The sequence below is a fragment of the Pseudomonas sp. AC355 genome (assembly GCF_979258205.1).
In genome coordinates, this window is sequence record NZ_OZ409843.1 from 4,545,620 (window position 1) to 4,601,650 (window position 56,031).

The 56,031-nt window shown below is 60.6% G+C and carries 48 protein-coding genes, 4 tRNA genes and 2 pseudogenes (2 of these 54 only partly in view); 24 read left to right on the plus strand and 30 right to left on the minus strand.

Annotated features, from left to right (window positions below):
• The 3 genes from rluD to clpB form a co-directional block, all read left to right on the plus strand.
• Positions 1-368: the end of a 23S rRNA pseudouridine(1911/1915/1917) synthase RluD gene (gene rluD / locus ACZ0AI_RS21170; protein WP_463563555.1), read on the plus strand. Its footprint begins 607 nt before the window's first position; only the last 368 of its 975 coding nucleotides appear in the window; its start codon lies beyond the left edge, outside the window; the stop codon is at positions 366-368.
• A complete protein-coding gene (pgeF, locus tag ACZ0AI_RS21175; protein WP_463563556.1) occupies positions 365-1,105 on the plus strand; it encodes a peptidoglycan editing factor PgeF in 741 nt (246 codons plus the stop codon). Before rluD ends, pgeF begins: the two co-directional genes overlap by 4 nt.
• 239 nt (positions 1,106-1,344) lie before the next feature.
• A complete protein-coding gene (gene clpB, locus ACZ0AI_RS21180) occupies positions 1,345-3,909 on the plus strand; it encodes an ATP-dependent chaperone ClpB (protein WP_463563557.1) in 2,565 nt (854 codons plus the stop codon).
• A gap of 329 nt (positions 3,910-4,238) precedes the next feature.
• Here clpB and ACZ0AI_RS21185 read toward each other — a convergent pair whose 3' ends face one another.
• The 4 genes from ACZ0AI_RS21185 to ACZ0AI_RS21200 are packed head-to-tail and all read right to left on the minus strand — an operon-like array spanning position 4,239 to position 7,691.
• Positions 4,239-4,868 (minus strand): ABC-type transport auxiliary lipoprotein family protein, encoded by a 630-nt coding sequence (locus ACZ0AI_RS21185; protein WP_463563558.1) that lies wholly within the window; start codon positions 4,866-4,868, stop codon positions 4,239-4,241.
• On the minus strand, positions 4,865-5,782 hold the full coding sequence (locus tag ACZ0AI_RS21190; RefSeq protein ID WP_463563559.1) for an MlaD family protein: 918 nt from the start codon (positions 5,780-5,782) through the stop codon (positions 4,865-4,867). Before ACZ0AI_RS21190 ends, ACZ0AI_RS21185 begins: the two co-directional genes overlap by 4 nt.
• Positions 5,782-6,564 (minus strand): ABC transporter ATP-binding protein, encoded by a 783-nt coding sequence (locus tag ACZ0AI_RS21195; protein ID WP_463563560.1) that lies wholly within the window; start codon positions 6,562-6,564, stop codon positions 5,782-5,784. Before ACZ0AI_RS21195 ends, ACZ0AI_RS21190 begins: the two co-directional genes overlap by 1 nt.
• Positions 6,561-7,691: an MlaE family ABC transporter permease gene (locus tag ACZ0AI_RS21200; RefSeq protein ID WP_463563561.1), complete on the minus strand. Its 1,131-nt coding sequence runs from the start codon at positions 7,689-7,691 to the stop codon at positions 6,561-6,563. Before ACZ0AI_RS21200 ends, ACZ0AI_RS21195 begins: the two co-directional genes overlap by 4 nt.
• Before the next feature lie 272 nt (positions 7,692-7,963).
• On the opposite strand from ACZ0AI_RS21200, the gene ACZ0AI_RS21205 reads away from it, so the two are divergent.
• Positions 7,964-8,566: a nitroreductase family protein gene (locus ACZ0AI_RS21205; protein ID WP_463563562.1), complete on the plus strand. Its 603-nt coding sequence runs from the start codon at positions 7,964-7,966 to the stop codon at positions 8,564-8,566.
• Positions 8,567-8,680: 114 nt separating this feature from the next.
• Positions 8,681-9,103 (plus strand): HPF/RaiA family ribosome-associated protein, encoded by a 423-nt coding sequence (locus ACZ0AI_RS21210; protein WP_463563563.1) that lies wholly within the window; start codon positions 8,681-8,683, stop codon positions 9,101-9,103.
• 120 nt (positions 9,104-9,223) lie between these two features.
• Here the strand turns inward: ACZ0AI_RS21210 and ACZ0AI_RS21215 are convergent, their stop codons facing one another.
• Entirely contained in the window at positions 9,224-9,727 is a 504-nt protein-coding gene (locus ACZ0AI_RS21215) for an ATP synthase subunit B family protein (protein WP_225835455.1), read from the minus strand.
• A gap of 404 nt (positions 9,728-10,131) precedes the next feature.
• On the opposite strand from ACZ0AI_RS21215, the gene ACZ0AI_RS21220 reads away from it, so the two are divergent.
• Complete coding sequence (locus ACZ0AI_RS21220; protein ID WP_463563564.1) at positions 10,132-11,295, plus strand: iron-containing alcohol dehydrogenase; 1,164 nt, start codon at positions 10,132-10,134, stop codon at positions 11,293-11,295.
• A gap of 87 nt (positions 11,296-11,382) precedes the next feature.
• Positions 11,383-11,817, plus strand: coding sequence for an acyl-CoA thioesterase (locus tag ACZ0AI_RS21225; protein ID WP_463563565.1), 435 nt, complete (start codon positions 11,383-11,385; stop codon positions 11,815-11,817).
• 40 nt (positions 11,818-11,857) lie between these two features.
• Here the strand turns inward: ACZ0AI_RS21225 and ACZ0AI_RS21230 are convergent, their stop codons facing one another.
• From ACZ0AI_RS21230 to ACZ0AI_RS21255, 6 genes are all read right to left on the minus strand, one after another.
• Positions 11,858-12,292 carry a glycine zipper domain-containing protein gene (locus ACZ0AI_RS21230; RefSeq protein ID WP_225835449.1) on the minus strand — a complete coding sequence of 145 codons (435 nt, stop codon included), beginning with the start codon at positions 12,290-12,292 and terminating at the stop codon, positions 11,858-11,860.
• 204 nt (positions 12,293-12,496) lie between these two features.
• On the minus strand, positions 12,497-13,216 hold the full coding sequence (locus ACZ0AI_RS21235; RefSeq protein ID WP_463563566.1) for a TorF family putative porin: 720 nt from the start codon (positions 13,214-13,216) through the stop codon (positions 12,497-12,499).
• A 357-nt stretch (positions 13,217-13,573) separates the two neighbouring features.
• Entirely contained in the window at positions 13,574-15,895 is a 2,322-nt protein-coding gene (locus ACZ0AI_RS21240; RefSeq protein ID WP_463563567.1) for an FdhF/YdeP family oxidoreductase, read from the minus strand.
• Positions 15,896-15,897: 2 nt separating this feature from the next.
• Positions 15,898-16,743, minus strand: a complete 846-nt coding sequence (gene fdhD / locus ACZ0AI_RS21245) for a formate dehydrogenase accessory sulfurtransferase FdhD (protein ID WP_463563568.1) — start codon at positions 16,741-16,743, stop codon at positions 15,898-15,900.
• Positions 16,744-16,892: 149 nt separating this feature from the next.
• Positions 16,893-17,237, minus strand: a complete 345-nt coding sequence (locus tag ACZ0AI_RS21250; RefSeq protein ID WP_463563569.1) for a PilZ domain-containing protein — start codon at positions 17,235-17,237, stop codon at positions 16,893-16,895.
• Positions 17,238-17,246: 9 nt separating this feature from the next.
• A complete protein-coding gene (locus ACZ0AI_RS21255; protein ID WP_463563570.1) occupies positions 17,247-19,550 on the minus strand; it encodes a DUF1631 domain-containing protein in 2,304 nt (767 codons plus the stop codon).
• A gap of 209 nt (positions 19,551-19,759) precedes the next feature.
• Here ACZ0AI_RS21255 and ACZ0AI_RS21260 point away from each other — a divergent pair.
• The 3 genes from ACZ0AI_RS21260 (at position 19,760) to ACZ0AI_RS21270 (ending at position 20,003) form a co-directional block, all read left to right on the plus strand.
• A tRNA-Asn gene (locus ACZ0AI_RS21260) sits at positions 19,760-19,835 on the plus strand.
• A gap of 10 nt (positions 19,836-19,845) precedes the next feature.
• Positions 19,846-19,922 (plus strand) — tRNA-Pro (locus ACZ0AI_RS21265).
• A 5-nt stretch (positions 19,923-19,927) separates the two neighbouring features.
• Positions 19,928-20,003, plus strand: a tRNA-Lys gene (locus ACZ0AI_RS21270).
• Positions 20,004-20,131: 128 nt separating this feature from the next.
• Here ACZ0AI_RS21270 and ACZ0AI_RS21275 read toward each other — a convergent pair.
• The 7 genes from ACZ0AI_RS21275 to pilB all read right to left on the minus strand — a co-directional run bounded on the left by ACZ0AI_RS21275 (position 20,132) and on the right by pilB (position 27,031).
• Complete coding sequence (locus tag ACZ0AI_RS21275; RefSeq protein ID WP_463563571.1) at positions 20,132-21,430, minus strand: NAD(P)/FAD-dependent oxidoreductase; 1,299 nt, start codon at positions 21,428-21,430, stop codon at positions 20,132-20,134.
• Between the two features lie 251 nt (positions 21,431-21,681).
• Positions 21,682-22,188 carry an MOSC domain-containing protein gene (locus tag ACZ0AI_RS21280; protein WP_463563572.1) on the minus strand — a complete coding sequence of 169 codons (507 nt, stop codon included), beginning with the start codon at positions 22,186-22,188 and terminating at the stop codon, positions 21,682-21,684.
• A 55-nt stretch (positions 22,189-22,243) separates the two neighbouring features.
• Entirely contained in the window at positions 22,244-22,444 is a 201-nt protein-coding gene (gene yacG / locus ACZ0AI_RS21285; RefSeq protein ID WP_225835420.1) for a DNA gyrase inhibitor YacG, read from the minus strand.
• Positions 22,441-23,049 (minus strand): dephospho-CoA kinase, encoded by a 609-nt coding sequence (coaE, locus tag ACZ0AI_RS21290; RefSeq protein WP_463563573.1) that lies wholly within the window; start codon positions 23,047-23,049, stop codon positions 22,441-22,443. The genes yacG and coaE overlap by 4 nt, the downstream gene beginning before the upstream one ends.
• 177 nt (positions 23,050-23,226) lie before the next feature.
• Positions 23,227-24,099, minus strand: a complete 873-nt coding sequence (locus ACZ0AI_RS21295) for a prepilin peptidase (protein WP_463563574.1) — start codon at positions 24,097-24,099, stop codon at positions 23,227-23,229.
• A 2-nt stretch (positions 24,100-24,101) separates the two neighbouring features.
• Complete coding sequence (locus ACZ0AI_RS21300) at positions 24,102-25,322, minus strand: type II secretion system F family protein (protein WP_463563575.1); 1,221 nt, start codon at positions 25,320-25,322, stop codon at positions 24,102-24,104.
• Positions 25,323-25,324: 2 nt separating this feature from the next.
• Positions 25,325-27,031, minus strand: coding sequence for a type IV-A pilus assembly ATPase PilB (pilB, locus tag ACZ0AI_RS21305; protein ID WP_463563576.1), 1,707 nt, complete (start codon positions 27,029-27,031; stop codon positions 25,325-25,327).
• Between the two features lie 260 nt (positions 27,032-27,291).
• Between pilB and ACZ0AI_RS21310 the strand changes: the two genes are divergently transcribed.
• The gene (locus ACZ0AI_RS21310) at positions 27,292-27,783 is read left to right on the plus strand and encodes a pilin (RefSeq protein WP_463563577.1); all 492 of its coding nucleotides are present in this window, start codon (positions 27,292-27,294) and stop codon (positions 27,781-27,783) included.
• 118 nt (positions 27,784-27,901) lie between these two features.
• Complete coding sequence (locus ACZ0AI_RS21315; protein ID WP_463563578.1) at positions 27,902-29,734, plus strand: sulfatase-like hydrolase/transferase; 1,833 nt, start codon at positions 27,902-27,904, stop codon at positions 29,732-29,734.
• Positions 29,735-29,924: 190 nt separating this feature from the next.
• On the opposite strand, the gene ACZ0AI_RS21320 is transcribed toward ACZ0AI_RS21315, so the two are convergent.
• Positions 29,925-31,508, minus strand: a complete 1,584-nt coding sequence (locus ACZ0AI_RS21320) for a peptide chain release factor 3 (protein ID WP_463563579.1) — start codon at positions 31,506-31,508, stop codon at positions 29,925-29,927.
• Between the two features lie 154 nt (positions 31,509-31,662).
• Between ACZ0AI_RS21320 and ACZ0AI_RS21325 the strand changes: the two genes are divergently transcribed.
• The 5 genes from ACZ0AI_RS21325 to ACZ0AI_RS21345 all read left to right on the plus strand — a co-directional run bounded on the left by ACZ0AI_RS21325 (position 31,663) and on the right by ACZ0AI_RS21345 (position 35,420).
• A complete protein-coding gene (locus tag ACZ0AI_RS21325; protein ID WP_463563580.1) occupies positions 31,663-32,100 on the plus strand; it encodes a DUF192 domain-containing protein in 438 nt (145 codons plus the stop codon).
• Between the two features lie 384 nt (positions 32,101-32,484).
• On the plus strand, positions 32,485-33,102 hold the full coding sequence (gene ribA, locus ACZ0AI_RS21330) for a GTP cyclohydrolase II (RefSeq protein WP_463563581.1): 618 nt from the start codon (positions 32,485-32,487) through the stop codon (positions 33,100-33,102).
• The gene (locus ACZ0AI_RS21335; protein ID WP_463563582.1) at positions 33,099-33,515 is read left to right on the plus strand and encodes an MFS transporter; all 417 of its coding nucleotides are present in this window, start codon (positions 33,099-33,101) and stop codon (positions 33,513-33,515) included. The genes ribA and ACZ0AI_RS21335 overlap by 4 nt, the downstream gene beginning before the upstream one ends.
• On the plus strand, positions 33,515-34,312 hold the full coding sequence (locus ACZ0AI_RS21340; RefSeq protein WP_463563583.1) for a helical backbone metal receptor: 798 nt from the start codon (positions 33,515-33,517) through the stop codon (positions 34,310-34,312). Before ACZ0AI_RS21335 ends, ACZ0AI_RS21340 begins: the two co-directional genes overlap by 1 nt.
• 97 nt (positions 34,313-34,409) lie before the next feature.
• The gene (locus ACZ0AI_RS21345; protein ID WP_225835394.1) at positions 34,410-35,420 is read left to right on the plus strand and encodes an AI-2E family transporter; all 1,011 of its coding nucleotides are present in this window, start codon (positions 34,410-34,412) and stop codon (positions 35,418-35,420) included.
• 196 nt (positions 35,421-35,616) lie between these two features.
• Here the strand turns inward: ACZ0AI_RS21345 and ACZ0AI_RS21350 are convergent, their stop codons facing one another.
• The 4 genes from ACZ0AI_RS21350 to ACZ0AI_RS21365 form a co-directional block, all read right to left on the minus strand.
• The gene (locus ACZ0AI_RS21350) at positions 35,617-37,857 is read right to left on the minus strand and encodes a methyl-accepting chemotaxis protein (RefSeq protein ID WP_463563584.1); all 2,241 of its coding nucleotides are present in this window, start codon (positions 37,855-37,857) and stop codon (positions 35,617-35,619) included.
• Between the two features lie 98 nt (positions 37,858-37,955).
• Complete coding sequence (gene dxs / locus ACZ0AI_RS21355; protein WP_463563585.1) at positions 37,956-39,842, minus strand: 1-deoxy-D-xylulose-5-phosphate synthase; 1,887 nt, start codon at positions 39,840-39,842, stop codon at positions 37,956-37,958.
• A 120-nt stretch (positions 39,843-39,962) separates the two neighbouring features.
• Positions 39,963-40,850 (minus strand): (2E,6E)-farnesyl diphosphate synthase, encoded by an 888-nt coding sequence (gene ispA / locus ACZ0AI_RS21360; protein WP_463563586.1) that lies wholly within the window; start codon positions 40,848-40,850, stop codon positions 39,963-39,965.
• Entirely contained in the window at positions 40,847-41,089 is a 243-nt protein-coding gene (locus ACZ0AI_RS21365; protein WP_225835389.1) for an exodeoxyribonuclease VII small subunit, read from the minus strand. Before ACZ0AI_RS21365 ends, ispA begins: the two co-directional genes overlap by 4 nt.
• A gap of 141 nt (positions 41,090-41,230) precedes the next feature.
• Between ACZ0AI_RS21365 and ACZ0AI_RS21370 the strand changes: the two genes are divergently transcribed.
• Both ACZ0AI_RS21370 and ACZ0AI_RS21375 read left to right on the plus strand, forming a co-directional pair.
• A complete protein-coding gene (locus ACZ0AI_RS21370) occupies positions 41,231-43,183 on the plus strand; it encodes a DNA topoisomerase III (protein ID WP_463563587.1) in 1,953 nt (650 codons plus the stop codon).
• Positions 43,184-43,770: 587 nt separating this feature from the next.
• Positions 43,771-45,183, plus strand: a complete 1,413-nt coding sequence (locus ACZ0AI_RS21375) for an amino acid permease (protein ID WP_463563588.1) — start codon at positions 43,771-43,773, stop codon at positions 45,181-45,183.
• Between the two features lie 71 nt (positions 45,184-45,254).
• On the opposite strand, the gene ACZ0AI_RS21380 is transcribed toward ACZ0AI_RS21375, so the two are convergent.
• Positions 45,255-46,307, minus strand: coding sequence for an ABC transporter substrate-binding protein (locus tag ACZ0AI_RS21380; protein WP_463563589.1), 1,053 nt, complete (start codon positions 46,305-46,307; stop codon positions 45,255-45,257).
• A 319-nt stretch (positions 46,308-46,626) separates the two neighbouring features.
• On the opposite strand from ACZ0AI_RS21380, the gene ACZ0AI_RS21385 reads away from it, so the two are divergent.
• On the plus strand, positions 46,627-47,538 hold the full coding sequence (locus ACZ0AI_RS21385) for a LysR family transcriptional regulator (RefSeq protein ID WP_463563590.1): 912 nt from the start codon (positions 46,627-46,629) through the stop codon (positions 47,536-47,538).
• A 220-nt stretch (positions 47,539-47,758) separates the two neighbouring features.
• On the opposite strand, the gene argE is transcribed toward ACZ0AI_RS21385, so the two are convergent.
• From argE to ACZ0AI_RS21410, 5 genes are all read right to left on the minus strand, one after another.
• Positions 47,759-48,922 (minus strand): acetylornithine deacetylase, encoded by a 1,164-nt coding sequence (gene argE / locus ACZ0AI_RS21390; RefSeq protein ID WP_463563591.1) that lies wholly within the window; start codon positions 48,920-48,922, stop codon positions 47,759-47,761.
• Entirely contained in the window at positions 48,915-49,592 is a 678-nt protein-coding gene (locus tag ACZ0AI_RS21395) for a DUF1028 domain-containing protein (RefSeq protein ID WP_463563592.1), read from the minus strand. Before ACZ0AI_RS21395 ends, argE begins: the two co-directional genes overlap by 8 nt.
• Positions 49,593-49,602: 10 nt before the next feature.
• Positions 49,603-50,028 (minus strand): RidA family protein, encoded by a 426-nt coding sequence (locus tag ACZ0AI_RS21400; RefSeq protein WP_042554711.1) that lies wholly within the window; start codon positions 50,026-50,028, stop codon positions 49,603-49,605.
• Positions 50,028-51,329: a flavin-containing monooxygenase gene (locus ACZ0AI_RS21405; protein WP_463563593.1), complete on the minus strand. Its 1,302-nt coding sequence runs from the start codon at positions 51,327-51,329 to the stop codon at positions 50,028-50,030. The genes ACZ0AI_RS21400 and ACZ0AI_RS21405 overlap by 1 nt, the downstream gene beginning before the upstream one ends.
• A 196-nt stretch (positions 51,330-51,525) precedes the next feature.
• Positions 51,526-53,061, minus strand: coding sequence for a sensor domain-containing diguanylate cyclase (locus ACZ0AI_RS21410; protein ID WP_463563594.1), 1,536 nt, complete (start codon positions 53,059-53,061; stop codon positions 51,526-51,528).
• 658 nt (positions 53,062-53,719) lie between these two features.
• Between ACZ0AI_RS21410 and ACZ0AI_RS21415 the strand changes: the two genes are divergently transcribed.
• Positions 53,720-53,796: transfer RNA gene (locus tag ACZ0AI_RS21415), tRNA-Ile, on the plus strand.
• Between the two features lie 161 nt (positions 53,797-53,957).
• Here ACZ0AI_RS21415 and ACZ0AI_RS21420 read toward each other — a convergent pair.
• Positions 53,958-54,242: pseudogene (locus tag ACZ0AI_RS21420) on the minus strand (tyrosine-type recombinase/integrase); the annotation flags it as partial.
• Positions 54,243-54,248: 6 nt separating this feature from the next.
• On the opposite strand from ACZ0AI_RS21420, the pseudogene ACZ0AI_RS21425 reads away from it, so the two are divergent.
• The 3 genes and pseudogenes from ACZ0AI_RS21425 to ACZ0AI_RS21435 all read left to right on the plus strand — a co-directional run.
• Positions 54,249-54,439, plus strand: a pseudogene (locus tag ACZ0AI_RS21425) (DUF4172 domain-containing protein); the annotation flags it as partial.
• Positions 54,440-54,524: 85 nt separating this feature from the next.
• Complete coding sequence (locus tag ACZ0AI_RS21430) at positions 54,525-55,286, plus strand: nuclease-related domain-containing protein (RefSeq protein ID WP_463563595.1); 762 nt, start codon at positions 54,525-54,527, stop codon at positions 55,284-55,286.
• A gap of 441 nt (positions 55,287-55,727) precedes the next feature.
• On the plus strand, positions 55,728-56,031 hold the 5' portion of the coding sequence (locus ACZ0AI_RS21435; RefSeq protein WP_463563596.1) for a hypothetical protein. 302 nt of this gene lie beyond the right edge of the window; 304 of the gene's 606 nt are visible here — the first part of the coding sequence; its start codon is at positions 55,728-55,730; the stop codon falls past the right edge of the window.

Sequence of the window (56,031 nt, forward strand, 5' to 3'; positions counted from 1 at the left end):
CCGTTTCCGATGGCGGCAAGCCGGCGGTCAGCCATTACCGCGTGCTCGAACGTTTCCGTTCGCATACCCACAGCCGGGTCAAGCTGGAAACCGGGCGCACCCACCAGATTCGCGTGCACATGAGCCATATCGGCTACCCATTGGTCGGCGATCCGGTGTATGGCGGGCGCTTCCGCATCCCGCCTGCGGCCAGTCAGACCATGGTGCAGAGCCTCAAAGAGTTTCCGCGTCAGGCCCTGCACGCCCGTTTCCTCGAGCTGGATCATCCGCTTACCGGTGAACGGATGAAGTGGCAATCGCCTTTGCCCGATGATTTCGTCTGGTTGCTGACGCTGCTGCGCCAGGATCGCGAGGCGTTTATTGGATGAGTGACAAGGCCCATGACTGGCTCACGCCGCATTGGCCCGCTCCCGAGTGGGTACGCACCTGCGTGACCACTCGGGCGGGTGGCGTGAGTGCGGCGCCCTACGACAGCTTCAACCTCGCCGCGCATGTCGAGGATGATCCGCAGGCTGTGGTCAAGAATCGTCAGCGGCTCCTGAGCCAGCTGGGTTGCCGCCCGGCCTGGTTGCAGCAGGTGCACGGCATCGCTGTCGCTCAGGCTGACCCGGAGAGCGTCGAGGAAGCCGATGCCAGTTGGACGGCTACGACGGGCGTCGCCTGTACGGTGATGACCGCCGACTGCCTGCCTGCATTGTTTTGCGACCGCGCAGGCACCCGTGTGGCAGCCGCTCATGCCGGGTGGCGTGGGTTGGCAGGTGGCGTATTGGAGGCCACGCTCGATGCGCTTGCCGTCGAGCCTGAGGAAACTCTGGTCTGGCTGGGCCCAGCCATTGGCCCGCAGGCATTCGAGGTCGGTGGCGAAGTGCGCGAGGCTTTCGTCAGCCTGCATGCCCAGGCGGCCAGTGCCTTTGTGCCGAGCGAGAATGCCGGGCGCTTCATGGCGGATATCTACCAGCTAGCGCGTATCCGTCTGGCTGCACGCGGTATTAGCGCGGTGTATGGCGGGGGATTCTGCACCGTCAATGACTCACGCTTCTATTCCTACCGTCGCGCCGCCCAGACCGGCCGCTTCGCCTCGCTGATCTGGTTGGCAGATCGCTAAGGCAGGCCTCCCGGGTATCGCTGCGCTCAACCACAGGCTACAAAAGTACGAGTAGCCTGGTGTTGAGCGCAGCGATACCCAGGGCTGTTCTGCTCGACCATTCAGCACTCATCTGACCTTTATCAAAATCACCCTGCTTGAAACGCGCACAATCGGCCTCATCTATTCTCCATCTCGGCAGGTTATTGGCTTAAGCGCATGCACCGCGCTGGCCTGCCTTATAAAGGAAGGATGACGCTATGCGAATCGACCGTTTGACCAGCAAGTTACAACTTGCCCTCTCCGATGCCCAGTCGCTGGCTGTCGGCCATGACCATTCCGCCATCGAGCCGCTGCACCTGATGCAGGCGCTGCTCGACCAGCAGGGTGGCACCATCCGCCCGCTGCTGATGCAGGTGGGCTTCGATGTGAACAGCCTGCGCGAAGCCTTGAGCAAAGAGCTCGATCACCTGGCCAAGATCCAGAACCCCACCGGCGATGTGAGCCTGTCCCAGGATCTGGCACGTCTGCTCAATCAGGCCGACCGCCTGTCGCAGCAGAAAGGTGACCAGTTCATCTCCAGCGAACTGGTGCTGCTCGCCGCCATGGACGACAACACCAAGCTGGGCAAGCTGTTGCTCGGCCAGGGTGTTAGCCGCAAAGCTCTGGAGAACGCAGTCAACAACCTGCGTGGCGGCGATGCCGTGAACGACCCGAATATCGAAGAGTCCCGCCAGGCGCTGGACAAGTACACCGTCGACCTGACCAAACGTGCCGAAGAGGGCAAGCTCGATCCGGTGATTGGCCGTGACGATGAAATTCGCCGCACCATCCAGGTACTGCAGCGGCGTACCAAGAACAACCCAGTGCTGATCGGTGAACCTGGTGTGGGCAAGACGGCCATTGCCGAAGGTCTGGCGCAGCGCATCGTTAACGGTGAAGTACCGGACGGGCTTAAAGATAAGCGGCTTTTGTCATTGGACATGGGCTCGTTGATTGCCGGCGCCAAGTTCCGCGGTGAGTTCGAGGAACGCCTCAAGGCCGTGCTCAATGAGCTGTCCAAGCAGGAAGGCCGCGTCATCCTGTTTATCGACGAGCTGCACACCATGGTCGGCGCCGGCAAGGCCGAGGGCGCCATGGACGCCGGCAACATGCTTAAACCGTCGCTGGCGCGTGGCGAGCTGCATTGCGTGGGTGCCACTACCCTGAACGAGTACCGCCAGTTCATCGAAAAGGATGCCGCGCTGGAGCGTCGCTTCCAGAAAGTGCTGGTCGATGAGCCGAGCGAGGAAGACACCATCGCCATCCTGCGCGGCCTCAAGGAACGCTATGAGGTACACCACAAGGTGGCGATCACCGACGGCGCGATCATCGCTGCGGCCAAGCTCAGCCACCGTTACATCACCGATCGTCAGTTGCCGGACAAGGCCATCGACCTGATCGACGAAGCGGCCAGCCGCATCCGCATGGAAATCGACTCCAAGCCGGAAGTGCTCGACCGCCTGGATCGTCGCCTGATCCAGCTCAAGGTGGAGGCTCAGGCGCTCAAGAAGGAAGAAGACGAGGCGGCCAAGAAGCGCTTTGCCAAGCTGCAGGACGATATCGCCAAGCTGGAGAAGGAGTATTCCGACCTCGATGAGATCTGGAAGTCGGAAAAGGCCGAAGTTCAGGGCTCGGCGCAGATCCAGCAGAAGATCGAACAGTCGCGTACCGAACTTGAAGCGGCGCGCCGCAAAGGCGATTTGAACCGCATGGCCGAGCTGCAGTATGGGGTAATTCCCGATCTGGAGCGCAGCCTGCAAATGGTCGACCAGCACGGCAAGACTGAAAACCAGTTGCTGCGCAGCAAGGTGACCGAGGAGGAGATTGCCGAGGTCGTCTCCAAGTGGACAGGCATCCCGGTGTCGAAGATGCTCGAAGGTGAGCGCGACAAGCTGCTGAAAATGGAGGGGCTGCTGCACCAGCGCGTTATCGGTCAGGATGAGGCGGTGGTTGCCGTGGCCAATGCGGTGCGTCGTTCACGCGCTGGTCTATCCGACCCGAATCGCCCAAGCGGCTCGTTTCTGTTCCTCGGCCCGACCGGCGTCGGCAAGACCGAGCTGTGCAAGGCGCTGGCCGAGTTCCTTTTCGATACCGAGGAGGCGCTGGTGCGCATCGACATGTCCGAGTTCATGGAGAAGCATTCCGTGGCTCGTCTGATCGGTGCGCCGCCAGGTTATGTCGGCTACGAGGAGGGCGGTTACCTGACCGAGGCGGTGCGCCGCAAGCCCTATTCGGTGGTGCTGCTCGATGAGGTCGAGAAGGCTCACCCGGATGTCTTCAACGTATTGCTGCAGGTGCTCGAAGATGGCCGCCTGACCGACAGCCATGGCCGCACCGTGGATTTCAAGAACACGGTGATCGTGATGACCTCCAACCTGGGGTCGGCGCAGATTCAGGAACTGGTCGGCGACCGTGAGGCGCAGCGCGCAGCGGTGATGGATGCAGTGGGTAACCACTTCCGTCCGGAGTTCGTTAACCGCATCGACGAAGTGGTGGTGTTCGAGCCGCTGGCCCGTGAGCAGATCGCCGGTATCGCGCGTATTCAGCTCAGCCGTCTGCTGGAGCGTCTGGCCGAGCGTGAGCTGAGCCTGGAACTGTCCGATGAGGCCATGGATAAGCTGGTTGCCGTAGGGTATGACCCGGTATATGGCGCCCGGCCTTTGAAGCGTGCAATCCAGCGCTGGATCGAAAACCCGCTGGCGCAGATGATTCTGGCGGGCAAGTTCAATCCGGGTAGCACCGTGATCGGCAAGGTCGAAGGCGAGGAAATCGTCTTCGCCTGACGCCTGCGGTAGCGGCAAAACAAACGGCCGGTGTGAGCGATCACACCGGCCGTTTTGTTGTGACGTCACGTAGAACCCTAGCCTGGATTAGCCGAAGGCGTAATCCGGGAGCGATCTACGACATTTGCATTCATTGGCGGTAAACGACGGATTACGCTTCGCTAATCCGCCCTACGATATTCATGGCGCGACGCGTAACCCGCCAGGCGATAGCCGGTGCTGCACCCATGGTGGGTGACGGTGCTGCGGAAAATCTATGTCCTCAGGTTGTGTAACAGGCACCTAACCCACCCTACGGTTTAGGTTTGGCATGCAATGCCGTGCACTGCTCAAGGCTTGCTGGTATTCGGTGCGTTGCGCTGGCCTTGCTCAATTACCCAGTCGATCAACTGGCGCGAGAGCTGGTCGTTGGCGGTACCGAACGTCTTCACGACCGAGTCCACGGCGACATCGCCTGCGATCTGGCGCACTTCGAAGCGACGGCTAGCGAGGATGCGCTGGTTGCCGCCCTGCACCAGTCGGGCGTCGAGCAGAATGTGCACCTCCGGCCGGCCATTGCGGTATTCGGTCTGAAACGCACGCAAATCACTGCTCAGTTCGAGGTCGGCCTGCAGGCGGCCTTCGTCGCTGCTGACGGCGCCGACGCGGCCATCATCGAGAAAGGCGCCGATCAGCCGATCACGAAACAGGGCGGGGGCACGGTCGCTCCAGCGTGCGCCTTGATAAGCGCTGATCAGATTGCCCTCGGGCAATACGGCAATGCGTGGGCTGTCGAGCAACTGACTGCTTTGCGGGCGGTTGATCCGCAGTGACCAGTCCTGCTGCAGCGCATCCGAGGCGCGTACCGGCAGGTTACTGGGCAGCAGGTAAACGTTCAGCGCTTCGCCCGAGGGAAGAATCGAGCAGGCGCTGAGCAGGCCGGTCAGCAGCAGGGCACCAACGGTGGCGAATGCTTTCATGGTTGGAACTCCTTGATGCTATCGCTGCGCAGCAGGTAGCCGGCGGGGTCTTCTTCCAGTCGCCGCGAGAACGAGCGCAGCGAGCCGAGGGTGTCACGCAGTTCGTTGATGGCCGGGCCAAGCTCGCCGATACCCTGCATACCGCCGTCGAGGGCGGCGCGGTTGTCCTGCAGCAGTTGTTCGATGTTGGTGCTGGTACGCTCCAGCGAGGTCACCAAGCGCTCGGCACTGTCCAGGGTGTTCTGGGCCGGGCCGGTAAACAGCTGGTTGGCGTTTTTCATCAGGGCAGCCGCTTCGCGCCCGGCGGTGCTCATCTGGGTCAGCGCTTCACGCAGTTCGTCGCGTTGCTCGGATACGCTGGCGGTGATCTGCTCGAGGTTACGCAGGGTCTTGGCGATATTTTGGGTGTTCTCACGGGAAAACATGGCGTTAGCGCGATCCAGCAGGCGAGTGACGCTCACCATCAGGTCTTCGCCGTTGGCCATCAACCGTGACAGTGGCGAGCGGTCGGCGATGATCACCGGCGTACCACCATTGCTGGCTTTCAAAGGCGGGCTCTCGGGCGAGCCGCCGTGCAGCTGGATCACCGCACCACCGGTGATGTTGGTGATGGTCAGGCGGGCGCGGGTGTCTTCCTTGATGGGGGTGGCGCTGGTGATGCGGATATTCGCGTGCACCTTGCGCGGATCCTGCGGGTCGAGCGTCAGGCTGGTGACGTCACCGACGCGGATGCCGCTGTACTGCACGGCGCTACCCTGAGACAAACCGCTGACCGCTTCCGCGAAAATCACTTCGTAATAGTTGAACTGCTTGTCGGCGCTGGATTTACCCAGCCACAGGGCGAATAGCAGGATGGCGCTGACTATCGCCACCGTGAACATCCCGATCAGTACGTGATGGGCGCGCGGTTCCATTAAAAGCTCCTAGGCACAGCGGCCTGCTCGGCAGCGCGTCCGCGCGGCCCGTGAAAATAGTCGTGAATCCATGGGTCGTCTGTAGCGGCCACCACGTCAAGCGTATCGGCCACCAGTACGCGCTTCTGCGACAGCACTGCAACTCGGTCACACAAGGTGTAAAGCGTATCCAGATCGTGGGTGACCAGGAAAACACTGAGGCCCAGGGCATCGCGCAGGGTGCGGATCAATTGATCGAAAGCTGCGGCGCCAATCGGATCGAGGCCTGCAGTCGGCTCGTCGAGAAACAGGATGTCCGGCTCCAGCGCCAGGGCGCGGGCCAGTGCGGCGCGCTTGATCATGCCGCCAGACAGTTCGGTTGGGTACTTGTCGCCAGCATGGCTGGGCAGGCCGACCAGCGCGACCTTGGATTCGGCCAGGCGCTCGGCATGAGCGCGGCTGAGCCCGGCATGTTCGATCAGCGGCAGAGCGATGTTTTCCAGCACGGTGAGTGAGGAGAACAGGGCGCCTCGCTGGTAGAGCACACCGAAACGACGTTCCAGTTCGGAACGACGTTGCGCCGATAGCGTCAGCAGATCTTCGCCGAATACCCGCACCGTACCGGCGTTGGGCTGGCGCAGGCCGACGATGGTGCGCAGCAGTACCGACTTGCCAGTGCCCGAGCCGCCGACCACACCGAGCACTTCGCCGCGGTACAGATCCAGGTTCAGGTGCTGATGCACCACCTGTGGGCCGAACTGATTGGTCAGGTCGTGTACCTGAATGATCGCGTCGTCACTCACCAACCCATCTCCATCAGGAACAGCGCGGCCAGGGCGTCCACCACGATCACCACGAAGATCGATTGCACCACGCTGGACGTGGTGCGCTCACCCACGGACTGCGCGCTGCCAGTGACCTTGAAACCTTCCAGGCAGCCGATCACGGCGATCAGAAAGGCGAAGATCGGCGCCTTGAGCATGCCCACCAGAAAGTGATTGATCGGGATATTTTCCTGCAGCACGTTGATGAACATCGTCAGCGAGATATCCAGCGTCAGCATGCACACCATGGCGCCGCCGACCATTCCGCACAGCATGGCAATAAAAGTCAGCAGCGGCAGGGCGATGAGCATGGCGAACACCCGCGGCAACACCAGCAGTTCCATGGGATTGAGACCCAGGGTGCGGATCGCGTCGATTTCCTCGTTGGCCTTCATCGAGCCGATCTGTGCGGTGAAGGCGCTGGCCGTGCGACCGGCCATGAGAATGGCAGTGAGCAGCACACCGAATTCGCGCAGGAACGAGAATGCCACGAGGTCGACCGTGTAGATGGTCGCGCCGAAGTCGGTCAGGATGGTCGCGCCGAGGAACGCCACGACGGCGCCCACCAGAAAGGTCAGCAGGGCGACGATGGGCACCGCATTGAGGCCGATCTGTTCCAGGTGCGAAGCCAGGGATGTCAGGCGCCAGCGGCGCGGGTTGAGCAAAATCAGCAGCATGGTGCTGAGCGTTAGGCCAACGAACCCCAGCAACCCGACGGCCTTGTGCCAAACACCTTCCACCACTTCGCCGATATGGCCGAAGAATTCACGGTAGGTCGAGTGGGTGGGATGCTCAGGAGCTTGCTGATCCTGTTGCATCGCTGTGGCAACGGTGTGTAGCAAGGCGCGGCGTTCGTCGCTGAGTGCTGCTTTGGGCAGTAACAGGATCAGACGTTCGGCGCCGAGCAACTTCACCAGCAAGCTGGCGCCGGCGGTATCCAGGGCGTCCAGTTCGCTGAGGTCTGCATGCAGATCATTCGCCAGGTTGCGCCTGATAGCGTCTACCTGAACCACCAGCGCGCCGTAATGGGCAAGCGTCCAGTCCCCCGCCACCTTGAGTGTGGCAGCGTCAGCAGTGGGAGCGGAGATGTAAGGCGTGTGGGTCATGGTCGACAGCTTAACGCTCGAACGTTCCTATGGAACAGCCGTAATAGAGCCTCAAGGGATATCTTGTAAACCCTTGCCGTAACGGAGGCGGCTCAATGCACCCGCAAGGTAGGCGCTGACTGCAGGTCATGGGTAATCGACTGGCTAAGCCGAGTGGGGTTCGAATAAATCGTTGCAGGCGATGAATTGCATCGCAAAAGCCCAGTGGCTTTGTCTCGGCTGCTTACCTAGCATGGCGGAGAGTATTTCCATCACCGTTTCCGGAGTTATCCATGCATATCGACGAAGCCATCCGCAGCCGCCGCGCCATCAAGGGTTACGACGCCGGTTTTACCCTCAGCAACGAAGAGAAGAGCGAGCTGTTGCAGCTGGCTCTGCTCGCGCCGTCAGCTTTCAACCTGCAGCATGTACGACTGGTCGAGGTCAGTGATCCGGCGTTGCGTCAGCAGATCCGTGAAGCCGGCTGGGGCCAGGCGCAAATGACCGATGCCTCGATGCTGGTGGTGATTTGTGCGCAGGTCGATAGCTGGGAAAAGAATGTCAGCCGGGTGTGGGAAGGAGCGCCGTTAGAGGTGCAGCAGTACATGGCGGGTGCCATCGACACTTATTACCGCGACAAACCCCAGGTGCAGCGCGATGAAACCATGCGCAGCTGTGGCCTGATGGCGCAGACCCTGATGCTGGCCGCACGCGGCAAAGGGCTCGATTCCTGCCCCATGGACGGCTTCGATTTCGACGCGGTGGCCAAGCTGATCAACCTGCCGGACAACCACGTGATCGGCCTGATGGTCGCAGTCGGCAAGAAAGCCATCGACGCCAAGCCGCGTATCGGTAAGCTGCCGTTCGATGAAGTGGTTATCCGCGACCGTTTCTAACCATCCTTCCACTTCCAGCCCTTGCTGCGTATCTTGGCGTAAGGGCAAACAGCAGGAACCTAGTCCTGATCTGTCGCCTCCAAGCTTGTAGACCCGTCAAAAGCGAGGAATCACATGCAAGTTCAAGTGAACAGCAACCATATTGAAGGCAGTGCGCGACTCCAGGAATGGGTGGGCGCTGCGGTGGCGGATCGGCTGGAGCGTTACGAGGAGTTCCTGTCGCGTGTCGAAGTGCACATCAGCGACGAGAACGGCAGCAAGAGCGGCGCCGATGACAAGCGTTGCCAGATCGAGGCGCGGCCCAAGGGCCATCAGCCGCTGTCGGTGACCCACAAAGCTGAATCACTGGATCAGGCTGTAGAAGGCGCCGCCGAGAAAATGCGCCACGCTCTGGAGCATCTGGTCGGCAAGCTGGAAAGCAAAGCGGTCGGTACCGGGCATCTCGAGCAGGAACTGGATGCCAGCGAAGCGGAGAACTCCGATGCGCTGCTGCAGGAAGAATTTCTGGAGCGTCAGGAGGCGCTCGGCAAGGAGTGATCCTTCGATGCGCTTACTCCTTCGAGTAAGCGCATGATCCTCAAGGATCTATCCCACATATAAAAACAGGCCCTGTGTAGCGTCGCTTAGCGTGAGGCTACACAGGGCCTGTTTCGTTTATCAGGCAACCAGGCTACGACCGATAAAGTCTGGTGACTCGGTCTGCCGGTAAGTCGAGATGGCTTGCTCGGCTAATCGCGGGCTGACCTGATAACCGTTGCTGGCCGCTGGAACAGTTTCCAGCTGCGTCCGCTGCCTTGCCAGACTCTCGGCCGATAGCGGGTTGAGCGCTTCCTGACGCTGTTCCTGCAGGGCCTCAAGGCGCTGTTCACGTAGCTGCTCGTTGAGCGCTTGCACTGCGTCTTGACGTTCCTGGCGTAATTGCAGGGCGCGTTCTTGCTGTTGATCCTGCTGGGCAATGCGCTCGTCACGCGCCTCACGCAGTTGCTCTTGACGATCCTGTTCAAGACGCTGGCGTTCCAGCAAGCGCTCCTGAGCATCGTCCAGCCGCTGAGTAGCAGGTGCCACTCGCTCCAGTTGATTGGTTTGCAGACCATTACCAACGTTGCCGACTGGGCGATAGCTGTACTGCCCGATATTCATGCCATCGATAGAAAGGGGCATGAGTCACCTCCATCTTCGTTTCGATGTTTCCAGTCTAAGCCCGGAGAAACGTCTTCCTTAGGCGGATGTGTCATAACCCCAAGAACCGGATGGACTAGCACTTTTTCGGCAGCAGAATGTCGCCCAACGGCGTCGATATATGTCGATGCGCGCCAAAGGCGCATGGTTACTGGGCTGTGGCGCTCCAGCCAAAATGCAAAGGCAAGATGCTTGAAAGACTGCGTGCGGCCACCTGGCCTGTTAGCCAGCATGAAGTAGTCGACGAGCGGCAGCTAAGGCGGGCTCCACGAGGCAGATGATGTTTCCCGACCTACTATGAGTACATGGGCCTTGCCAGGGTGACAGCACAAGGAGCATGGCCTTCACGCGCACATTCGCGCGCATCACAAGAAGAGGAAAGCGTCATGCAGCCATTTAGTTTTGCTACAGCCGCCCATCTCATCTGCGAACCGGGAGCCGTGCAACGGCTCGTTCCCTTGTGTAGAGCATGGGGAGCGCGCTCGGTGGTGCTGATCACCGATGCCGGTGTAGCGCGGCTCGATTTTTTCGAAGAGGTACGGGCTGCTTTCGCAGGCAGTGACGTGGCGCTGCACGTATTCGATGGTGTGACGGCCGGTGCCCCGGAGAGCGTGGTAAGCAGTGCGGCGCAATTCGCCAAGAACGTACAGGCGAGTCTGATCGTCGGTTTCGGTGGTGGCAGCTCGCTGGATGTGGCCAAGCTGGTTGCCTTGTTGGCGCACCCGGATTGCCGGCAGTCGCTAAGTGATTTGTATGGTGTCGACAAGGCCGTTGGGCAGCGGTTGCCGTTGATCCAGGTGCCGACTACTGCAGGTAGCGGCTCCGAAGTTACGCCCATCGCGGTGGTTACCACGGCCCATTCAACGCGTATTGCGGTGGTGTCGGCTCGTCTGCTGCCAGATCTGGCGCTACTCGATGCCGATCTCACTCTGCAATTGCCAGCACCCGTAACCGCAGCCTGCGGCATGCTGGCGATGGGGCATGCCGTGGAGGCCTATACCGGCGCGCGGCGCAAGAATCCGCTGTCCGACATGCTCGCTCGCGAGGCTTTGCGATTGCTCGGTGCCAATCTCGACGAAGCGGTGCATAACGGCGGCAATCTCGAGGCACGGCAGGCCATGCTGCTGGGTTCCTGTCTCGCCGGGCAGGCGTATGCCAATGCGCCGCTGGCAGCCGTGCACGCCCTGGCCTATCCCCTTGGCGGCCATTGCCAAGTACCGCACGGCGTAAGTACGGCGGTACTGCTGCCCCATGTGCTGGGCTTCAATGCGTCCGTCGCGGCGCCGCTCTACGAGGAACTGGCGCCGCTGCTGCTGGGGGAGCGCCTTCGTTCAGGCGATGCAACGGATCACACCGAGCAGTTCATTATCGAACTGGCCGACCTCAGCGAGCGCAGTGGCCTGCCTGCGCGTCTGCGCGATATAGGCGTTGACCAGTCTCTGCTGCCACGCCTAGCGACCGATGCCATGCTGCACGAGCGTCTGCTGGCCAATAATCCCCGGGAGATGACCCAGGCCCATGCGCTGGCGATCTATCAGGTCGCTTACTAACCGAGCTGCGCGGCTCTCGCTGTAGGTTGTCAGCGTCGATGAGGGCCGGCACCATGCCGGCTTCTCCCTTATCCGAGGCGTCGTCCCATGCAGCAGCCGCAGCACCTGCGCGAGCACTATCGCCACTTCCAGTCGATCACTACGCGCTGGCATGACAACGACCTGTACGGGCACGTCAATAACGTCACCTATTACAGCTATTTCGACAGCGCGGTGAACACCTACCTGATCGAAGTGGGTGGGCTGGATATTCATCGCGGTGAAATCGTCGGGTTCGTGGTGAGTTCGAGCTGCGACTACTTCGCGTCAATTGCCTTTCCCGAGCGCATCGAGATCGGCTTGCGAGTCGGCAATCTGGGCAACAGTTCGGTGCAGTACGAGCTGGCGGTATTCAAGGAAGGGGAAGAGCAGGCCTGCGCCGCTGGGCGCTTCGTGCATGTGTTCGTCGACAGGTCGAGCAACCGACCGGTTGCGATACCTGAAAAATTACGGCTGGCGATGGAGGCGTTGCGAGTCTCTTGAGAGACCAAGGGCGCTAAAAGCGCCCTTGGTCATGTATGGATTAGCGATGGCGATGTTTGTGATGACGTTTGTGGTGCTTCTTGCCATGACGATGGCCATTATCGCGGTAGCGGGATTCATTGCGGTTGCTGTCGGCCATCTCGTTGGCCAGAGCACCACCGGCAGCACCACCGAGACCGGCGCCTATGGTCGATGCCGTGCCGCCACCGAACTGGTTGCCCAGCACGGAGCCAGCGGAGGCACCCAGGCCGCCGCCCAATGCAGCTTCGGTCTTGTTGCGTGAACTGATGGCGCCACCGGCAGCACCGCCGAGGCCGGCGCCGATCGCAGCACCTGTGCTGCCGCCCAGATGCTGACCGACGATGTTGCCGAGCGCACCACCGACACCGCTGCCAATGGCGGACTTGGTGGTATCGGCGTTGGCCAGGGGAGAAACCAGTGCACTGAAAGCGAGTGCGGTAAGGAATGTACGCATCGCGCAACCCTCGAAAAATACCCTTGCGGGCGTAGTCATGGCAGTGCCATGGATCATGCGGTCGCCCGCGCTGTGCCGGCGACACAAGCTTAGAGCCTGATCTGCAAGGAAATTCCCGAGATGGGGATTAAAGATACATGGGTGAATGTATCAAGATGTGTGTGATGCAGGGCTCGCCCAGCGTGGCCGCGGGTGGGCGGCTGTTTAGAACAGTGAGCGCGATGCTTTGATCAGGAACCAGCCCTCACACTCGGTGTTATGGCCTGAATAGGCCGAGCATGCATCACCGCTCAAGCTGGAATCCGAGTAGGAAAAATCGAAGTCGATTCCTTTCCAGGGCCGCGACAGGCTCAGCGACCAGTCGTTGAAGGAGCTGACCTGCCCACCACCGGAAATATTTTTGGGGTTGTCGAGCAGGTGATTGCCGTAGCGCACGACGACGGCCATGCCCAGCAGGCTGACACGGCCCAGGTCGGCCAGCACCGTACTGTTGAAGCGGCTTGGGTCATTGCTGAAGGAGAAACCGAAGCGGCGCGCGTCATACGTCAGGCCTGCGTAAACGTCCTGACTGTCGAGGTAGGTGTAACCCGGATGGCTGTAGCGAATCGTGCCGACTTCGTAGCCGAGCGAATCGACGAACTGCTGTCGATAGCCGACATAGCTGTTGAGCTCCATGCGACTACCCGGGCTGATCCCCAGGTTGGGCGACCATTGACCGAGGTACCAGCCGCTCGGGTGGCTCAGGTCGAGGCCGCCGTGGAAGGTACCGCCACTCTCTGGCTTGACCAGCCCCTGAGCCATGCTGCGACTTGGCGTGGTGCCCAGATTGAGCTCGTAGTCACCCAGTTCCCGCTCCAGGATCGCCGCCTGGGCTTGAATGCTCAGCAGAGCCGCCCCTAGCAGGACGGCAGATGGAAAACGCATGGAATTCCTCCCGTTGCAGGCGAATGACGTCAGCTGCAGAGCTGCTCAATGGCGCGGCTCGGCGGATCATTCGCACGGTGTTGCTCGTCTGGCAGAAACCCGAAGGGCCACATCGTGGCTTGGGCAAGAAACGCTATGCGCTTCGGTTGAGCGCTTGGTCTGGCACGTTAACTGACGAAAGTAACGGCAAAGGGACATCAGTGGGCATTTTTACCGATGTGTTTGGCAGATTCCGACGAAATGCAGCAACTTCGGCCGCTATTCGGTGCCACGCCACGCCGAAGGGGATGCTTCGGCTGAGTATCGCCTCCATCTCACCCAGGTCGAGATGCCTGGGTGAGATGGAGGCGTTACCGATTACAGGATGCGCGCAGTCTGCCCGGCAGTGTGCAGGCGAATGGCAACGAACTTGGATGTCGGTGTGTGGCTGCCCAGACCGACGCTTTCCAGCGGCACCAGTGGGTTGGCCTCGGGGTAATAGGCTGCCGCTTGGCCGGCTGGAATGTCGAATGCCAGCAGGGTAAAGCCAACCACTTTGCGTTCGATACCGTCGTCCCACAGCGAAGTGATGTCGACTTTCTGGCCATGCTTGTAGCCCAGTCGCGTAAGGTCGGCCTCGTTGACGAACAGCACGTCACGCTGACCACGAACGCCGCGGTAGCGGTCGTCCAGGCCGTAGATGGTGGTGTTGTACTGGTCGTGGGAGCGCATGGTCTGCAGGATCAGATCCGGCGTTTGACCACTGTTACGCACCTGCACAGGCAGCAGATCGGCGAGCAAGGTGTTGGACTTGAAGTTGGCCTTGCCGGTGGTGGTTTTCCACTGACGGGCGCCAGCCGAGTTGCCCAGGTAGAAACCACCTGGGTGCTGCACGCGCTGGTTAAAATCCTGGAAGCCGGGAATGGTGTCGGCGATCAGCTCTCGGATCTGGTCGTAGTCGGCGATCATGGCGTCCCAGTCGACCGGGTGGTTACCCAGTGTGGCTTTGGCAATGCCGGCGACGATCGAGGGTTCCGAACGCATGTGTCGGGACAGCGGCTCCAACTGGCCGTTGGACGCGTGGATCATGCTGAACGAGTCTTCTACGGTTATCGCCTGCGGGCCGGTGGCCTGATGATCGATATCGGTACGGCCCAGGCACGGCAGGATCAGCGCATCGGTGCCGGTGGTCAGGTGGCTGCGGTTGAGCTTGGTGCTGATCTGTACGGTCAACTCGCAGTTCTGCAGCGCTTTATGGGTGCGCGGGCTGTCCGGCGTAGCCTGGGCGAAGTTGCCACCCAGGGCGATGAACACCTTGGCCTGGCCATCGACCATGGCGTTGATCGCTTCGACGGTGTTGTGGCCGTTTTCGCGGGGCACCTTGAACTGGAAGCGCTTCTCGATGTTGTCGAGCAGCACCACCGGCGGGCGATCATTGATGCCCATGGTGCGGTCACCCTGCACGTTGCTGTGGCCACGTACCGGGCACAGGCCAGCACCAGGGCGGCCAAGGTTGCCACGCAGCAACTGCAGGTTGACGATTTCCTGGATGGTGGCCACTGAGTGCAGGTGTTGGGTGATGCCCATTGCCCAGCACATGATGACCTTCTCGGCGCGACGATACATCAGCGCTGCTTGCTCGATGTCTTCGAGGGTCAGGCCTGACTGTTCGACCAGCGACTCCCAAGATGTCTCATCCAGCACCGCCAGGTAGGCGTCGACACCATCGGTGTGCTCGGCGATGAAGGCATGGTCGAATACCGGTTTGTCACCCTTGGCGACCGCTTCGCGCTCCCATTGCAGCAGGAACTTGGCGATGCCGCGCAGCGCCGCCATATCGCCACCCAGTGCCGGGCGGAAGAACGCAGTGTTGAGTGGCTCGGAACCGTTGGTGAGCATTTCCAGAGCGTGTTGCGGATGCTGAAAGCGCTCCAGGCCTCGTTCCTTCAGTGGGTTGAAAGCAACGACCTGGGCGCCACGCTTCACCGCCTCACGCAGCGGCTCGAGCATGCGGGGGTGGTTGGTGCCTGGGTTCTGGCCGAGAACGAAGATCGCATCGGCGTGCTCGAAGTCGGCAAAGGTCACGCTGCCTTTGCCGATACCGACGCTCTGCGTCAGTGCGACACCGCTGGCCTCGTGGCACATGTTCGAGCAGTCGGGGAAGTTGTTGGTACCGAATGCCCGCACGAACAGCTGATACAGGAACGCCGCCTCGTTGCTGGCCCGGCCCGAGGTGTAGAACTCGGCCTGGTTGGGGCTTTCGAGGTTTTTCAGGTGTTTGGCGATCAGGCTGAAGGCATCGTCCCAAGAGGTGGGCACGTAGCGATCGGTGGCGGCGTCGTAGCGCATCGGCTCGGTCAGGCGGCCCTGATACTCGAGCCAGTAGTCGCTTTGCTCACGCAGCTGGCTGACGGTGTACTTAGCAAAGAACTTCGCGTCGACACGACGTTTGGTGGCTTCCCAGTTAACCGCCTTGGCGCCGTTCTCACAGAACTTGATGTGGCCGTCTTCCGGGGAATCGCCCCAGGCGCAGCCGGGGCAGTCGAAACCACCGTTCTGGTTGGTCTTGAGCAGCGCGCGCAGGTTCTTGAATGGCTGTTTACTGTCCAGCCAGAACTGGGTGACGCTGATCAGCGCACCCCAACCGGCGGCAGCGCCTTTATAGGGTTTGTAACGCGGGTTAACGGGTTGCAGGCTCATGGTTATTCTTCTCTGGCAGGCGGCGCGGGGCTGTAGACCCGGGGCGCGCTGTGGTGGGGCAGATGGATCAGGTTGAGGTTGTGCCGGCGCGCCCATTGCACGGTAAGGGCGGTCGGGGCCGAAAGGCTGACCAGGTTGCCGATGCCGGCTCTGACCGCCTTGTGAATAAGCTCCAGGCTGCAGCGGCTAGTCACCACCGCGAAGCCCTGGCGTACATCCTGGCGCTCGCGCAGCAGTGCGCCGATCAGCTTGTCCAGCGCGTTGTGCCGGCCGATGTCTTCCCGGCAGGCGCGTATCTCGCCACTGCCATCGACATACAGCGCGGCATGCAGGGCGCCGCTACGACGGGCCAGATCCTGCACGGCGGCGATCCGCTCGCGTAGGTCAACCAGGTGCGCCGCCTCGGGCAGTTCAGCCTGGGTCAGCGTGGCCAGTTGCGGCAGCGCCTGATCGAGCGCTTCCACGCCGCACAGGCCGCAACCACTGGTGCCGGCCAGTTGCCGGCGTTGTTGTTTCATCGCCCAGAAGGCGCGGCTGCTGATCTCGACGTCGGCATTGATCGCCGCGCCGATGTGGCGCAAGCGGATGTCATAAATATCGTCGATGGAGTCAACCACTGCGCTTGTCACGCTGAAGCCGGTAATGAAGTCTTCCACGGCCGTAGGCGAAACCATCATCACCGCATGGCTGATGCCGTTATAGCTGATGGCCAGCGCGCTTTCCTGCGCCAGAACGGCAGAATCAGTGGCTTGTGGGTTACCAAGCTGCGCAAAGGCATAGCCTTCCGGCTGCGGTGCAGCGGGCTCGTTGGAATCAGGAACGGTAGAACTCTCGGCTAACCGGGGCACGGCAAGCTCCCCTGCGACGGATTGACACAGAGAAGCCTAGGCGCTTGCTCCGGCGGCGTCTAATCGCTGTTGCCGATATGCTGATCGACGCGATCTATCGGCTTGCTCGCCCAGGCTCTGCAATAAGGGTTTTGGTGTGGACTAACGCGTCAGACTGATGCCTGGAAATGCTGCAGCAGCGCATTCAGCGCTTTCGTGTTGGTCTGATCGATATCGATGATGCGATAGCCTGCCCAACATTGCTGGCCCGGTTCGCCTATCCGGCTCCACAGGCAATCGCCGATAAAGTGCAACTCGCCAACACCGTTCAGCGGTATTGAGCAAACCAGTTGGCACTCCACCAGCGTATCCGCAGGCTGAGGTGCCGTGCAGCAGAGCATAAGGCCGTCGCTGGATATATCAGCGACGCGTCCGAGGTAGCGTCCGCTGTGTTGCTCGAATACCTCGAGCAGCGAGGTGGTTGGGTAGCGGCTGTGCTGGCGACGATCATCCATACGCGGTTCTCAGTGAGTACGGCCGGTGAGCTGTTGCAGAACACGATAAACGGCGGTTAGCGCGCGATCGACCATCGGCGCTGCCCGATCCGGCTTACTGAAGCGGGCTGTGCCCTGTTCCATTTCCTGGGCCAACTGGCTGACCGATTTGACCGCAGCGCGCTGACCGTTCGGGTCAACGAACATGTAGTTGTGGGTTGTCGGGCTGTACCAGGACAACTTCAGCGTCTGACGTTTATCGCCTTTGATGAATTCGAACCACGTACCGAATTCGACCTTCTCAAGCTCGCGCACCAGGCGCTGGCCATTTTGTGAAAGCGTGGTGTTGGCCAGGGAAGGGTCGAGCAGTGCAGCCTCATCTCCCAGCATGGCACCCAGTTGGCTGGGGCTGGGCGGCAATGTCATGCCGGAGGCTAGTTCGGGTTGTCCCGCCTGAACGGCATGCTGACAGGCGACCAGATCCTGAAGTAGACGGCGGATGTCATCTTCGTGGTAGCCGCCTAGCAGCATCAAGCCTTTGCGCAACTCTTCGAGCATCTCTATACGCAGATGCTGCAGTCGATCACGTTGCGTGGCGTCGAGCGGTATTCCGCTCCAGGCCAGCTGCTCGGCCGTTTCGCTGGCGCGCTGCCATTCGTTGCTGGATGAGCCATGGCGTAACTGAATGAACACCAGTACATCAATCCAGGTGCGCTCCAGGAAGTGACGAATGATCGGCGGCGGTGAGCGTTTGGCCAGGCTTTGAGCGATGACCTGGGCAGACCGGTGTCGGGCGGCCAGCAGTTTGTCGCGGCCCTTGGCTGTTTCTACCGTCCGCCGTTCCTGGAGATCTACCCGCTGCTTGAGTGTGCCGGTGAGCTCATTGAATTCCTTGAGCAGCTCGTCGAACAGGCGCAGGTCGCCGCTGAAGTGCTGAATCACTTGCTTCACCACCCAATGTACCTTGGCCAGCAGGCCGTGGGCTTCATCCGGTGCACCATAGAGAACACCAGCTTTAGCCATGGCATTGATCAACTGGCGCGCTGGATGGTGTTGCTGGGTGAACAGGGCTTTATCCAGCAGTGCCACTTTCAGGTAGGGCGTGTGCAGGTGGGAGAGGGCTATCTTGTAGGGCTGCGGCAGATTGTCGTCATCGAGGATAAAGTCGAACAGCATGCCCACCAAGTCGATGACATCGGTTTCCCTGTTGCCCAGTCGATGCTGTTGTGGCTCCTCGCTATGGCTGGCCAGTTGTCGCTGCAGGTCGGCCTTCAGCCCGGCAACCTGCTGCGGTTGTTCCAGCCGCTGGGCCAGCTCGATGGCGGACGTTTGCTGCATGCGATTCAGGGCTGCCAGCAAATCGGCCGCATCATAAGTGCGCCTGGCGCCTTCGGGCGCGAAGCTGGCCATGCTTGGCGTACTGCCGGGCTGGCTAAGGGTGCTCTGTTGCTTGCGATATTCGGCGAGCAGGGCGCCTAGACCTTCGACCAGTAGCTCCATGTTGGCGGGTGGGGCGGCATCAAGATCGAGCAGCGGGGGCTCGTCATGCGCTTCACTCGTCGGGGTGTTGGCGGTGTGTGGCGTCATCTTCGTCTGCGAAGACGGGGGCGCCTGCTCTGGCGTGCGTGCTGAGGTGTATTTGAGGTTGGGCAGCACGCCTGCATCTATCAGACGCTGATTGAGCGCGTCATAGAGTTTTTCCAGCTCGTGCATGAGCTGTTTGTCGAACAGGCTGTACAGCACCAGTTTGATTCTCAGTGGCAGCTCGCAGGGGCCAAGGGCCGTGAGAAATGCCTGGGCTATCGTTTTGGGTGCGAGCGGATTGCTGCCTTCCGGCAGCGGTTGGCCGTTATTGAGAAGCGCAAGGCGCTGCTCTAAAGCGAACAGTGCCTGGGCGCAGCGGGCCTGAACCCGGCTGGCCATATTGGTCACCTGGAGGATTTCTTCGTAGTCCTCGTTCTGCACCAGCGCCAGATCCTCGGCGTGTATATCCGTAGGCGATACAGCGCTAGCAACCAGCTTGCCGTCGAGAAAGTCGGCAATGCTCTGAGAAATGCTCAGGTGGTAGTGGCGTTCAATCTGCGGACGCAATGTGCGGATGCTGCGCATGCTTTCGAAGAACAGTGCCTGAACCTGATTGTTCTCTGCTTTCTCTGCGCACTGAAAGAGGGTGTCGTCGACCTGGGCGAAGGTGCGCGCCAGGTTATCCGCCAGATGATTGAGTACCAGCTTGCGACAGCTTTGCCCCAGCTCACTGAAGCGTGGCTGAATGCCTCGGCTTGCCAGTGTGCGCGAACCATTTTGGGGGGGCGGCGGCGTGCCTTGAGTGGTCATCGGTATTCCTGGGTGAGACCTCACTGCGGTGCTTCAAACAGTGCAGGTATTCGGTGAAGGTATAGCAAATGGCCATTCTTTCGCAAAGCATTGTCATAAAAGCAATTTAGGGGGTTGACAGTAGCTCGCGGAACCGTAAAATGGCGCGCCTCTGCAGCGGCAATTGGCGAAAGCCAAAAGCTAGTAACAGAGACTGAAAGAAGCATAGTTCCGCGATAGCTCAGTCGGTAGAGCAAATGACTGTTAATCATTGGGTCCCTGGTTCGAGTCCAGGTCGCGGAGCCAATCTTTCCTTCGGGGTGTAGCGCAGTCCGGTAGCGCGCCTGCTTTGGGAGCAGGATGTCAGGAGTTCGAATCCCCTCACCCCGACCATTTTTGGGTCGTTAGCTCAGTTGGTAGAGCAGTTGGCTTTTAACCAATTGGTCGTAGGTTCGAATCCCACACGACCCACCATTTCAAGCTCTGCTTGAGTAAGAAACCCGCCTAGTGCGGGTTTTTTGCTTTCCGGGCCATGCACATAACATTTCTAGAGCCATCTTTAAGAAGGGCGCCGAGGTTGTCACTCGGCGCCCTTCTTAGGATCAATGCAGCTTTAGTCGCGGATCGGTACTGCGCCCGATACGGTCGCTAAGCATCAGCAGCAGGGTGCGGAAGGGGCCATAGAGCGCCATCTGGTGCATGCGATACAGCGATATGTAAAACATGCGAGCCAGCCAGCCTTCCAGCTTCACGCTGCCCATCAGGTTACCCATCAGATTGCCAACGGCGCTAAAGCTCGACAGCGAGATCAGCGAGCCGTAGTCCTTGTAGGTGTAGGTGGGCAACGGCTGCTTCTGCAGGCGTAAGGTGAGCGACTTGACCAGTAGCGAAGCTTGCTGGTGAGCCGCCTGCGCACGCGGCGGTACGTTGCGCTCGCTGCCATCACCCATCGGGCAGGCGGCGCAGTCACCGAAGGCGAAGATGTTCTCGTCGCGGGTGGTTTGCAGGGTCGGTGTGACCACTAGCTGATTGATCCGATTGTTTTCCAGGCCATCTAGATCCTTCAGAAAGGCCGGCGCACGGATGCCCGCCGCCCAGACCTTGAGGCTCGCAGGAATATGCTCGCCACTGGCGGTAAGCAAACCGTCGGCAGTCACCTCTTTCACCGCAGCGTTGGTCATCACGGTTACGCCGAGCTTCTGCAAGGTGCGGTGAACGGGGGCGCTGATGCGTTCCGGCAGGGCCGGCAGCACGCGGGGGCCCGCTTCGATCAGAGTGATGCGCATGTTCTCGGGACGAATGCGATCCAGCCCATAGGCCGCTAATTGATGAGCGGCGTGGTGCAGCTCGGCTGCCAGTTCCACGCCGGTGGCGCCGGCGCCGACGATGGCGACGCTGATCTGGTCGTTGTCACCGTTGCCGGCATGAGCACGCAGGTAGTGGCTGAGCATCTTGCGGTGGAAGCGTTCGGCTTGTTCGCGGGTGTCGAGGAAGATGCAGTGGCTGGCCGCCCCTTCGGTGCCGAAGTCATTGGTGGTGCTGCCTACCGCGATCACCAGGGAGTCGTAAGCGAGTTCGCGTGCAGGCACCAGTTCGCGGTTGTCCTCATCCAGCGTTGCGGCAAGTTGGATGGTTTTGCGTTCGCGATCCAGTCCACTCATGCGGCCGATCTGGAATTCGAAGTGGTTCCATTTCGCCTGAGCAACATAGTTGAGCTCGTTCTCCGTGGAGTTCAGCGAGCCGGCGGCGACTTCATGCAGCAGCGGTTTCCAGATGTGTGTCAGGTTGGCGTCGGCAAGGGTGATATGGGCTTTGCCACGCTTGCCCAGGGTTCTTCCCAGGCGTGTGGCGAGTTCCAGGCCGCCGGCTCCGCCGCCAACGATTACGATTCGATGGGTCATCGATACTTCTCACAAGGCTAAAAAAACGGTGCTGAGTCCGGGCGAGCAAGGCTCGAAGCGCCAGGCGACTCAGGGGTGCGGCTCGGCAGATCGGATCAATCTGACGCACGATACGATGCTGAGAAACACTCAGGTAGTCATCGACTCGACGTTGATCGCCAAGGTTCAATCGGCCGGGCATGCACCTCGCAAAATGCGCTCAGTCTAGCAGGGCGCCACTGAGCGCGGATCGCGATATATGCTGGCTGCCGCTATTCGAACTGTTCCAGGGGCTCGACTTCGAGCGAGTCGCTCAGGCGAATAATTCCACCCTGTAGTACGCGTGCGGTGATGCCGCCATGGCCGCGTACCGCCTGGAAAGTCCCAAGGCCCAGGCGTTCCTCCAAGCGTGCGCAGGGTTGGCACCAGCCGGTGGTTTCCAGAATCGCCTGGCCAATACGAAAGCGCCGGCCTTTGAGGCTGAACAGGTTGATACCGCTGATGGCGATATTGCGCCTGAGATCTTCGGGCTTTATCGCGTGCTGTGGATCGCGACCCAGTAGCGCGCTGACCACGGCCAAGTGCTCCCACTGAATCAGCGTGACCTGTCTTGCGTTGCGCGGCCCCGGCCGAGCGTGATCGCCAGTCAGCCCTGCTTCGCGGCGTGCTTCCACAGCCTCGAGTGCGAGCATCTCACCGCGTGACGTCGGGCGGACACCGATCCAGCGTACCTGGCCGCGTTGCGGAACGGCGGCGATCAGGGCTTGCAATGGGCTCATTGGGGCTCCGTTACGTGTGCCGTTTTGTAAGATGAGCCGGCGCGCGGTGGTTCAATCAGTGCTGGCGTGGCGGCAGGTCATCGGAAAAAAGATCGTCTTCCAGCTCATTTCCGGGAATCGCATGTTCTTCCGAAGCCCAGGCGCCAAGATCGATCAGTTTGCAGCGCTCGGAGCAAAAGGGGCGGCTCGGGCTTTGCGGGCCCCATTCCACTGGGGCGGCGCAGGTCGGACAGGCGACGAGGGTAGGGGTGCTCATGGTTGGCCTCCATTCAAGGTCAGATAAAAGGCATGCAGGCGTTCGACTTCGCTTCTTATCCACGCCATGTCACGGTCGTTGGTCAGCACGTCATCGGCATGGCGCAGGCGCTCCTCGCGCGTTGCCTGAGCGGCCAGAATCGTTTGCACCTGTTCAGCCGACAACTGATCTCGGCGCATGGTGCGCTCGATCTGCAGTTGCGTGGGCACATCCACCACCAGCACGCGCTGCGTCAGCTTGTATTGGCCGGACTCGATCAGCAGCGGTGATACCAGAATTGCATAGGGTGATGTGGCGGCGTTCAGGAATTGGGCGACCTCTTGGGCGATCAGCGGGTGCAGTAGATTTTCCAGCCAACGGCGCTGTGCGGGGTCTGCAAAAATTCGCTCGCGCAGTGCCGAGCGATTCAGCTGGCCGTCCGCTTGCACAACCTGCTCGCCAAAATGTTCGGCAATGGCCGCTAACGCCGGTCGGCCAGGCTCCACGACCCAGCGTGCCGCCTGGTCTGCATCGATCAGATCCACGCCCAGTTCGACGAAATGCTCGGCAACGGCGCTCTTGCCGCTGCCGATACCGCCGGTAAGGCCGAGCGTCCAGGGTTTCATGGTGTGCGCGTGCCCCTGCAATCAATAGGGGCGGCATTATAAAGGAGTGAGGGGGTGGTGGTGAAAGCCTTGGCGGCTGGTCGATGAAAAGTGATCTAACGGTTAGCCTGCCAGATCGTAGCCTGGGTATCGCGGAGCGATACCCAGGGTGCAGTGCACTGCATAATCCTTCGGCCGCTAATTAAAGCCAGCAAACTGCAAATAACCGTCGGTAATCTGCTTGCCCCAGAGCAGCGCGATAAACCCTGCAATGGCTAAGTAAGGGCCAAACGGAATAGGCGTGCTGGTATTCGCATCGCGTAGGCGCAGCAGGATCACACCCAGCACTGCGCCGACCACCGAAGACAGCAAAATGGTCAGCGGCAAAATCTGCCAGCCGCCCCATGCGCCGAGCATGGCCAACAGCTTGAAGTCTCCGTAGCCCATGCCTTCCTTGCCGGTCACCAACTTGAACAGCCAAAACACCGACCATAAGCTCAGGTAGCCAGCCACTGCGCCCCACAGGGCATCTTCAAGGCTGGTGAACAGACCAAATTGGTTGACGATCAAGCCCAGCCACAGCAGTGGCAGCACCAAGGAATCGGGTAACAGCTGATGATCCGCATCGATCAGGCTCATGGCCAGCAGGCCCCAGGCCAGTACCAGCATGCTGCCTGCCTGCCAGCTAAAACCAAAATGCCAGGCGATGTAAGCCGAGAGCAGCCCACAGCTTAGCTCGACCAGTGGGTAGCGCAGGCTGATCTGCGCCTTGCAGCCCGAGCATTTGCCGCGCAGAAACAGGTAGCTGATAACCGGGATATTCTCCCAGGGGCGAATTTCATGGTTGCAGTGCGGGCAGCTGGAGTGGGGGAGTACCAGGTTGTAGGTTTCGCCCTTGGACTCGGCGGGTAGCTCCAGTACTTCACGCGCCTGCATGCGCCAGTCGCGGTGCATCATTTTGGGCAGGCGGTGGATAACGACGTTGAGGAAACTGCCGACCAGCAAACCCAGCAATAGCACGCAGAAAACAAAGGCCGGCGTATTGCCGGCCAAAAAGTCGATCACGGTCATAGTTAGACGACGTTGCCCAGCTGGAAGATTGGCAGGTACATGGCGATGATCAGGCCGCCGACCAGTACGCCAAGCACGGACATGATCAGCGGCTCCATCAGCGCGGTCAGGCCATCCACAGCATTATCCACTTCCGCCTCGTAGTAGCTGGCCACTTTGTCGAGCATGGTATCCAGTGCGCCGGATTCTTCACCAATGGCGGTCATCTGCACGGCCATGGCAGGAAACACATTGGTCGAGCGCATGGAGAAATTCAGCTGCATACCGCTGGTTACGTCCTGTTTGACCTTGTTCACGGCATTACGGAACACCACGTTGCCGGTAGCGCCTGCCACTGAGTCCAATGCTTCGACCAATGGCACGCCAGCAGCAAAAGTAGTGGAAAGTGTGCGGGCATAACGTGCTACGGATGATTTGTAGACGATATTGCCAACAATCGGTGCTTTGAGTACGCCGCGGTCCAGGGCATCACGAAACTTCTCCGAGCGTTGCTTGGCTTGCACGAATCCATAACCTGCTGCGACCATGGCAATCAGGAAGATAAACCACCATTCCTGTAGGCCTTCAGAGATACCGATCACGAACAGGGTAAACGCCGGCAGATCTGCACCGAAGTTTGAAAAGACACTTTGAAACTGTGGTACTACTTTGATTAGCAGAATACAAGAAACAATTATCGCGACGGCAACCACCGCAATGGGGTAGTTCATCGCTTTTTTGATCTTGGCTTTCAGTGCTTCGGTTTTTTCCTTGTAAGTGGCCACCCTGTCCAGCAGGGTTTCCAGGGCACCTGACTGCTCGCCCGCTTCAACCAGGTTGCAGAACAGATCATCGAAATATTGCGGCTTGGTGCGCAGCGCTGCGGCGAAACTATTACCGGCTGCTACATGCTGCTTAATATCATCGACCAGCTTGCGCATATTCGGGTTTTCGAGGCCGTCGGCGATGATATCGAAGGACTGCAGCAGTGGAACGCCTGCTTTCATCATCGTCGCCATTTGCCGAGCGAACAGGGCGATATCCAGCGGCTTGATCTTTTTACCACCACCAAATAGCGACATGCCCTTCTTGCGCACTTTGGTCGGGTTGATACCCTGCTTGCGCAGTTGCGCCTTGACCAGGGCGGGGTTCTGCCCGTTGAGCTCGCCTTTTACCACGGATCCCTTGCGATCCTTGCCTTCCCAGACAAATGTGCTGGTCTTCGCTGCCTTTGCTGCTGCCATGGTTAATCCTTGGTCACGCGGTTGACTTCTTCAAGGCTGGTCACGCCTTGCATGGCTTTCAGCAGGGCCGAAGTACGCAGGTCGTTGAAGCCGTCTTTTCGCATTTGCGTGGCAATATCGATGGAATTGCCTTCCTCCATGATAATCCGCTGCAGGCTTGGCGTGTTTTTAACCACTTCATAAATACCGACACGGCCTTTGTAACCGTTCTTGCAATTTTCACAGCCTACCGGGCCATAAAGCTTGAAGGTGCCGAGCTTGTCTGCGGGGAAACCTTCCTCCAGCAGCGCCTCGTTCGGAATGGGCATTTCCTTCTTGCAACTGCTGCACAGCTTGCGCGCCAGACGCTGGGCGATGATCAGGTTCACCGAGGTGGCGATGTTGAAGGAGGGCACTCCCATATTGCGTAAGCGGGTCAAGGTTTCAGCCGCGCTGTTGGTGTGCAAGGTGGACATCACCATATGGCCCGTCTGTGCGGCCTTGATGGCGATGGAGGCCGTATCCAGGTCGCGGATCTCACCGACCATGATGATGTCCGGATCCTGGCGCAGGAACGCACGCAGGGCCTGGGTGAAGTCCATGCCCTGCTTAGGGTTGACGTTAACCTGGTTGATACCTTCCAGGTTGATCTCTACCGGATCTTCTGCCGTGGAGATATTCACGTCCGGGGTGTTGAGGATGTTCAGACCGGTATACAGCGACACGGTTTTCCCCGAACCCGTAGGGCCGGTTACCAGAATCATTCCCTGAGGCTGCTTGAGCGCTGCCATATACAGCTCTTTCTGGCTCTCCTCATAGCCCAGAGCATCGATCCCCATCTGCGCGCTGGCGGAGTCGAGAATCCGCATCACGATCTTCTCGCCCCACAGGGTGGGCAAGGTATTGACGCGAAAGTCGATGGATTTGCTCTTGGATATGCGCATCTTGATACGGCCATCCTGCGGCTTGCGTCGCTCGGAAATGTCCAGCCCAGCCATGACCTTCAGGCGTGCAGCGATGCGCGGTGCCAGTTGAATTGGCGGACGTGCCGTCTCATGCAGAATACCGTCGGTACGAAAACGTACGCGGTAGGCTTTTTCGTAAGGCTCGAAGTGCAGGTCGGAGGAGCCGCCCTTAATTGCATCGAGCAGCATCTTGTTGACGAAACGCACTACCGGCGCGTCGTCGGCATCCTGGCCGCCGCCATCGTTGATCTTCTTGTCATCATCGCCGGACTCCGTTTCCAAGCCATCAAGGTCAACGTCGCCCATGTCTTCCAGGCCGCTGTGCCCCGTATCGAAGAACTTGTCGATGGCATCACCGAGCTTGTCGTCTTCGACCAGTAAGGCTTCAGTGGAGAGGCCGGTGCTGAACTGGATATCCGTAACCGCCTGGTGGTTGGAGGGGTCAGAGATGCCCACGAACAACTTATTGCCGCGGCGCCACAACGGCAGGGTGCGGTGCTGGCGCACCAGCTTCTCGCTGACCAAGTCCCTCGGTTGGCTTTCCTTGTCCAGCGCGTTTAGGTCGAAATAGGCCACGCCAAACTGATCCGCTGCCAGCTCAGCCAGGGCGCGACTCTTTACCAGTTTGTTCTGCGCCAGGTAGGTGACCAGCGACAATTTATTACGCTTGGCCTGGGTTTGCGCCTGCTGAGCGGCCTTCTCGTCCAGTAACTCAGCCAGTACCACCTGCTTGGCCAAACCGGAAAGGGGAATATTGTCGCTCATGGGCACCTCACGCATATCGAATGGGTGCGTTATAGCGCAGATGGCAGTTGCTGCCAAACGGCCAGCACTCAAGTGACGAAAAGTGTCACAAGGTGCGGAGAAGTGCCGTGTGTTGTGCTGGGCATTGCTGGCGTGCAAGGCTCCATTCTGTGAGCGAGTCCGCAGGTTTCATCGTGTTTTTGAGGGTTGGTTTTGTTGGCACGCCTTCTGCATAGTCATCTGCAGGCTTGTCTGCCTGACACTTAATGACTGGAGAGTATATGAAAGCTCAAATGCAAAAGGGTTTTACCCTTATCGAACTGATGATCGTTGTAGCAATCATCGGCATTCTAGCGGCAATCGCCATTCCGCAATATCAAGACTATACCGCTCGCACTCAAGTTACTCGTGTCGTGAGTGAAATCAGCGGCCTGAAAACTGCGGCTGAGGCTGCATTGCTCGAAGGGCGGACGATTGTAAGCAACGATGCTCCGGGTGATGGCGAAGTGGATTTGGGCTTTGTAGGCTCCAACCTGCTGGATGGTACTGGTAAAGCACAGATCGACATTGCCGGTGGTAATACCGATGAGCCGACCATCTCTGGTGAGTTGGGTGGTAACGCTGGTGCTGCAGTCACTGGTGCAGTTGTCACGCTGACCAGAGGTGCTACTGGCTCCTGGGGCTGTGCGGTAACGGCTTCCGCAAGCGGCGGTTGGAAAGATAGTTATGCCCCTGCTGGCTGCCCGGTAGGTGCTGCTACCACTGGCCCGTAATTTTCTCAGGCAGTAATTGCTAGATTTTTTTAAAGTCTGGTAATGTTCAGTGAACACCCCGCACATGCGGGGTGTTTTACTTTATAGGGCAATGTAAATAAAAGTGAGGGGATTATCTGTGACTTGGAGGCGTTGGGCTTGCGTAAGTCTTCTAAGTGAGTTGGTTGTCTGGTTTTTTCTTCCTCTGGCTTTTCTAGCCGCTTATATTTTTCTCTTTGCAGCGCGCTGGACGGTAGTTGGGGCGCACTTTTTTGTGATCCTTTCTTTTTGGCTAGGATTGTTTATTGTTCGTGTCATTTTGTGGCGGGCTCTTGGTCGGCGGGGGCGTTTGTTGGCGGTAGGCTGCTGGCTTCTTCCTGCTCTTTTTTTATTGGGTTGGTATCTTTTGGTTCTGCTAGGGTTGTTTTCCTGGGGGCGAGTAGTGACGGTGCCGCTCATCAAGGCTTATGCCGTTCAGGGAGGTGCTCTCTTTGAAGTTCTTGGCCTCTCCCTCTGGATAGTGACCCCGGCTTTTCTACTTGTGGCGGTAGGGTTTGTTGCCCTCTATCGAGTTATATTTTTTATTGACTGGAGTCGATGGGCGTCAGAGCGCTTGTCACTAGTAGGCTTGTGCCTAGTGACCGTGTTGGGTGGCACGCTTGTATTTGGCCAATATATGCGACTTTGTGACTTAACGGAACTACATCCTCAGGAGCCAATAGGGGTAAGTTTTTTCGGTAAACACTCTGCTTTAATGCAAAGTCACTCTATTACTATATCTCCCGTGCTTGATGCAGCCGAGGATCAGGCATCTGCAAGCTATACGGCAACGGAAAATTTCGTTCCGCGTAATGTGATTCTGATAGTAGGCGATGCTCTTCGAGCTGATCATATGAGTATTTACGGGTATCCGCGTGCTACCACTCCTTACCTTGATGCATCTAGAGAGAAACATCAAACACTCTTGGTGTCGCCTGTGCGTTCGGTTTGTGCAGAATCTTCTTGTGGTCTGGCAGCGATAGCCTCGTCGAGGCCATTGCACTTGTTCCCTACCAAACCCTTTACCCTTCATGAGGTTCTACGACGCCACAACTATGCCGTCAACATGGTACTTTCCGGCGATCACACAAATTTTTACGGATTGAGAGAGTCCTATGGTGTTGTCGATAGCTATTTCGACGGCACGCTACAAAAGGATCGCTATGTAAATGATGATTTGCTCGTGCTTGATCACGTTGCCGATCTTCCTGATTATGATCGCACTCGGCCGGTCATGTTTCAGTTTCACCTCATGTCAAGTCATGGCCTGGGGCGTCGGCATGCTGAGATGTTTGCTCCGAGTGTCAATTACTACAAGTGGGTGCCTGGAAAGGAAGGGATAGTAGCTCCAAGTGAAGACGAGAAGTTAGGCGGTATCAATTACTATGATAACGGTGTCGTCCAGTTTGATCTTGTAGTGGATGGTATTTTGAATGTTATGGAAAGAAAGGGGTATTTGGACGATGCAGTAATTATTATTACTGGAGATCATGGAGAACGGCTCGGAGAGAGGGGGCGGTCTTTTGGACATCAATATAATGTCGAAGAAGGTGTCCTGACCGTTCCATTCATCGTTCAGCGGCGTGGTTATGTAGGTGGTGGGGTTAACGAGTGGCCGATAGCTTCTCAGGTTGATATAGCGCCCACTATACTTTCGGAACTTGGGATTCTCGCGCCATCCGTTTGGGCTGGGCAAGCGCTACAAAATTCGGTAATTAAGCGGAAAATATATTTTCAGCAAGCGCGCAAAGTTGGTTTTTACACGTCTGTATCACCTCATGGGCTTTTAAAGTATTGGAGAAATCTGGATTCAGGGGAAGAGTTTATTTATTCCGTGGGGGATGGCAAGGGCGAGGAAGAGATTAGCCTTGAGTCGTTTGATGAGAAACTACTTGGGCGATGGCGTGCATCGCGGTCTGACGGATACCCGTAGTCTGGATCAGCCGGAGGCGTAATCCGTCGTTTACCGCAAATCTGTCGTATCGGTTGCAGCAACTGAACGCCCGCTTTGTGCGGGCCGTTTTGCTGTTCGAGAGTTGCGTTACTTAGAGACATTTTTCGGATTACGCCTTCGGCTAATACGCCCTACGCTCTTTTCTATTCAAACTTCACATACGCACCGATCAATGATGCTCGCGGGTCGCGCGGAATTTTACGTCGGGCCAGCGCTCTTCCATCAGGCTCAGGTTGACGCGGGTGGGCGCCAGGTAGGTGAGGTGGCCGCCGCCGTCGAGAGCGAGGTTTTCTACGGCCTTGTTGGAAAATTCTTCCAGCTTCTTCTTGTCGCTGCATTCGATCCAGCGGGCTGACCAGACGGTGATCGGCTCGTAGCCGCACTCGACCTTGTATTCCTCTTTCAGGCGGCTGGCGACCACGTCGAACTGCAGCACACCGACGGCGCCGAGGATGATGTCGTTGCTGCGCTCGGGGAAGAACACCTGGGTAGCGCCTTCTTCGGCGAGCTGCTGCAGGCCTTGGCGCAGTTGTTTGGACTTGAGCGGATCCTTCAGGCGCACGCGGCGGAACAGTTCCGGAGCGAAGTGCGGGATGCCGGTAAAGCCCAGCGCTTCGCCTTCGCTGAAGGTATCGCCGATCTGGATGGTGCCGTGATTGTGCAGGCCGATGATGTCGCCGGCCCAGGCCTCTTCGAGCATTTCACGCTCGGAGGAGAAGAAGGTCAGGGCGTCGCCGATGCGTACGTCCTTGCCGGTGCGCACGTGGCGCATCTTCATGCCTTTCTCGTACTTGCCCGAGCAGATGCGCATGAAGGCGATACGGTCGCGGTGTTTGGGATCCATGTTCGCCTGGATCTTGAACACGAAGCCGGTGAACTTCTCTTCCACGGGTTCCACGGTGCGCTCATTAGCGACGCGAGCCAGCGGACGCGGGGCCCAGTCGACCACGGCATCGAGTACATGGTCGACCCCGAAATTGCCCAACGCGGTGCCGAAGAACACCGGGGTCAACTGACCATTAAGAAATTCTTCCTGATTGAATGTGTGGCAGGCGCCCTGCACCAGCTCCAGTTGCTCGACGAAGCGATCGTACTCATCACCCAGGTGGGCACGGGCTTCGTCGGAGTCGAGTTTCTCGATGATCTTGGTCGCGGTGCGCTCGTGGCCATGGCCAGGCGTGTAGACGATGATGTAGTCATCGGCCAGGTGGTAAACGCCTTTGAAATCGCGGTAGCAACCAATCGGCCAGGTGATCGGCGCGGCCTTGATCTTGAGAACCGCCTCGATCTCGTCGAGCAGTTCGATAGGGTCGCGGATATCGCGATCCAGCTTGTTGATGAAGCTGACGATCGGTGTGTCGCGCAGTCGGCAGACGTCCATCAGGGCGATGGTGCGTGGCTCGACACCTTTACCGCCGTCGAGCACCATCAGCGCCGAGTCCACCGCGGTCAGGGTGCGGTAGGTGTCTTCGGAGAAGTCTTCGTGGCCGGGGGTGTCGAGCAGGTTGACCATGTGCTCGCGGTAGGGGAACTGCATCACCGAGGTGGTGATGGAAATCCCGCGCTGCTTCTCCATTTCCATCCAGTCGGAGGTCGCGTGGCGGTCGGATTTACGCGACTTGACCGTACCGGCCACGGCGATTGCCTGCCCCATCAGCAGCAGCTTTTCGGTGATGGTGGTTTTACCGGCGTCGGGGTGCGAAATGATGGCGAAAGTACGGCGCTTGGCGACTTCGGCGGCCTGAATGGTCATGGATACGTGCCTGCTTGAAAGCGTTGGCGGGCCGAGTAAGCCCGTAAAAAGGCGCGATTATAGCGGGAAATGCATGGTCGCTGGGGCCATCTGCAGTGCCGCAAACGGACGCTTGTCGGTAGGATCACCTCTTTATTCAGGTTCGAGGTCACTCATGGCACGTCGGGTTCTGCGCAGCATCATGATTGGCGCCTTGGGGCTCACGTGTTCTATAGCCCAGGCGGGCCTGCCCGAGTGTCACATCAGTTTCCCCAATGGCATGAGCTTGGCTTTGCCGCTTGCAGCGACAGCCGAAGCGCGCACGGTGGGGCTGTCTGCCCGTGACGATATCGGCAGCGGCATGCTCTTCGCCTGGCCGGAGGAGGGAATGCGCGAGTTGTGGATGAAAGACACCCGTGTGCCCCTTTCGGCGGCCTTCATCGATGCCCGCGGCGTGGTACGCAGAGTGGTCGATATGCAGCCCTATAGCCTGCAGCGGCATGGCTCGAAGGAACCGGTGCGCTACATCATCGAGGTGGGCAAGGGCGGCTTCGGCGCACTTGGCGTGGTGGTTGGGAGTCGCGTCGTGATCGACTGCGCAGGTTCCGGATAAACGCAGCCTAACTTGTAGGAGCCGCGCCCCGCGGCGAATCGTGTTGGCAACGCCAATGTCGCGGCAAGGCTGCAATTGTTTCGCGCCGAGGGCGACGCTCCTACGCGAACGGTGCCACACGTCCATCTCGCCGCCCTCAATGTTGTAGGAACCGCGCCCCCGCGGCGAATCGTGCGGGCAACACCGATGTAGCGGCAAGGCTGCAATTGTTTTCGCGCCGAGGGCGACGCTCCTACACGGGAGGCCAATTGCATCGGGCGCCTTCGAAGGGAGGCGATCCGTGCAAGGAGCCGCCCTGATAATTCGGCTGACGGCCCCGTAGGCGCTGCTGTTACACTATCACCCCTCGCAAATTCGCATCCCTTCCGATACCAGGAGCATCCGGTGCCTGTCGTGTTCGTGGCCGCCTCCCAACTGCCGACCCCGTTCGGCGTGTTCATCATGCATGGCTTTCTCGAAGAGGCCACCGGCAAGGAGCATGTTGCTCTGACCTTCGGCGATGTGGCCGACGGCGAGCCGGTACTGGGGCGCCTGCATTCCGAGTGCCTGACCGGCGATGCGTTGTTCAGCCTGCGCTGTGATTGCGGCTTCCAGCTGGAAGGTGCGCTGCGCGCCATTTCCGAAGAGGGACGCGGCGTATTGCTTTACCTGCGCCAAGAAGGCCGCGGTATCGGGCTGCTCAACAAGATCCGTGCTTACGAGCTGCAGGACGCTGGCGCCGATACCGTCGAAGCCAACGAGCGTCTGGGCTTCGGCGCGGACATGCGCGACTACGCGATCTGCCTGCCAATGCTGCAACATTTGGGCATCTCCTCGCTCAAGCTGATGACCAACAACCCGCGTAAGGTCAAGGCGCTGGGCGACATGGGCATTCCAGTGGCCAATCGCGTGCCGCTGCAGCTGGGCCAGAACCCGCACAACAGCAAGTACCTGGCCACCAAGGCCGGCAAGCTCGGGCACATGCTCGGCAAGCTGCACCAGGGTGAGGTCGAGCGGCCTTGACCCGTGCCGCGGTCAAACGCCGGTTGGCCCTGCTCTGGTGGCGGCAACTGGCACTGACCCTGGCTCCGCTTCTGCTGATCAATTTTGCGTTTGGGGCCGGCCGCCAACCTGGTGTGCTGGCTATGCCGCTGTTCGTTGCGGGATTGGCTTCGTTGTTCGTCAGCCTGCCTCTATTCGGTGGCTACAAGCGCGCCCTGTTCGCCACCGCCAAGGCGCTGGACACGGCTGACGAGCCCGGCGCCTGGCTGACCCTGGCCGAACGTCGCCGCGCTGCCTTTCTGGGCGCCGGGCTGCCGGCCTGGATTGCCGCCCTCGCGGTTTTTGCAGGGCTGGAAGCCGTGCCACTGGTGTTGCTGGCGCTCGCCAGCGTGGTGCTGCTCTACCTCTATCGAATCCCACGGCAACTGGGCTGATGCTGCGTCTCTGGCTGGTGCTGTTGATCATGCAGATGGCGCCGCTGTCGGCTGCCGAGCGTGTGGTCAGTCTGGCGCCATCGCTGAGTGAAATCGTCCTCGAACTGGATTCCGCCGACCTGCTGGTCGGCGTGCTCGATGGTGGCGAGCGCCCTGAGGCATTGGCTCATCTGCCTTCCGTAGGGCGCTATGGCCAACTCGAAATGGAAACTCTGCTGGCCCTGCAACCCGATTTGCTACTGTTGTGGCCGGGCAGTGTCAGCGCCGCGCAGCGCGAGCAACTGAAAACCTTTGGTATTCCCATGTTGGTGCTCGAGCCCCACTCGCTGGATGAGCTGGCTCGGCAGTTCGTGGAGACCGGCGAGCGCCTTGGCCGGGCGGAGCAGGGGCAGCGCCTGCATCAGCGCTTCGTTGCCGGGCTTGCCGAGTTGCGTGAGCGCTACCGCCGTGAGCGCCTCGTGCCCGTGTTCTATCAGGTGTGGGATGCGCCGCTGTATACCCTTGGTGGTGGGCAGATCATCAGCGACGCGCTGCAGGCCTGCGGTGCGCGCAACGTGTTTGCCGATCTGAACCTGCCGGGCCCGCAGGTGAGCGTCGAATCTGTTTTGCAGCGCGACCCGGCGGTGATCATCGCCGGCGACCGCAGGCAACTGCAGGCCTGGCAGCGCTGGCCGCAGCTTTCGGCCGTGCAACGCGAGCAGTTGCTGGTGTTGCCGGACAAGGGCCTGGAACGCCCCAGTTTCCAAATGCTCGACGCCACAGCCAGGCTCTGCGAGCTGCTGGCCCCCACTCGGTGATGGCCGTCACAACGCGGCTGTCACCGGCAAGCGATGACGCTGGTAAAGCGTGCTGGCAACTGGCAGATTGTCTGCCTTCCTGGTTGTTGCAGATGTTATGAAAGCCCCTGTCTCCCCTTGGTTTTCCCCCGCCAGCGCAGTGATCGTTGGCGCCGCGCTACTGTTGGTCTTCCCGCTGAAACTGCTGCCGAGCCTGCTGGCCGGTTTGCTGGTGTTCGAACTGGTCAACCGTCTGGCGCGTCCCATGCAGCGGCTATTCGCCGGGCAGCTTGGGCGTTTGCTGGCGGTTGGCCTGCTCAGCGTGCTGGTGATTGCCGTGCTCGGGTTGGTGTTCGCCGGTGGTTTTTCGCTGGTGATGCACGAACTGAATAACCCCGGGCGGTTGATGGGCAAGTTGCTTGGCGTGATCGACCGCGCCCGCGAGCAGTTGCCGGAAGCGCTGGTGGCTTATCTTCCAGCCAACGTCGACGATATCCGTATCGCGCTGCACGACTGGTTGCGCGGGCACATCAGTGAGCTGCAACTGCTCGGCAAGGGCGCGGTGCACATGTTCGTCACCATCCTGATCGGCATGATTCTCGGTGCGGTGATCGGCCTGCAGAATGTCCCCGAGCCGAGCCAGCTCAAGCCGTTGGCCGGTGCGTTGCTGATCCGTGTCGGACATTTTGTCGATGCCTTTCGCAACGTGGTGTTCGCGCAGATCAAGATATCCCTGCTCAATACCACCTTCACCGCGATTTTTCTGATGGGTGTGCTGCCGCTGTTCGGTGTGCACCTGCCGCTGACCAAGACGCTGATCCTGATTACCTTCGTGGCCGGCTTGTTGCCGGTGGTCGGCAACCTGATCTCCAATGCGGCGATCTTCGTGGTTGGCCTGTCGCTGTCGATCTGGGTAGCACTGGGGGCACTGGCCTACCTGATCGTTATTCACAAGGTCGAGTACTTCCTCAACGCCCGTATCGTCGGCGGCCAGATCAAGGCGCGCGCCTGGGAGCTGCTGCTGGTCATGCTGGTGTTCGAAGCCGCGTTCGGCATTGCCGGTCTGGTCGCCGCGCCGGTTTACTACGCCTACCTCAAGAGCGAGCTAAAGGCGCAGGAGTGGGTCTGACTCGTGCTCGATGATGTGCCAGGCTCTACATTCGTAGCTCGTGGTTGAGCGCAGCACTACCCGGGAGAAAGCAACCTGGGTATCGCTGCGCTCAACCCAGGCTACAAGTCTCTGACTTTCGAAAGCGACCTCCCTGTAGGAGCCCGCTTGCGGGCGAACCCGCGATCCGTGGGCTGGCCCCCGATAGCCTGCAGCGCTAGTGCGCAATGGCGTTGAACTTGAACGCAGCGGCCTGACCGAAGGCCGGCGCGCCGGGTGATGCGCTGTTGCCGCTGAGGCTTTCCTGGCGGCTGAGTCTGCTGGCGGTTTTGTGCAAGTCGAGCACCAGTTGCGCCAGTGACTGTGCCGCCTGCAGCGTTTCATCGGCGCTCTGGCTGCTGCGCTCGGCGGCCCCGGTGATTGCCTGAGCCTGCCCGTTGACGGCCTGCACCTGACTCAGTTGCGACTTCATGGCCTGGCTGATCTGGTCGAGTCGCCCCTGCATGCCTGCTACTTCCTGCTGAATGCGTTCGAGTGCATCCGTAGCCTCGCTCGAGCGCGTAACGCTGCGTAGCGCGGCTTCCTGGCAGCTCTGCATGGCGGCCTGAGTATCGAGTGTCTGCTGGCGCACGCTGCCGAGCGTCGTGGCGATCTCTTCGGTGGCCTGGGCGGTTCGCCTGGCCAGGTTGCGCACTTCGTCGGCCACCACTGCGAAACCGCGCCCGCTGTCGCCTGCCCGGGCAGCCTCGATGGCGGCATTGAGGGCAAGCAGGTTGGTCTGCTCGGCAATGCTGCGGATCGCTTCGGTGATGTGCTGGATTTCCTCGGTCTTTTGGCTCAGGGCTTCGAGTGCCTGGCTCGATTGTTCGATGCGGCTGGCCAGTTGCGCGACATCTTCGGCGTTCTGCTGCACGGCCGCGCCACCTTTCTGGGTCATGGCCAGGGCCTGGCGTGAGGCGCTTTCGCTATCGACGATATGCTGGGTGGCTTCGCCGATGCTGTGGTTGACGTCGAGCATCGCGCGCGCCGTGGACACCGCCGCTGCCTGGCCCTGGGCTGCGCACAGGCTGGCGTTGGCGGACGTTCGGGTCAGCCCCGTCGAGGTCTGCTGCAGGGCGCTGCCGGCCGTGACGATGCCTTGCATGGTGTGATCCATCTTGTCGACGAAACTGTTCACCCAGCCGGCCAGGGCGCCTGCCTCGTCACTGGAAAAACGCTCCAGTGCCAGCCGGTTGCTCAGCGGTGCGCCACACTCAGCGGTATCCAGAAAGAAGTCCGAGAGCGACTGCAGCGTGCGGGTGCGGCGGCGCAAGCTGAAGGCCCAGAAACCGAACAGCAGCACGCCGGCTGCGGCGAAGGTCAGTGACGCGGCATGCTCCGGCAGATGCTGTTCCAGCAGCCATTGCAGGCCGCCCAGCAGAAACAGGCCGCCTAGCAACTGGCTGGACAGCGAATAGCTCAGGCTGCGCTGGCGGTAGACCTCCTCCAGATCGCCCTCGCACATCATGCCCCAGGTATCCGGTGAGCCGGGCAGACGCAGAGTCAGGCCGGCGCCGATCACCGGCACATGGCGGTAATCGGGATAGCCCGGGTAAAGCACGAACAGGTTGCTGCCATGGCGAATGGTTTCGCGCACGCCAGGATGCAATTCGCCGCTCGCTGGTGCGGTGAAGCGCAGCTCGAACTCGGTGTGCTTCTGCACACGAACGGTGCCGAAGGGCGTTTTCACGCCCTGTTTGAGGTTCTCGCCGCCGGTGAAGGCGCCATCCTCGAAGCGTGAGCGTGACAGGGCGGTTCCCGGGCTTATCTTCGGATCATGGGCGCTTTGCACCATGAACAGGTAGTTGTCGCCGGAGTCGCGGTAGACGTGCCCAGCCTCGCGCTGAATCAGGTCGCTCATCACATCGTTGGGGATCCGTGCGCACAGGCAACCGACCACTTGCCCGTCGTGGCTGAGTGGCTGGTGAAACAGCAGCGTGACGGCATCGTGGAACTTAGACGTGGTCGGCCCCAGTTGCTGGGTCAGCTCATCGATATAGGGGCCAAGCAGAAACTGCCCCCTGAGGCCGGCTGTCAGAGCCGCGCCATCGTGGCGCTGGCCCTGGCGTGGTGCATGGGTCGAAGCGAGTATGCGTCCGGCGGTGTCGACCACGAACAATTCGGACACTTCGGGCATATGCGCCAACGCCCGCTGCAGTACGGCATCCGGCAAGGCCGGCCACGCTGGGGTGAGTGCAGAACTCAGCAGTTCGAGCTCCTGCCAGTGCTGGCGTGCCCAGTTGGTGAGCAGGTCGACGCGGGTCAGCGCCAGGCCGGAGAAGGTCTTTTCGACCCGTTCGGCTTGACCGGCATTGAGCAACCAGGACCAGCGCATGGCCAGCTTGCCTGCCTTGCCGAACCAGGGCAGCCAGCGGCGCTCGCGGCCCTTGAAATCCATCTTGTGGCTACGCAACTGCATACGAGCTCCCGGCCGCTATCGGCGGTCCATACATGCTCAATCCCAACTGGAGATTACTGCAATATATGGGCCGACGATATATGCCGGTCGGGGGAGTATCAGCGTGCCAGTTTTGCTCGTATGGCCGCCTCGATCCCGGCTTCGTCCAGGCCACACTCGGCGAGCATCTGCTCCGGCCGGGCGTGCTCCACATAACTGTCGGGAAGGCCCAGGTGCAGCATTGGCGTCAGGGCGCCGCTCTGGGCGAGGAATTCGCTGACTGCGCTGCCTGCGCCGCCCATCACGCTGTTTTCCTCGATGGTGACCAGTAGCTCGTTGCCGGCGGCCAGTTCGCTGATCAGCGTTTCGTCCAGCGGTTTCACGAAGCGCATGTCGACCACCGTGGCGTTCAGCGTTTCGCCGACGCGCAGGGCTTCGGCCAGTTGCACGCCAAACACCAACAGAGCGACGCCGCTACCCTGGCGGCGGATCACGCCTTTGCCGATTGGCAGGGCGTTTAGCGCGCGGTCGATCGGCGCGTTCGGGCCGCTGCCGCGTGGGTAGCGCACCGCTGCCGGGCCGGCGAACTGGTAGCCGGTGGTGAGCATGTGGTGCAGTTCGTTCTCGTCACTCGGCGTCATGATCAGCATGCCGGGAATACAGCGCAGGTAGGAGAGGTCGAAGCTGCCCGCGTGAGTGGGGCCGTCTTCGCCAACCAGGCCGGCGCGGTCGATGGCGAACAGCACATCGAGGTGCTGCACCGCGACATCGTGGATTAGTTGATCGTAGGCGCGCTGCAGGAACGTCGAGTAGATCGCCACCACCGGTTTGGCGCCTTCGCAAGCCATGCCGGCGGCGAGGGTCACCGCGTGTTGCTCGGCGATGGCCACGTCGAAGTAGCGATCCCCGAAGCGTTCGCTGAATGCCACCAGGTCGGAGCCTTCCTTCATGGCTGGAGTGATCGCCATCAGGCGCTCGTCGCTGGCCGCCATGTCGCATAGCCACTGACCGAACACGCTGGAGTACTTCGGCCCGGACGGTTTTTTCGCCTTGGCGGGGGCGTTGATCGGCTCCAGCTTGGTGATCGCGTGGTAGACAATTGGGTCGACCTCGGCAGGGGCGAAACCCTTGCCCTTCTTGGTCACCACGTGGAGGAATTGCAGGCCCTCCAGATCGCGCATATTGCGCAAGGTGGCCAGCAGGGTCGGCAGGTCATGGCCGTCGATGGGGCCGATGTAGTTCCAGCCCAGCTCTTCGAACAGCGTGCCGGAGACCAGCATGCCCTTGGCGTGCTCTTCGGTCTTGCGGGCGATTTCCCAGGCACCGGGCAGCTTGGACAGCACTTTCTTGCTGCCTTCACGTACGTTGGCATAGGTGCGGCTGGAGAGGATCTTGGCCAGGTAGTTGGACAGGCCGCCGACATTCTTGGAGATCGACATGTCGTTGTCGTTGAGCACGACGAGCATGTTGGCTTTAACGTCTGCCGCGTGGTTGAGCGCTTCGAACGCCATGCCGGCAGTCAGCGCGCCGTCACCGATCACCGCGACCGATTTACGTTTGCTGCCTTGGCGCTGGGCGGCGATGGCCATGCCCAGTGCGGCGCTGATCGAGGTACTGGAGTGACCGACGCCAAAGGTGTCGTACTCGCTTTCCGAGCGGCGTGGAAAGGCGGCGATGCCATCCTTCTGGCGCAGGCTGCTCATGCGCTCGCGGCGGCCGGTGAGGATCTTGTGCGGATAAGCCTGATGGCCGACGTCCCACACCAAGCGGTCATCGGGGGTATCGAAGACGTAGTGCAGGGCGACGGTCAGCTCGATCACCCCGAGGCCGGCGCCGAAGTGCCCGCCGGTCTGGCCGACCGTGTAGAGCAGGTACTGGCGCAATTCGTCCGCCAGGGTCTCCAGCTCGGCCTCGCCAAGGCGGCGCAATTCATCCGGCGTGTTGGCGCGGTCGAGCAGCGGCGTCAGCGGGCGTTCGCGGGGAATCTCGTGGAAAGTCGTCGGCATCAGGCGAGTCGTTATAAGAATTCAAAGAATGGGGCAGTTTACCTGATGCGATGATCCGTGCCCAAGGTAGGTATGGGTCACCGCAGCGGTCGTGCCAGATGAGACAGCGAGGGCGTGGTTTCAGTTGCGCCTTTCTACGATGTAACGGGCCAGCTCGCGTAGGGGCTCGGCGGCATTATCGAACGTGCGCAGGGCATGCAGGGCCTGATCACGCAGTTCGAAGGCGTAACGCTTCGCCGCATCCAGGCCAAGCAGGGCCGGGTAGGTGGGCTTGTCGTTCGCTTGGTCTTTGCCCTGAGTCTTGCCCAGCGTGGCGGTATCGCTTTCCACGTCGAGGATGTCGTCCTGCACCTGAAAGGCCAGGCCGATGGCGCGGGCATAGGTGCTCAGCGCCGCCAGGGTGCGCTCATCGGCGCGGCCGCTGGCCAGGGCGCCGAGGCGCACGCTGGCTTCGATCAGCGCGCCGGTCTTGTGGCGATGCATCACTTCCAGAGCCGGCTGCTGCAGTTGTTGGCCAACCGAGCCGAGATCGATGGCCTGGCCGCCGACCATACCCGCAGGCCCGGCCGCATCGGCCAGTGCACTGAACATGCTCAGGCGGATCTCCGCGCTGTGCGGATTGCGCGTTTCGCTCGCCAGCACTGCAAAAGCCAGGCTTTGCAGGCCATCGCCCGCAAGAATCGCCGTGGCCTCGTCGAAGGCCTTGTGCGTGGTCGGCTGGCCGCGACGCAGGTCATCGTCGTCCATGGCCGGCAGGTCGTCATGCACCAGGGAATAGGCGTGGATCAGTTCCACCGCACAGGCCGCGCCGTCGGCCTGCTGCGCCGTGCCACCGAGGGCTTCGCAAGCCGCGTAGGCGAGCAGCGGGCGAATGCGTTTGCCGCCGTTGAACACGCTATAGCGCATGGCGGCATACAGGCGTTCGAGTTCGACACGCGGCGCCGCGAACAGCGGCTCCAGAGCAGCGTCGACCTGCTTCTGGCAGCGAGCCTGGTAGTTGGCGATCATAACGGCTCGTCCGTTTCGAACGGTGCCGCCTGCAGTTCGCCATCGCGTTCGAGCAGAATCTGTACTTTCTGCTCGGCCTGAGTCAGCGAGGCCTGGCAATCACGGGTCAGGCTGATGCCTTGCTCGAAGGCGCTCAGCGACTCCTCCAGCGACAGCTCGCCGTTTTCCAGGCGTTCGACGATGGTTTGCAGGTCGGTGAGGGATTGCTCGAAATCGAGCGCGGCTTTCTTACGGGCCATGGCGGGAATTCTCAGGCGGGGTTCGCGGTTCGGCGGGACACTAGCAGAGCCCCGGTTCGCGGGCAATCGACTATGGCGTAGCGTAGCTGTATCGATATACAGTATCGTGTCGGCTGTTAGCCACTTTTGTAGCCGTGCCCCATGCGTCTGTTTCTCTGCGAAAAGCCCTCTCAAGCCAAGGATATCGCCAGCGTGCTCGGTGCCACGCGGCGTGGTGATGGCTGTTGGCTGGGCAGCGGCGTGACAGTGACCTGGTGCATCGGCCATCTGCTGGAAACCGCACCTCCGGATGCCTACGACGCGCGCTATAAACGCTGGGCGCTGGACGATCTGCCCATCGTGCCGCAGCAGTGGAAGATGCGCGTGAAGCCCAAGACTGCCGCGCAGTTCAAGGCGGTCAAGCGGCTGCTCGGGGAGACCGACGAACTGGTGATCGCCACCGACGCGGATCGTGAGGGCGAGATGATCGCCCGCGAGTTGCTCGACCATTGCCGCTACCGCGAGCCGATCCAGCGCCTGTGGTTGTCGGCCCTGGACGATACGTCGATTCGCAAGGCGCTGGCTGCGCTCAAGCCCGGCGCCAGTACCTACAACCTCTATCAGTCGGCGCTCGGTCGCTCGCGGGCCGACTGGTTGATCGGCATGAACATGAGCCGCCTGTTCACCCTGCTGGGACGCAAGTCCGGTTATCAGGGCGTGCTGCCGGTCGGCCGCGTGCAGACACCGACCCTGCGGCTGGTGGTGGATCGCGACCGCAGCATCGCCGCCTTCGTGCCCGTGCCGTTCTGGGCAATCGATGTGCTGCTCGACGGCAACGGCACGCCCTTCACCGCCCAGTGGCGTGCCCCTGAAGCGCAGTGCGACGAGCAGGGGCGCTGCCTGAAACAGGAGGTCGCGCAGCGCGCTGCCGCCGATATCCAGAGTGCCGAGCATGCCCTGCTGCAGCAGTTGAAGACCGAACGCATGCGCGAAGCGCCGCCTCTGCTCTTCGACCTCGGCACGCTGCAGCAAGTCTGCTCGAAGAAGCTCGGCCTCGGTGCTCAGGAAACCCTGGATATCGCCCAGAAGCTCTACGAGACCGACAAGCTGATCACCTACCCACGCAGCGATTGCGGCTATCTGCCGCTGAGCCAGCACGCCGAGGCGCCAGCCATTCTGGCCGCCCTGGGGCAGGCTGATCCAGGCTTGCGTGAGGTGCTGGCGCATACCCAGGCACAGCGCCGCTCACGGGCCTGGAATGATGCCAAGGTCAGTGCGCACCACGGCATCATCCCTACGCTCGCGGCAGGAGGGCTGGCGCGTTTGAGCGGTCGCCCGCGCGCCGTCTATGAGCTGATTCGCGCCCGCTACCTGGCGCAGTTTCTGCCCAACCATGAATACGATCGTACCCAGGCCGACTTCGACTGTGCCGGGCACGCATTGCGCGCGGTCGGCAAGCAGATCGTCGAGCCCGGCTGGAAGCGCGCACTGCCCGAAGCCCTGGCGCCAGCCAAGGGACGCGAAGCGCCGACGCCCCAGGCACTGCCGGCTCTGCGCGAAGGACAGCAGTGCGTGGTGCGCGAGGTCTCGCTGAAGGATCAGCATACCCAGCCGCCCAAGCCGTTCACCGAGGGCGACCTGATTCAGGCCATGAAGAACGTGGCGCGGCTGGTCGAAGACCCACGCCTCAAACAGAAGCTCAAGGACACCACTGGCATCGGCACCGAGGCCACCCGCGCCGGCATCATCCAGGGGCTGCTCGACCGCGGCTACCTGATCAAGCAGGGCAAGACCCTGGCCGCCACCTCGGCGGCCTTCGGCCTGATCGACGCGGTGCCGCGGGCCATCGCCGACCCCGGCACCACGGCTATCTGGGAGCAGGCGCTGGACATGGTGCAGAGCGGCGAGATGCCGCTGGAAGAGTTCGTCACCAAGCAGTCGACCTGGATGGGCAAGCAGATCGAGCGCTGCCTCGGCCTGCAACTGAACATCAGCGGCCCGCCGCCCAGCAAAGGCCGTGGTGCTCCCTGGAAGGGCAAGCGCAAGACCTCCGCGCGTAAAGGTGCACCCGCCAAACGGGCCGGCACTGGCGCCACAAAGGCCAAGCCGAAGTAGGCCGGTTGCTGGCTGCCCGGCGCGGGTGGTACTGGACGTAGAGCGTCCCCGGGGGTACTCCCAACGATCTGAAAGATGCCGCCCATCCGGTCTTTACGCGGGCGGAGTATTCCCAAAAGCAGATTTTCCGTTACCATCCGGCGCGTTGAATTTAATGAACAGGTTTCATTCGCCTGCTCGACGCTTGGACATACCCTTCCATTCGTCGGATTTTCTGGGGGTAATCCCTCTAGAACGGTGCATTTAGCCCTGTCGATGGTTTGGGTTCGGCTCTCCTCAGGCTGGGCTGGTTGTGGAGTAAAACGAACATTCAAGCCGGTGGGCCGGGTTTTCTTCTGGTTACACCGCTGCAGTAATGGCTCAGAACGTCACGCGAGTGAGGCTGGGTCGTCCTCTGATTCAACCGGATGGATTTCGGCAAGGATTGTTGCCCGAGACCGGCCTACGCCGGATCCGGAAACGCTGATAGGGAACGCGATCACGACAACGCCTGCGTGTGGCAGGCCCGTTGCCGCGTTTCGTGCATCTGGAGCAGAGACGACCTGGCCTCAACGGTTTCCAGCAAAATCAATAAGAGGTAGTCCTTTATGGATGCGGTATCAGCCGACAAGGCAAAGCAGGAGCACGAGAGCAAGCTCAGTGCATCATTGAAGCCCCGGCACCTCACCATGATGTCGATCGCCGGTGTCATCGGCGGCGCGCTGTTCGTCGGCTCCGGCAGCGTGATCCACAGCGCGGGCCCAGCTGCCGTACTGGCCTATCTGGCCGGTGGCATTCTGGTGGTGCTGATCATGCGCATGCTCGGTGAAATGGCGACTTCCTCGCCGGACACTGGCTCCTTTTCCACCTACGCCGAGCGCGCCATCGGCCGCTGGGCCGGCTTCACCATCGGTTGGTTGTACTGGTGGTTCTGGGTCATTCTCATGGCCTGGGAAGCCTACGTAGCGGGCACCATCCTCAATGGCTGGTTCCCCGAAGTCAGCGTCAACGTCTTCGTGCTGGCTACCACGCTGCTGCTGATAAGCATCAACTTCTTCAACGTCAAACACTACGGGGAGTTCGAGTTCTGGTTCGCGCTGATCAAGGTGGTGGCGATCATCTGCTTCCTGGTGGTCTGCAGCATGGCCGTGCTCAGCCTGTGGCCGACCGGTGAAGTGCGCGGCTTCAGCAACCTGACCGCCCAAGGCTTCATGCCCAACGGTATCCAGGCCGTGGTAGTGGCCATCCTCGGGGTGATGTTCGCTTTCCTTGGCGCGGAGATCGTTACCATCGCCGCCTCGGAAGCCAAGGATCCGTCGACGCAGATCGTCAAGGCGACCAACTCGGTGGTCTGGCGCGTGTGCTTGTTCTACATCGGCTCGATCTTCCTGATCGTCTGCCTGGTGCCATGGAACGACCCCCTGATGGCTCAGTCCGGCTATGGCTCCTACCGCCGTACCCTGGAGCTGCTGGGCATCCCGTATGCCGAACTGCTGATGAACTTCGTGGTGCTGACCTCGGTGAGCAGCTGCATGATCTCGGCGCACTACACCGCCTCGCGCATGCTGTTCTCGCTGTCCACCCGTGGTGATGCACCGCGATTCCTGAAAATCACCCGCTCGGGGACTGGCGTGCCGGTGTTCGCGATCATCGCCTCCTGCTCGGTGGCCATCTTCGTGGCGCTGATCAATTTTAGCGAAACCCTGCGCCCGAAAGACGTGCTCGACACGCTAATGAACACCACCGGCATGATCGCCCTGCTGGTCTACCTGGTGATCGCTTTCTCGCAACTGAAGATGCGCCGCAAGCTGGAAACAGAAGGCAAGGACATCCGCCTGAAAATGTGGCTGTTCCCCTGGCTGACCTACCTGGTGATCGTGTTCATCGTCGGCTGCCTGGTGACCATGGCATTCGTCGAGGAATACCAAGTGTTGGTCATCTCCACCGGAGCTGCTGCGGCCGTCGTCGTGGCATTGGGTGTCATGGTTCACATGCGCGCGGCGAAGAAGCTGGCTCGCTGATCACGTCGGCATGAGCGAAAAGGGGCGCACTCGTGAGAGGGCGCCCCTTTTTCATTTCTGCCGCCGTCTGATCAGCGCGCCGCCCAGCCATTGAAGCGCTCTTCGAGCTCTTCGCCGTGGTCGATCCAGAACTCGGCGTTCACCAGTTGGGCGCCGGCCATGTTGGCTTCGGCGGTTGGCAGCTGCGCCTGCACATCTGCGGGCAGTTGCGGCAGGGTCTGCTTGTGTACCGGGCCATACGGAATCTGGCTGGAGAACACCTTCTGGGTGTCCGCCTGGCTGGCGAACTTGATGAAGCGCTCGGCCAGTGCCTTGTTCGGGCTGCCTTTGACGATGGCCCAGTGCTCCGGGTCGTACAGGCTGCCGTTCCAGGAAATCTTCAGGTTGGCGCCTTCCTTTTGGGCCACGCCAATGCGGCCGTTGTAGGCGGCGGACATGGCCACGTCACCGGCCAGCAGCCATTGCGGCGGTTGGGCGCCAGCTTCCCACCACTGGATGGAGGATTTGATGGCGTCCAGCTTCTTGAAGGCGCGGTCGACGCCTTCGGGCGTGCCCAGCACTTCGTAAAGCTGGTCGCGGCTTACGCCATCGGCCAGCAAGGCCGCTTCCAGGGTGTACTTGGCGCTTTTACGCAGGCCACGCTTGCCCGGGAATTTCTGCAGGTCCCAGAAGTCGGCCCAGGAGGCCGGCGCGGTTTTCAGTTTGTCGCCGTTGTAGGCCATCACCATCGACCACACATAGGTGGCCACGCCGCACTCACTGACGGTGCCCGGAATGTACTGGCTGGTGTCGCCGAGAATGGCCGGATCCAGGCGCTCGAACAGGCCTTCTTCACAGCCGCGTTGTAGTTCCGGGCTTTCCAGTTCGACCACGTCCCAGGTCACCTGGCCGACGTCGACCATGGCTTTGACCTTGGACAGTTCGCCGTTGTACTCGCCAGCGATTACCTGACCGGCACCGCTCTGCTCGAAGGGTTTGAAGTAGGCGGCGGTCTGCGCGACCTTGGTGGCACCACCGAAGGAAATTACCGTCAGGCTGGATTCGGCCTGTGCCGAGGCGCTGGCCCCGGCCAGGATGGACAGGCCGATGGCGGCCCGGATGCATGGACGCAAGTGCTTGAACATGGAAACTCCCTCGCTTTTTTACGTTGTAGGTCTGAGGCAGTAATGGCCGAATCGGCGAACCTGCGCGTCGTATCACGCGTCAGGAGATCTCTCGTTGTTATGGGCGTCCGCTCGGTTGGGGGAGCGTGAACGGCAATTCGCTCAGGTCGTCGTGGCGACCCGTGGGTTGTTCGAGTGAGGGCCATGGTGCGTCAGTCTGGCGAGAAGGAAAATTAGTAAAAATATGCTCGAGACATACGAAAAAACTTTGCAAGCGGCGGCCCCGTAGTCGCGCATTACTGGAGTAAGGTGCAGGGAGTAATGGCGTTGAGATCAACACGTGGCTTCCTACACCCTCCGGCAACTCAAGTACTTCGTCACCACGGTGGAAGCTGGCAGCGTGGCCGAGGCCTCGCGGCAGCTGTACATCGCCCAGCCGTCCATCTCCACGGCGATCAAGGGGCTGGAAGAAAGCTTCGGCGTGCAGCTGTTCATCCGCCACCACGCCCAGGGTGTATCGCTGACGCCCAGCGGCGCGCGCTTCTACGAGAAGGCCCAGCAACTGCTGCGCATGGCCCGCGAATTCGAGCAGAACGCCCTGGCCGACAACGATATCGTCGCCGGGCAGATCGATATCGGTTGTTTCGAAACCGTGGCGCCGCTCTACCTGCCACAGCTGATCGCCGGTTTTCGCGAACGCTATCCGGGGGTGGACATCCGCATCCGCGATGGCGAGCAGCAGGAACTGGTGCAGGGCCTGACCGCCGGCTCCTTCGACCTGGCCTTTCTCTATGAGCACGACCTCGACGGCACCATTGCCACTGAGCCGTTGATGCCGCCGCAGAAGCCCTATGTGCTGTTGCCCGAGCACCACCGTTTCGCCGGCCAGGCCCAGGTGTCGCTGCGCGATCTGTGCCTGGAGCCGATGATCCTGCTCGACGTGCAACCCAGCCGTACCTATTTCGTGAGCCTGTTCCACGAGCTGGGGCTGACCCCCAATATCGTCTTCAGCTCACCGTCGATCGAGATGGTGCGCGGCATGGTAGGCCAGGGCTTCGGCTTCTCGCTGCTGGTCACCAAGCCGCACTCGGAATGCACCTACGACGGCAAGCGCGTGGTCACCGTGGACATCACCGAACCCGTCGCCACCTCCGGCCTGGTGGCGGCACGCCTGAAACGCGGCCAGCTCACCAAACCGGCGCAATTGTTCGTCGACTTCTGCCGCGAACGATTGGGCGAGTTGAGCTCGTAGGTTGTTTGTGGCGAGCGTGCGGAAAACCGCTAACTCGTAGGGTGGTGCTTTAGCCCACCGTTGCGTAGTTGGATTTTTTGGGTGGCTCGCGTTTTTTGGTGGGCTGAAGCGGATCGCCGCCCGGCCCACCCTACGCCACGTAACGTTGGTGCTTCATGTGGGGTATGCACAAAGCTGCTAACCCGTTGGGTGACGCTTCAGCCCACCAAACAACCGAATCTCAAACCGGCTCGCGCAGGTAATCCACCAGCCTCGAAAGCATCGCATCACAACCCCGGAGCTGTTCCACGCTGACGAACTCGTCAGGCTTGTGGCCCTGATCCATGCTGCCCGGGCCGCAGACCACGGTGGGGATGCCGGCGCCGTCGAACAGGCCGCCTTCGGTGCCGAAGGCCACGGTGCCGAAATCACTCGATCCGCAGATCCTCGTCAGCAGGCGAGCGGCCTCGCTGTCGGGCGGTGTGGCGAGGCCGGGGTAGGCGCTCAGCGCGTGCAGGCGGATGTCGCTAGCGGCGCTCACCGCCTGCATCTTTGGCAGCAACTGCTGGGCGGCATAAGACTGCAATTCATCCGCCACGCTCTGTGCGTCGAAGCCTGGCAATGCGCGCACTTCGAAATCGAACTCGCATTCCGCCGGTACGATGTTCAGCGCGCGGCCGCCTTTGATCAGGCCGGTCTGCACGGTGGAGAAGGGCGGGTCGAAGCGCGCATCGTGGTGCTCGGGCTGTGCCAGGCGCGCGCCGATATCGCCCAGGTGGCCGATCAGCCGCGCCGCGTACTCGATGGCATTCACGCCGTAGGGCGCGTACGCCGAATGGCAGGCTGCGCCGTGCACTTCACAGCGCATTGCCAGCTTGCCCTTGTGGCCGAGCACGGGCTTGAGTTCGGTTGGCTCGCCGATAAGGCACAGGGTCGGTTTGTGCGGGCGCTTTTCCAGCTCGGCGAGCATGGAGCGCACGCCGAGGCAGCCGACTTCCTCGTCGTAGGAAAAGGCCAGGTGCACCGGCACCTGTAGCGGGCGTTGCAGAAAACCTGGCACCGCTGCCAGTACGCAGGCGATGAAGCCTTTCATGTCCGCTGCACCGCGGCCGTATAGACGCCCGTCCCGCTCCGTCAGCTGGAACGGGTCGAGGGTCCAGGCCTGGCCATCCACCGGCACCACGTCGGTGTGGCCGGACAGCACCACACCGCCGCGATCCCGCGGGCCGATGGTGGCGAACAGATTGGCCTTGGTGCCTTCGGCGTTGTGGAACAGCTCGCTGTCGACGCCGAACCCTGCCAGGTAATCGCGTATGAATTCGATCAACTGCAGATTGGAATCACGGCTGACCGTGGCGAAGCCGATCAGCCGCTCGAGCAGGGCGCGGCTGCTGGGCTCATTCATCGCCCGGCACTCCATAACTTGGCGCGGCCGTGGGGTCGAGGGCGCGGGTCAGGTAATCCTGCATCTGCGGGCGGTAGGCCTGCCACAAACCATCTAGTTGGCCGATAGGGTCGTCGTCCGCCCAGTCGACCCGCAGGTCGATGATCGGCCAGACCAGGTCGCCCACCACCTTGAGCGCAGCCGAATGCACCGGGCCGGCTTCGCCGCCGGCGGCCATCGCACCGTGCATGGCCGCGAGCAGGCGGTCGGCCAGTTGCCCGCTGGCATTCTCGAATGCCTCGACCATGGCCTGGATCACCGCTTCGCCCGACAGCAGATTACCCGCCGCCACGCACTGCTCACCGGCCACTGCGTTGTACAGCCCCAGCGCTTCCTTGCCGCTGAATAGCGCGGTGCGGCCGTGGCTGTCGATCACCGTCACCTGGCGATACTGGCTCCAGCCATTGGCGCTCAGCGCGCGCTGCAGGGCGTCGTCCGGTGCCAGCGCTTGCTGCTCCAGCAGGTCGAGAATCTGCGGGCCGAGGGCGGGCAGGGTGACGTTCTGGGTGGCCACCGCCCCCACGCCGGCGCGCAGCCAGGGGCAGCGTGCGCCCACGGCGATGCTCGACGAGCTGATGGCTATGCCCAGTTGACCGGTTTCCGGGCAGCGCCCGACGATGGAAAAGGTCATGCGTGCCTCCTTATTTGGCTTGCCAGTCGTCCGGGATCACGGCGATCACGTCGATCTCCATCAGCCACTGCGGCTGGCCAAGAGCCGACACCACCAGCCCGGTGGAGATCGGGAACACGCCCTTCAACCATTTGCCGACTTCCTTGTACACCGGTTCACGGTAGCGCGGGTCGATCAGGTAAGTGGTGGTCTTGACGATGTGCGAGAGGTCGCTGCCGGCTTCTTCCAGCAGTTGCTTGAGGTTCTTCATCGCCTGTTCGGTCTGCGCCTGCGGGTCGCCAAGACCGACCAGGTTGCCGTCGAAGTCGGTGCCGACCTGGCCGCGTACGTACACCGTGTTGCCGGCGCGCACGGCCTGGCAGAGGTCATTGTCCAGGGACTGGTTGGGGTAGGTGTCCTTGGTGTTGAACATGCGGATGCGGGTATGAGTGGGCATCATTTGACTCCCTGCAGGCGGGTGATGGGGGCGTCTGCCTGGCGCTGCTCGGCATCGCGATAGGCGGTGTATTTGCGTTGCGTGGCGATGTGGTCGGCGACGTGCTTGGCGTCGTGCCACACGCCCCAGATGAACGACGAGCCCCGGCGCGACAGCCACGGCAGGCCGAGGAAATAGATGCCCGGCTCGCGAGACACGCCGCGCTGATGCTGTGGCTTGCCGTTGGCGTCGAAGGTATCGACCTCCAGCCAGCTGAAGTCGGTGGCGAAGCCGGTGGCCCAGATGATCGACGTCACGCCGGCCTCGATCAGATCCAGCTCGCGCAGCGGCTCGGTCATGCACGCTGGGTCGGCGGGGATGCGCCGCGCTTCCGGCTCTTCGGGCAGATCCAGGCCGTTGCGGGCGATGTAGGCATCCGCGGCATCGAGCAGCGCCAGGTAGTTCTCGTCGCCACGGCGGACGTTGTCGACCAGATCGTCGGCAAACTGCACTACGCCGTTATCGAACGAGCGGGTCAGGCCGACCAGCGTCATGCCCTCATGGGCCAGGCGGCGGAAGTCGATGGTCTTGCCGCCACCGGCGCCGCTGACGGCGATGGTCACGTGCTCGCGGCCGGCCTTCGGGGTTTCCTGATCCCACTCGCCGAGCACGCCCAGCCACCAGCAGAAGTCCCGGTCGCGATAGCTGCGTGGCGGGCGATCATGGGCACCGACCGACAAGTACACCTGGCGGCCTGCCTGCATCAGCTCATCGGCGATCTGCGTGCCCGAGGAGCCCGCGCCAATTACCAGCACCGCACCGGCTGGCAACTGCTGCGGGTTGCGGTATTCAGCAGAGTGGATCTGCGTCAGGCGCTCGTCCTTCGGCGCGATGGCCGGGATCACCGGGCGCTGGAACGGCCCGGTAGCGGCGACCACACGGTTGGCCTCGATCACGCCCTCCGAGGTTTCGATGGTGAAGCCGGGACGGTTGGCATTGCGGCGTACCTTCTTCACTTCCACGCCGGTGCGAATCGGCGCGTTAAAGGTGCGCGCATAGGCTTCGAAGTAGGCGGCTACCTGCTCCTTGGCGGGAAAGGCGTCATCGTCGAGGTCGAATTCCAGGCCGGGAAAGCGGTCATGCCAGGCCGGCCCGTTGGCCACCAGCGAATCCCAGCGCATGGTGCGCCAGCGCTCGGCGATGCGGTTGCGTTCCAGCACCAGGTGCGGCACGCCCAGCTTGGTCAGGTGCTCGCTCATCGCCACACCGGCCTGGCCTGCGCCAACCACCAGGGTGTCTATTTCGATTTTCTCGACAGTCATCTCTATGTCCCTCTGAAGGAGGCCGTGCGCCTTTCGGCCAAGGCTGGCCTTGGGGCACTTCGCGCAAGCCGCTCGTGCATTGAGGCCATTGTGTTCAGAGGCAGGGGATAGCGAAATTAGCGTTTTTGTAGTCGTTGACCAGCAAAAAGCTGGGCACTGCCGCGGGAGCCATGGGAATGGCTCTTCGGTGAATGCATCAGGTGGGGTTCTGGCCGAGCATCACGCGGTTGCGGCCGGCTCCTTTGGCGGCGTACAGGGCGACATCCGCAGCGGCGACCAGCGCCGCAGGCGTCGGCATATCCCGCCCTGGCACGCAGGACGCGACGCCGACGCTCAAGGTCAGGTTGGTGTAGGGCGAACCCTCGTTGGCTATCGCCAAAGCCTCGACATCCGCGCGAATCCGCTCGGCCACAGCCAAGGCTGACGAGCTTTCCGCGCCGGGGAGAATCAACGCCATTTCCTCACCACCATAGCGCGCAGTGGTATCCGCACTGCGCTTGGCATGGCGCTTGAGCACTGCGGCCACCTGCTTGAGCGCCTCGTCGCCAGCCGGGTGGCCGTACTGATCGTTGAAGCGTTTGAAGTAGTCCACATCGACCAGCACGAAGGACAGCGACTGACCCTGGGTCGCCGCAGAACTGAAGGCCGCCTGCAATGCTTCATCCAGTCGACGTCGCGTGGCCAGGCCGGTAAGGGCATCTTCACCCGCGATGATCTCCAGCGCGTGATTGGCTTCTGCCAGATCACGGTGCATACCCTTCAGGCTGGCTTCCATCTCGCCCTGGCGCCCGAGCGCACGCCAGATCAAACAGGCCATCGACACGAACAGCAACAGCACGATGCCGCTCAAGCCCCAGGTCTGCTGTGCACGGTGTCGCCAGGCCTGCAGCGCCTGTTCTTCGGACACCGCCGCAGCCACCACAATCGGGTATTCGGCGCTGGAGTCGAAGCCATAGATACGCCTCACGCCATCGAGCATCGCCGTCAGCACCATGTTGCCGCGTGTCACGCCATCGTCGTTGATCATGCGCAGCACTGGGCTTTTCGATACGTTGACCGCATAACTCTCGGTGGACAGCTGCGACCTGGCGAGGATGGTGCCATCGCGCTTGACCAGGCCGATGACGCCCTCGCTACCCAAGTCGATGGTCTGGTAGAAGTCGACGAAGCGCTCGATCAGCAGCGTCGCCAGCACCACGCCGCGGAACTCGCCGTTGGCATCATTGAGGCGCAGCGACAGTGAAATCACCCATTCGCCGGTCATGCGGCTCTGAATGGGCGCGCCGATAAACAGACCGTAGTTCCTGTTCTCGCGATGCAGGGCGAAGTAATCCCGGTCGGCGGCGCTATAGGTCGTATTGGGGTCGGGAATCGTGGTGATCAGCGCCCGACCATCCGGGCCGACCACGGTGAACCCTTGAACATCGCGCAGCACCCCCAGTTGGGCCCGTGATACCTCTAGGACCTCTTGCAGGTTTTCAGGGCCATAACCGGCAATCTTCAGCTTGCGTTCGATGCCGATCAGCACCGTATGCGCATCGCGGATCGTCGACTCGGCCTGCCTGGTCAGTGCCGTCGACAAATTCTGCATATCGTCGACATTATTCCTCAGCGCCTCGCGTTTATCCCACTCCACCTGCAGATAGGTGAGTAGCAGAAAGGCCATGCTCACAACGCCAGTCATGATCGCGACCAGGCGCCTGAGGTGACCGATTTTGGATGTCTGACTCATCAAATTTGCAGACCTGGCTGAGGCGGTGTTGAGCGTGTATCGGCCTTCACCATTGGCAGCGCAAGGGCGCTGGATGAATACGCTAGCTTGCCAATGATAGAGGGCTGTAACGGGATTATGAACGATCAGGCTGCTTCGTGGCGCCTTCTGCTGGGCGCAAACCCTTTAGCGCATGGATCAAACGCGCCATGTCGAGAGATGTTCGAGCCTGCGAGGTGTGAAGATGTCCGTGGACATCAATGCGCAGTAGAAGCGGATTTATCGAGTGTATAAAAACACGAAAGCCGCGCAGTGCACGGCTTGTATAGCGGGTACTACGACCGTCGCTAGGCCTTGGCACGATGGCGGCTGTGCCAAGGAAATCTCCCTGGCATCAGAAGGTGTCATTCATGGCATTACTCGTCTGTGAGCCGATTAGCCACCCTATTCGGCTCGATTAGTGAGCCGAATAATGAATCTATTCGACTCAAAAAGTGACCCTCAGGCTGCGCTTAGACACATCGTATTTCTTCAGGGGCGCGGAGCACGCTCCTGCAGTCATCTCGGTATTTTTCTCGGGATTGGAGACGCTGCACAGTGTCATGGCGATGTTTCCAGGCACACAGCGCATCGGATTGGCGCTCGGCCAGGTGCATCGGTATAATCCGCCGGCCTCTGAGGGCCTATAGCTCAGTTGGTTAGAGCAGAGGACTCATAATCCTTTGGTTCACGGTTCGAGTCCGTGTGGGCCCACCATCTCCAAAGCCGCGCACTGCGCGGCTTTTTCCATTCTCGGGTGTCTTGAGCACCCGCTTCAAAGCCTTCTCAGCCCCTCGATTGACCACAAACTGTCCACACCTGCGCGAGAGAGGGATCAGATTGACCACATCCATGAGGTGGTCATGACTGAAGTGGGCGTACCTCTGAGTCATTGCCTGGGTGGCATGGCCTAGTACGTGCTGTAGGGGCAGGGTGTCGCCGCCGTTTGCCATGCAATGGCTGGTGAAGGTATGACGCAGAACGTGAGTAAGCTCTCCGACTGGAAGCTCTAGGCCGGGCTCCTCACCCACATCCCGATAGACGGAGTAGCAGGGCTTGAAGGGCAATGCGGCGTTGATGCGCCTTTTCAGTTCCACTGTGATCGGCACCGAGCGCTTGTTGCTCGACTTGGTCTTGGTGTGAAGGATTATTTCGCCACGCACTTGGCGCTCCTTAACCGCCTTCTAAGGATGGCGAGCGCGGCTTTGAGGACGGTATCAGCGCCGCCCAATACCAGGCCGTTACCAATGTTTCCAAAGCCACGGCAACACGTCACTTGAGCTATTTACTTGATAAGGGCTGCATTGTCCGCCTGCCTGGCGGCGGCCGTAGCACTCGCTATCAGATAGTCACGGGCTGATACAGCTAGCCTTTAATATTATCGTGCCACTACGCTAAATTTCGGTACTATCCGGCTAAAGAAGGATTCTCCGAAAGGTCGAGAAATGGACTTCACCCCTGTCATAGCCCAGGTATTGGGCATGCTGGTCTGGTTTATCCCAGCTGTATTTCTGATCGCGCTGCTCAAGTCGCCATGGGCCAAGGGTCATATCGGCGAGCTACTTGTGCGCTTCTTCGCTCACCGGCAGTTGGATGAGCACACATACCGCCGCTTGCATAACGTCACCCAGAATACGCCTGACGGCACCACGCAGATCGACCACGTATTTCTGTCGGTCTACGGCATCTTCGTGCTGGAAACGAAGAACATGAGCGGCTGGATCTTCGGCAGCGAGAAGCAGGCGCAGTGGACGCAGAAGCTCTACAAACGCACCTTCAAATTCCAGAACCCGCTGCGGCAGAACTACAAACACCTCAAAGCCACCCTTGGCGTAAACCCCGAGCACCTGCACTCGGTGATCACCTTTGTCGGCGGCAGCACCTTCAAAACCGAAGTGCCGGCCAACGTCACCCAGGGCATCGGCTTTATCCGCTATATCAAGTCATTCCAGCAGCCGCTATTCAGCGAGGCTGAAGTCGACGCCATGCTGCACGCCCTGCAAACCGGCCGCCGCGCGCCGACGCTCGCCACCCACCGCGAGCATGTGCAAAACCTCAAGCGCCGTGGTGATCCGATTGCTGAGCGGCAGTGCCCGAAATGCGGCAGTGCGCTGCTGGTTCGTACCGTGAAGTCGGGGGCTAAAGCAGGGCAGCAGTTTTGGGGCTGCTCGATGTTTCCCAAGTGCAGGAGGTTGCAGAGCCTTTGAGGTGCTGGAGCCAGCTATCAAACGTGGGTAGTTCCCGGTTATTGCAACATCGACAATGCTATCGGCGCTCTGCTCACACACCGCGATTTGGCCTGTGCCGTGTAATTCGCCACACGCCGGCAGTCGGCATGGCAAGAGCTCATTTTCAGCGTCTAGAAGCCATCACAGCAACGCCTACAGCCCAGTAACGGAAAACCACCCTGTCCATCAGCCCTGCTCAATGGCATCGCGTCGTGCACGGAGGCCAAATCGCGGGCACCGACAGGGCGACTCAAACGCTGTGCACATCGCGCGCGCAGATTTAGTGTCGTGACTAGGCGCACTGAAGGTGCCAAATCTTCGTTAGGTCGAGGTTCAAAGCCTCCAAAGTGGATGTATACTAATGCCCGAAAAATAGCTCCTAGCGGGGAGCTACAAGACCATTAGCGTTCGGGGGCGATCATGTCACTTTTCAGTCAACTTGAAGAGCTTCAGTGGAAGCAGCTGCAGCATGACGAAAAGTATCATAAAGACATCTGGCTTCTAACTGTTCAGCAGCGTGTTACACACATGGTTTTGCACTTGGCAAAATACAGCGCAAAACTTACGGTTGCTGCTTATGAAAAAAACAACGCCGAATTTAAACGCGTAATAGTTGATTGCTTGATAATTTTGTTTTCTTCAGCAAACATCTTCAACTCAAGAATCTACGACATCTCATTAAGCGAGCAAGAAAGAGACTTCTCCGACATTAAGAGCCTCGCAA

What these genes read in the sequence shown, in the direction of transcription:
- ACZ0AI_RS21405 (WP_463563593.1), bottom strand. Translation starts at nt 51,329, where the DNA reads ATGACTGTCGAGAAAATCGAAATAGACACCCTGGTGGTTGGCGCAGGC.
- pilB (WP_463563576.1), bottom strand. Translation starts at nt 27,031, where the DNA reads ATGAGCGACAATATTCCCCTTTCCGGTTTGGCCAAGCAGGTGGTACTG.
- clpB (WP_463563557.1), top strand. Translation starts at nt 1,345, where the DNA reads ATGCGAATCGACCGTTTGACCAGCAAGTTACAACTTGCCCTCTCCGAT.
- ACZ0AI_RS21400 (WP_042554711.1), bottom strand. Translation starts at nt 50,028, where the DNA reads ATGCCCACTCATACCCGCATCCGCATGTTCAACACCAAGGACACCTAC.
- ACZ0AI_RS21295 (WP_463563574.1), bottom strand. Translation starts at nt 24,099, where the DNA reads ATGACCGTGATCGACTTTTTGGCCGGCAATACGCCGGCCTTTGTTTTC.
- ACZ0AI_RS21280 (WP_463563572.1), bottom strand. Translation starts at nt 22,188, where the DNA reads ATGAGCCCATTGCAAGCCCTGATCGCCGCCGTTCCGCAACGCGGCCAG.
- ACZ0AI_RS21350 (WP_463563584.1), bottom strand. Translation starts at nt 37,857, where the DNA reads ATGCAGTTGCGTAGCCACAAGATGGATTTCAAGGGCCGCGAGCGCCGC.
- pgeF (WP_463563556.1), top strand. Translation starts at nt 365, where the DNA reads ATGAGTGACAAGGCCCATGACTGGCTCACGCCGCATTGGCCCGCTCCC.
- ACZ0AI_RS21235 (WP_463563566.1), bottom strand. Translation starts at nt 13,216, where the DNA reads ATGCGTTTTCCATCTGCCGTCCTGCTAGGGGCGGCTCTGCTGAGCATT.
- ACZ0AI_RS21345 (WP_225835394.1), top strand. Translation starts at nt 34,410, where the DNA reads ATGAAAGCCCCTGTCTCCCCTTGGTTTTCCCCCGCCAGCGCAGTGATC.
- ispA (WP_463563586.1), bottom strand. Translation starts at nt 40,850, where the DNA reads ATGATCGCCAACTACCAGGCTCGCTGCCAGAAGCAGGTCGACGCTGCT.
- ACZ0AI_RS21225 (WP_463563565.1), top strand. Translation starts at nt 11,383, where the DNA reads ATGCAGCAGCCGCAGCACCTGCGCGAGCACTATCGCCACTTCCAGTCG.
- ACZ0AI_RS21250 (WP_463563569.1), bottom strand. Translation starts at nt 17,237, where the DNA reads ATGGATGATCGTCGCCAGCACAGCCGCTACCCAACCACCTCGCTGCTC.
- yacG (WP_225835420.1), bottom strand. Translation starts at nt 22,444, where the DNA reads ATGAGCACCCCTACCCTCGTCGCCTGTCCGACCTGCGCCGCCCCAGTG.
- coaE (WP_463563573.1), bottom strand. Translation starts at nt 23,049, where the DNA reads ATGAAACCCTGGACGCTCGGCCTTACCGGCGGTATCGGCAGCGGCAAG.
- ACZ0AI_RS21325 (WP_463563580.1), top strand. Translation starts at nt 31,663, where the DNA reads ATGGCACGTCGGGTTCTGCGCAGCATCATGATTGGCGCCTTGGGGCTC.
- ACZ0AI_RS21185 (WP_463563558.1), bottom strand. Translation starts at nt 4,868, where the DNA reads ATGAAAGCATTCGCCACCGTTGGTGCCCTGCTGCTGACCGGCCTGCTC.
- ACZ0AI_RS21410 (WP_463563594.1), bottom strand. Translation starts at nt 53,061, where the DNA reads ATGAGTCAGACATCCAAAATCGGTCACCTCAGGCGCCTGGTCGCGATC.
- ACZ0AI_RS21200 (WP_463563561.1), bottom strand. Translation starts at nt 7,691, where the DNA reads ATGACCCACACGCCTTACATCTCCGCTCCCACTGCTGACGCTGCCACA.
- argE (WP_463563591.1), bottom strand. Translation starts at nt 48,922, where the DNA reads ATGAATGAGCCCAGCAGCCGCGCCCTGCTCGAGCGGCTGATCGGCTTC.
- ACZ0AI_RS21215 (WP_225835455.1), bottom strand. Translation starts at nt 9,727, where the DNA reads ATGCCCCTTTCTATCGATGGCATGAATATCGGGCAGTACAGCTATCGC.
- ACZ0AI_RS21365 (WP_225835389.1), bottom strand. Translation starts at nt 41,089, where the DNA reads ATGGCCCGTAAGAAAGCCGCGCTCGATTTCGAGCAATCCCTCACCGAC.
- ACZ0AI_RS21240 (WP_463563567.1), bottom strand. Translation starts at nt 15,895, where the DNA reads ATGAGCCTGCAACCCGTTAACCCGCGTTACAAACCCTATAAAGGCGCT.
- ACZ0AI_RS21230 (WP_225835449.1), bottom strand. Translation starts at nt 12,292, where the DNA reads ATGCGTACATTCCTTACCGCACTCGCTTTCAGTGCACTGGTTTCTCCC.
- ACZ0AI_RS21370 (WP_463563587.1), top strand. Translation starts at nt 41,231, where the DNA reads ATGCGTCTGTTTCTCTGCGAAAAGCCCTCTCAAGCCAAGGATATCGCC.
- ACZ0AI_RS21380 (WP_463563589.1), bottom strand. Translation starts at nt 46,307, where the DNA reads ATGTTCAAGCACTTGCGTCCATGCATCCGGGCCGCCATCGGCCTGTCC.
- ACZ0AI_RS21300 (WP_463563575.1), bottom strand. Translation starts at nt 25,322, where the DNA reads ATGGCAGCAGCAAAGGCAGCGAAGACCAGCACATTTGTCTGGGAAGGC.
- ACZ0AI_RS21320 (WP_463563579.1), bottom strand. Translation starts at nt 31,508, where the DNA reads ATGACCATTCAGGCCGCCGAAGTCGCCAAGCGCCGTACTTTCGCCATC.
- dxs (WP_463563585.1), bottom strand. Translation starts at nt 39,842, where the DNA reads ATGCCGACGACTTTCCACGAGATTCCCCGCGAACGCCCGCTGACGCCG.
- ACZ0AI_RS21275 (WP_463563571.1), bottom strand. Translation starts at nt 21,430, where the DNA reads ATGACCCATCGAATCGTAATCGTTGGCGGCGGAGCCGGCGGCCTGGAA.
- ACZ0AI_RS21395 (WP_463563592.1), bottom strand. Translation starts at nt 49,592, where the DNA reads ATGACCTTTTCCATCGTCGGGCGCTGCCCGGAAACCGGTCAACTGGGC.
- ACZ0AI_RS21220 (WP_463563564.1), top strand. Translation starts at nt 10,132, where the DNA reads ATGCAGCCATTTAGTTTTGCTACAGCCGCCCATCTCATCTGCGAACCG.
- ACZ0AI_RS21430 (WP_463563595.1), top strand. Translation starts at nt 54,525, where the DNA reads ATGGACTTCACCCCTGTCATAGCCCAGGTATTGGGCATGCTGGTCTGG.
- ACZ0AI_RS21190 (WP_463563559.1), bottom strand. Translation starts at nt 5,782, where the DNA reads ATGGAACCGCGCGCCCATCACGTACTGATCGGGATGTTCACGGTGGCG.
- ACZ0AI_RS21210 (WP_463563563.1), top strand. Translation starts at nt 8,681, where the DNA reads ATGCAAGTTCAAGTGAACAGCAACCATATTGAAGGCAGTGCGCGACTC.
- ACZ0AI_RS21375 (WP_463563588.1), top strand. Translation starts at nt 43,771, where the DNA reads ATGGATGCGGTATCAGCCGACAAGGCAAAGCAGGAGCACGAGAGCAAG.
- ACZ0AI_RS21310 (WP_463563577.1), top strand. Translation starts at nt 27,292, where the DNA reads ATGAAAGCTCAAATGCAAAAGGGTTTTACCCTTATCGAACTGATGATC.
- ACZ0AI_RS21255 (WP_463563570.1), bottom strand. Translation starts at nt 19,550, where the DNA reads ATGACCACTCAAGGCACGCCGCCGCCCCCCCAAAATGGTTCGCGCACA.
- ACZ0AI_RS21205 (WP_463563562.1), top strand. Translation starts at nt 7,964, where the DNA reads ATGCATATCGACGAAGCCATCCGCAGCCGCCGCGCCATCAAGGGTTAC.
- ACZ0AI_RS21340 (WP_463563583.1), top strand. Translation starts at nt 33,515, where the DNA reads ATGCTGCGTCTCTGGCTGGTGCTGTTGATCATGCAGATGGCGCCGCTG.